General features: G+C 68.7%; 55 protein-coding genes and 1 tRNA gene (1 of these 56 cut by a window edge). 29 read left to right on the top strand and 27 right to left on the bottom strand.

Annotated features, from left to right (window positions below; all coding sequences use genetic code 11):
• A protein-coding gene (locus tag EPN98_RS18420; RefSeq protein WP_293364386.1) for a DUF1800 family protein crosses the window boundary here: on the bottom strand, positions 1-1,347 show its 5' portion. It extends 84 nt beyond the left edge of the window; 1,347 of the gene's 1,431 nt are visible here — the first part of the coding sequence; its start codon is at positions 1,345-1,347; the stop codon falls past the left edge of the window.
• 71 nt (positions 1,348-1,418) lie between these two features.
• On the opposite strand from EPN98_RS18420, the gene EPN98_RS18415 reads away from it, so the two are divergent.
• Positions 1,419-2,153, top strand: a complete 735-nt coding sequence (locus EPN98_RS18415; protein WP_293364385.1) for an ATP12 family protein — start codon at positions 1,419-1,421, stop codon at positions 2,151-2,153.
• Here the strand turns inward: EPN98_RS18415 and EPN98_RS18410 are convergent.
• Positions 2,150-2,443, bottom strand: a complete 294-nt coding sequence (locus EPN98_RS18410; protein ID WP_293364384.1) for a putative quinol monooxygenase — start codon at positions 2,441-2,443, stop codon at positions 2,150-2,152. The two genes, EPN98_RS18415 and EPN98_RS18410, sit on opposite strands and share 4 nt — an antisense overlap.
• A gap of 112 nt (positions 2,444-2,555) precedes the next feature.
• On the opposite strand from EPN98_RS18410, the gene EPN98_RS18405 reads away from it, so the two are divergent.
• Positions 2,556-3,170: a TetR/AcrR family transcriptional regulator gene (locus EPN98_RS18405; protein ID WP_293364383.1), complete on the top strand. Its 615-nt coding sequence runs from the start codon at positions 2,556-2,558 to the stop codon at positions 3,168-3,170.
• On the opposite strand, the gene EPN98_RS18400 is transcribed toward EPN98_RS18405, so the two are convergent.
• Positions 3,161-3,604 (bottom strand): nuclear transport factor 2 family protein, encoded by a 444-nt coding sequence (locus EPN98_RS18400; protein WP_293364382.1) that lies wholly within the window; start codon positions 3,602-3,604, stop codon positions 3,161-3,163. The genes EPN98_RS18405 and EPN98_RS18400 overlap by 10 nt on opposite strands.
• A gap of 177 nt (positions 3,605-3,781) precedes the next feature.
• Between EPN98_RS18400 and EPN98_RS18395 the strand changes: the two genes are divergently transcribed.
• Both EPN98_RS18395 and EPN98_RS18390 read left to right on the top strand, forming a co-directional pair.
• Positions 3,782-5,314, top strand: a complete 1,533-nt coding sequence (locus EPN98_RS18395; protein ID WP_293364381.1) for an acyl-CoA carboxylase subunit beta — start codon at positions 3,782-3,784, stop codon at positions 5,312-5,314.
• Between the two features lie 86 nt (positions 5,315-5,400).
• Positions 5,401-6,408, top strand: coding sequence for a BON domain-containing protein (locus tag EPN98_RS18390; RefSeq protein ID WP_293364380.1), 1,008 nt, complete (start codon positions 5,401-5,403; stop codon positions 6,406-6,408).
• Here the strand turns inward: EPN98_RS18390 and EPN98_RS18385 are convergent.
• Both EPN98_RS18385 and msrB read right to left on the bottom strand, forming a co-directional pair.
• Positions 6,405-7,229, bottom strand: a complete 825-nt coding sequence (locus tag EPN98_RS18385) for a hypothetical protein (protein ID WP_293364379.1) — start codon at positions 7,227-7,229, stop codon at positions 6,405-6,407. The two genes, EPN98_RS18390 and EPN98_RS18385, sit on opposite strands and share 4 nt — an antisense overlap.
• Entirely contained in the window at positions 7,229-7,726 is a 498-nt protein-coding gene (msrB, locus tag EPN98_RS18380; protein ID WP_293364378.1) for a peptide-methionine (R)-S-oxide reductase MsrB, read from the bottom strand. The genes EPN98_RS18385 and msrB overlap by 1 nt, the downstream gene beginning before the upstream one ends.
• Positions 7,727-7,838: 112 nt before the next feature.
• On the opposite strand from msrB, the gene EPN98_RS18375 reads away from it, so the two are divergent.
• Complete coding sequence (locus tag EPN98_RS18375; RefSeq protein WP_293364377.1) at positions 7,839-9,812, top strand: acetyl/propionyl/methylcrotonyl-CoA carboxylase subunit alpha; 1,974 nt, start codon at positions 7,839-7,841, stop codon at positions 9,810-9,812.
• Positions 9,813-9,969: 157 nt separating this feature from the next.
• Entirely contained in the window at positions 9,970-10,515 is a 546-nt protein-coding gene (locus tag EPN98_RS18370; protein ID WP_293364376.1) for a CAP domain-containing protein, read from the top strand.
• On the opposite strand, the gene EPN98_RS18365 is transcribed toward EPN98_RS18370, so the two are convergent.
• A complete protein-coding gene (locus tag EPN98_RS18365) occupies positions 10,512-11,426 on the bottom strand; it encodes a hypothetical protein (RefSeq protein WP_293364375.1) in 915 nt (304 codons plus the stop codon). The genes EPN98_RS18370 and EPN98_RS18365 overlap by 4 nt on opposite strands.
• 70 nt (positions 11,427-11,496) lie before the next feature.
• Positions 11,497-12,222 (bottom strand): lipoyl(octanoyl) transferase LipB, encoded by a 726-nt coding sequence (gene lipB, locus EPN98_RS18360; protein ID WP_293364374.1) that lies wholly within the window; start codon positions 12,220-12,222, stop codon positions 11,497-11,499.
• Between the two features lie 10 nt (positions 12,223-12,232).
• On the opposite strand from lipB, the gene EPN98_RS18355 reads away from it, so the two are divergent.
• The 5 genes from EPN98_RS18355 (at position 12,233) to EPN98_RS18335 (ending at position 16,170) form a co-directional block, all read left to right on the top strand.
• Entirely contained in the window at positions 12,233-12,538 is a 306-nt protein-coding gene (locus EPN98_RS18355) for a FliM/FliN family flagellar motor switch protein (protein ID WP_293364429.1), read from the top strand.
• A gap of 65 nt (positions 12,539-12,603) precedes the next feature.
• A tRNA-Leu gene (locus tag EPN98_RS18350) sits at positions 12,604-12,688 on the top strand.
• A gap of 164 nt (positions 12,689-12,852) precedes the next feature.
• Entirely contained in the window at positions 12,853-14,268 is a 1,416-nt protein-coding gene (gene mgtE, locus EPN98_RS18345; RefSeq protein ID WP_293364373.1) for a magnesium transporter, read from the top strand.
• A 70-nt stretch (positions 14,269-14,338) separates the two neighbouring features.
• Positions 14,339-15,685, top strand: coding sequence for a glycoside hydrolase family protein (locus tag EPN98_RS18340; protein WP_293364372.1), 1,347 nt, complete (start codon positions 14,339-14,341; stop codon positions 15,683-15,685).
• A gap of 68 nt (positions 15,686-15,753) precedes the next feature.
• A complete protein-coding gene (locus EPN98_RS18335) occupies positions 15,754-16,170 on the top strand; it encodes a DUF3574 domain-containing protein (protein WP_293364371.1) in 417 nt (138 codons plus the stop codon).
• Here EPN98_RS18335 and EPN98_RS18330 read toward each other — a convergent pair.
• Positions 16,167-16,979 (bottom strand): helix-turn-helix transcriptional regulator, encoded by an 813-nt coding sequence (locus tag EPN98_RS18330; RefSeq protein ID WP_293364370.1) that lies wholly within the window; start codon positions 16,977-16,979, stop codon positions 16,167-16,169. The two genes, EPN98_RS18335 and EPN98_RS18330, sit on opposite strands and share 4 nt — an antisense overlap.
• A gap of 151 nt (positions 16,980-17,130) precedes the next feature.
• Between EPN98_RS18330 and EPN98_RS18325 the strand changes: the two genes are divergently transcribed.
• The gene (locus EPN98_RS18325; protein ID WP_293364369.1) at positions 17,131-19,014 is read left to right on the top strand and encodes an ATP-binding protein; all 1,884 of its coding nucleotides are present in this window, start codon (positions 17,131-17,133) and stop codon (positions 19,012-19,014) included.
• Between the two features lie 233 nt (positions 19,015-19,247).
• Here the strand turns inward: EPN98_RS18325 and EPN98_RS18320 are convergent, their stop codons facing one another.
• Entirely contained in the window at positions 19,248-21,056 is a 1,809-nt protein-coding gene (locus tag EPN98_RS18320; RefSeq protein ID WP_293364368.1) for a patatin-like phospholipase family protein, read from the bottom strand.
• Positions 21,057-21,128: 72 nt separating this feature from the next.
• On the opposite strand from EPN98_RS18320, the gene EPN98_RS18315 reads away from it, so the two are divergent.
• Both EPN98_RS18315 and EPN98_RS18310 read left to right on the top strand, forming a co-directional pair.
• Entirely contained in the window at positions 21,129-21,968 is an 840-nt protein-coding gene (locus tag EPN98_RS18315; RefSeq protein WP_293364367.1) for an enoyl-CoA hydratase-related protein, read from the top strand.
• Positions 21,969-22,006: 38 nt separating this feature from the next.
• Complete coding sequence (locus EPN98_RS18310; RefSeq protein ID WP_293364366.1) at positions 22,007-22,417, top strand: DUF1489 domain-containing protein; 411 nt, start codon at positions 22,007-22,009, stop codon at positions 22,415-22,417.
• Between the two features lie 10 nt (positions 22,418-22,427).
• Here the strand turns inward: EPN98_RS18310 and panC are convergent, their stop codons facing one another.
• Positions 22,428-23,282: a pantoate--beta-alanine ligase gene (gene panC, locus EPN98_RS18305; protein WP_293364365.1), complete on the bottom strand. Its 855-nt coding sequence runs from the start codon at positions 23,280-23,282 to the stop codon at positions 22,428-22,430.
• Positions 23,283-23,423: 141 nt separating this feature from the next.
• Between panC and EPN98_RS18300 the strand changes: the two genes are divergently transcribed.
• Together EPN98_RS18300 and EPN98_RS18295 are read left to right on the top strand one after the other, a co-directional pair.
• Complete coding sequence (locus EPN98_RS18300) at positions 23,424-24,257, top strand: division plane positioning ATPase MipZ (RefSeq protein WP_293364364.1); 834 nt, start codon at positions 23,424-23,426, stop codon at positions 24,255-24,257.
• Positions 24,258-24,261: 4 nt separating this feature from the next.
• Positions 24,262-24,684, top strand: a complete 423-nt coding sequence (locus EPN98_RS18295; protein WP_293364363.1) for a DnaJ domain-containing protein — start codon at positions 24,262-24,264, stop codon at positions 24,682-24,684.
• 49 nt (positions 24,685-24,733) lie between these two features.
• Here the strand turns inward: EPN98_RS18295 and EPN98_RS18290 are convergent, their stop codons facing one another.
• The gene (locus EPN98_RS18290; protein ID WP_293364362.1) at positions 24,734-26,041 is read right to left on the bottom strand and encodes a D-alanyl-D-alanine carboxypeptidase; all 1,308 of its coding nucleotides are present in this window, start codon (positions 26,039-26,041) and stop codon (positions 24,734-24,736) included.
• A gap of 291 nt (positions 26,042-26,332) precedes the next feature.
• Here EPN98_RS18290 and phaP point away from each other — a divergent pair, with 291 nt between their 5' ends.
• From phaP to EPN98_RS18270, 4 genes are all read left to right on the top strand, one after another.
• Positions 26,333-26,767, top strand: a complete 435-nt coding sequence (gene phaP / locus EPN98_RS18285) for a phasin family protein (RefSeq protein WP_293364361.1) — start codon at positions 26,333-26,335, stop codon at positions 26,765-26,767.
• Positions 26,768-26,977: 210 nt separating this feature from the next.
• Positions 26,978-27,439, top strand: coding sequence for a RidA family protein (locus EPN98_RS18280; RefSeq protein WP_293364360.1), 462 nt, complete (start codon positions 26,978-26,980; stop codon positions 27,437-27,439).
• Between the two features lie 8 nt (positions 27,440-27,447).
• On the top strand, positions 27,448-28,215 hold the full coding sequence (locus EPN98_RS18275) for a glycerophosphodiester phosphodiesterase (protein ID WP_293364359.1): 768 nt from the start codon (positions 27,448-27,450) through the stop codon (positions 28,213-28,215).
• Positions 28,212-29,375, top strand: a complete 1,164-nt coding sequence (locus tag EPN98_RS18270) for a GNAT family N-acetyltransferase (protein ID WP_293364358.1) — start codon at positions 28,212-28,214, stop codon at positions 29,373-29,375. The genes EPN98_RS18275 and EPN98_RS18270 overlap by 4 nt, the downstream gene beginning before the upstream one ends.
• A 3-nt stretch (positions 29,376-29,378) precedes the next feature.
• Here the strand turns inward: EPN98_RS18270 and EPN98_RS18265 are convergent, their stop codons facing one another.
• Positions 29,379-29,957 (bottom strand): DUF4287 domain-containing protein, encoded by a 579-nt coding sequence (locus EPN98_RS18265; protein ID WP_293364357.1) that lies wholly within the window; start codon positions 29,955-29,957, stop codon positions 29,379-29,381.
• A gap of 54 nt (positions 29,958-30,011) precedes the next feature.
• Between EPN98_RS18265 and EPN98_RS18260 the strand changes: the two genes are divergently transcribed.
• Entirely contained in the window at positions 30,012-30,446 is a 435-nt protein-coding gene (locus EPN98_RS18260) for an HIT family protein (RefSeq protein ID WP_293364356.1), read from the top strand.
• A 19-nt stretch (positions 30,447-30,465) separates the two neighbouring features.
• Complete coding sequence (locus EPN98_RS18255) at positions 30,466-31,071, top strand: LysE family translocator (protein WP_293364355.1); 606 nt, start codon at positions 30,466-30,468, stop codon at positions 31,069-31,071.
• Positions 31,072-31,129: 58 nt separating this feature from the next.
• Here EPN98_RS18255 and clpA read toward each other — a convergent pair whose 3' ends face one another.
• The 6 genes from clpA to EPN98_RS18225 all read right to left on the bottom strand — a co-directional run bounded on the left by clpA (position 31,130) and on the right by EPN98_RS18225 (position 37,862).
• Complete coding sequence (clpA, locus tag EPN98_RS18250) at positions 31,130-33,445, bottom strand: ATP-dependent Clp protease ATP-binding subunit ClpA (protein WP_293364354.1); 2,316 nt, start codon at positions 33,443-33,445, stop codon at positions 31,130-31,132.
• Positions 33,446-33,451: 6 nt separating this feature from the next.
• Complete coding sequence (clpS, locus tag EPN98_RS18245; protein WP_293364353.1) at positions 33,452-33,781, bottom strand: ATP-dependent Clp protease adapter ClpS; 330 nt, start codon at positions 33,779-33,781, stop codon at positions 33,452-33,454.
• Positions 33,782-34,268: 487 nt separating this feature from the next.
• Positions 34,269-34,772, bottom strand: a complete 504-nt coding sequence (locus tag EPN98_RS18240) for a hypothetical protein (protein WP_293364352.1) — start codon at positions 34,770-34,772, stop codon at positions 34,269-34,271.
• A gap of 224 nt (positions 34,773-34,996) precedes the next feature.
• Positions 34,997-36,268 (bottom strand): DNA polymerase IV, encoded by a 1,272-nt coding sequence (locus tag EPN98_RS18235; protein WP_293364351.1) that lies wholly within the window; start codon positions 36,266-36,268, stop codon positions 34,997-34,999.
• Positions 36,265-37,161: an ROK family protein gene (locus tag EPN98_RS18230; RefSeq protein WP_293364350.1), complete on the bottom strand. Its 897-nt coding sequence runs from the start codon at positions 37,159-37,161 to the stop codon at positions 36,265-36,267. Before EPN98_RS18230 ends, EPN98_RS18235 begins: the two co-directional genes overlap by 4 nt.
• Positions 37,162-37,205: 44 nt before the next feature.
• Entirely contained in the window at positions 37,206-37,862 is a 657-nt protein-coding gene (locus tag EPN98_RS18225; protein WP_293364349.1) for a hypothetical protein, read from the bottom strand.
• Between the two features lie 107 nt (positions 37,863-37,969).
• Here EPN98_RS18225 and EPN98_RS18220 point away from each other — a divergent pair, with 107 nt between their 5' ends.
• Together EPN98_RS18220 and EPN98_RS18215 are read left to right on the top strand one after the other, a co-directional pair.
• Positions 37,970-38,335: a response regulator gene (locus EPN98_RS18220; protein WP_293364348.1), complete on the top strand. Its 366-nt coding sequence runs from the start codon at positions 37,970-37,972 to the stop codon at positions 38,333-38,335.
• 1 nt (position 38,336) lies between these two features.
• A complete protein-coding gene (locus tag EPN98_RS18215; protein ID WP_293364347.1) occupies positions 38,337-39,701 on the top strand; it encodes a PleD family two-component system response regulator in 1,365 nt (454 codons plus the stop codon).
• Here the strand turns inward: EPN98_RS18215 and EPN98_RS18210 are convergent.
• A complete protein-coding gene (locus tag EPN98_RS18210; protein WP_293364346.1) occupies positions 39,628-39,981 on the bottom strand; it encodes a hypothetical protein in 354 nt (117 codons plus the stop codon). The genes EPN98_RS18215 and EPN98_RS18210 overlap by 74 nt on opposite strands.
• Before the next feature lie 101 nt (positions 39,982-40,082).
• Between EPN98_RS18210 and EPN98_RS18205 the strand changes: the two genes are divergently transcribed.
• The gene (locus tag EPN98_RS18205) at positions 40,083-40,454 is read left to right on the top strand and encodes a hypothetical protein (RefSeq protein WP_293364345.1); all 372 of its coding nucleotides are present in this window, start codon (positions 40,083-40,085) and stop codon (positions 40,452-40,454) included.
• A 62-nt stretch (positions 40,455-40,516) separates the two neighbouring features.
• On the opposite strand, the gene rpmG is transcribed toward EPN98_RS18205, so the two are convergent.
• From rpmG to rnr, 3 genes are all read right to left on the bottom strand, one after another.
• A complete protein-coding gene (gene rpmG, locus EPN98_RS18200) occupies positions 40,517-40,684 on the bottom strand; it encodes a 50S ribosomal protein L33 (RefSeq protein ID WP_293364344.1) in 168 nt (55 codons plus the stop codon).
• A 101-nt stretch (positions 40,685-40,785) separates the two neighbouring features.
• The gene (locus tag EPN98_RS18195; protein ID WP_293364343.1) at positions 40,786-41,427 is read right to left on the bottom strand and encodes an NUDIX hydrolase; all 642 of its coding nucleotides are present in this window, start codon (positions 41,425-41,427) and stop codon (positions 40,786-40,788) included.
• A gap of 190 nt (positions 41,428-41,617) precedes the next feature.
• Positions 41,618-43,927, bottom strand: coding sequence for a ribonuclease R (rnr, locus tag EPN98_RS18190; protein ID WP_293364342.1), 2,310 nt, complete (start codon positions 43,925-43,927; stop codon positions 41,618-41,620).
• Between the two features lie 35 nt (positions 43,928-43,962).
• Here rnr and EPN98_RS18185 point away from each other — a divergent pair, with 35 nt between their 5' ends.
• Positions 43,963-45,117: an iron-containing alcohol dehydrogenase gene (locus EPN98_RS18185; RefSeq protein ID WP_293364341.1), complete on the top strand. Its 1,155-nt coding sequence runs from the start codon at positions 43,963-43,965 to the stop codon at positions 45,115-45,117.
• Positions 45,118-45,119: 2 nt separating this feature from the next.
• On the opposite strand, the gene EPN98_RS18180 is transcribed toward EPN98_RS18185, so the two are convergent.
• The 5 genes from EPN98_RS18180 to plsY all read right to left on the bottom strand — a co-directional run bounded on the left by EPN98_RS18180 (position 45,120) and on the right by plsY (position 51,107).
• Positions 45,120-45,917: an alpha/beta hydrolase gene (locus EPN98_RS18180; RefSeq protein WP_293364340.1), complete on the bottom strand. Its 798-nt coding sequence runs from the start codon at positions 45,915-45,917 to the stop codon at positions 45,120-45,122.
• 115 nt (positions 45,918-46,032) lie between these two features.
• Positions 46,033-46,257 (bottom strand): hypothetical protein, encoded by a 225-nt coding sequence (locus tag EPN98_RS18175; protein ID WP_293364339.1) that lies wholly within the window; start codon positions 46,255-46,257, stop codon positions 46,033-46,035.
• 308 nt (positions 46,258-46,565) lie between these two features.
• Positions 46,566-49,223, bottom strand: a complete 2,658-nt coding sequence (gene topA / locus EPN98_RS18170; RefSeq protein ID WP_293364338.1) for a type I DNA topoisomerase — start codon at positions 49,221-49,223, stop codon at positions 46,566-46,568.
• Positions 49,224-49,326: 103 nt separating this feature from the next.
• Positions 49,327-50,418 carry a DNA-processing protein DprA gene (gene dprA / locus EPN98_RS18165; protein ID WP_293364337.1) on the bottom strand — a complete coding sequence of 364 codons (1,092 nt, stop codon included), beginning with the start codon at positions 50,416-50,418 and terminating at the stop codon, positions 49,327-49,329.
• Positions 50,415-51,107, bottom strand: coding sequence for a glycerol-3-phosphate 1-O-acyltransferase PlsY (gene plsY, locus EPN98_RS18160; RefSeq protein ID WP_293364336.1), 693 nt, complete (start codon positions 51,105-51,107; stop codon positions 50,415-50,417). Before plsY ends, dprA begins: the two co-directional genes overlap by 4 nt.
• Positions 51,108-51,245: 138 nt before the next feature.
• On the opposite strand from plsY, the gene EPN98_RS18155 reads away from it, so the two are divergent.
• The 3 genes from EPN98_RS18155 to EPN98_RS18145 all read left to right on the top strand — a co-directional run bounded on the left by EPN98_RS18155 (position 51,246) and on the right by EPN98_RS18145 (position 54,711).
• Positions 51,246-52,154 carry an NAD(P)-dependent oxidoreductase gene (locus EPN98_RS18155; RefSeq protein ID WP_293364335.1) on the top strand — a complete coding sequence of 303 codons (909 nt, stop codon included), beginning with the start codon at positions 51,246-51,248 and terminating at the stop codon, positions 52,152-52,154.
• Positions 52,151-53,107: a glycosyltransferase family 2 protein gene (locus tag EPN98_RS18150; protein ID WP_293364334.1), complete on the top strand. Its 957-nt coding sequence runs from the start codon at positions 52,151-52,153 to the stop codon at positions 53,105-53,107. Before EPN98_RS18155 ends, EPN98_RS18150 begins: the two co-directional genes overlap by 4 nt.
• 122 nt (positions 53,108-53,229) lie before the next feature.
• Positions 53,230-54,711, top strand: a complete 1,482-nt coding sequence (locus tag EPN98_RS18145) for a PAS domain-containing methyl-accepting chemotaxis protein (protein WP_293364333.1) — start codon at positions 53,230-53,232, stop codon at positions 54,709-54,711.
• Positions 54,712-54,757 lie beyond the last annotated feature (46 nt).

The following is a 54,757-nucleotide window of genomic DNA, read 5'->3' as shown; positions in this document are numbered from 1 at the left end:
TGCCTGGCCCAGGCGCGCGCCCAGGGTCAGGGTCGCGAGCGCCGACGGATCCTGCACGAGCGGTCCCGCCACGGCGGCGATCTGCTGGGCGAACTGCATCCGCTTCACCAGGGCGTCGGAGGCGGCCCAGGGCGCGGCCTCGTCGGGCCAGCCTTTCGGCGAAGGCGCGCCGAACGGCCGTTGCCCCAGCCCGCCCAGCACGCCGGCCACCTGGCCGATCCCGCGCGGTTCGCCGCCAAGCGCGCGATAGCTTGAGACCAGGAACTCGTAGGGCGTCTTCAGCTTGGCGGGGAAGGGCTCCCAGGCCTCGGGCGCGTCGATCAGCGCTTCGGCCACGCGGGCCAGGTCGCCATCGGTCGAGAGCCAGGCCCGCTCCAGGCGCGCGACCAGGGCCGGTGGCGGATCGTCCGCCACGAAGTGCCGGGCGATCTTCGTGCAGACAAAGCGGGCGGTCTGCGGCCGCGCGGCGAGATCTGCGAGGATCGCGCTCGCCTGCTCCTTGCCGCCATCGCCGTAGAGGACGCCCATGACGGTGCGCGCGCCGGGCTCATGGGTCTGAGCCCGGAACACCACGCCCTCGACGCCGGCGTCGCGGGGGCCCGCGATCGACAGGCCCGTCAGCGCGCGGGCGAACTCCGTGACGTCGGCCTGAGTGTAGCCGCCATCGACGCCCACCGTGTGCAGTTCCAGGATTTCGCGGGCGAGGTTCTCGTTCAGGCCGCGCGCCGGGCCGCCGCCCTCACGGGTCCCGCGGCGGCGCTGGAACTGCGCGGCGCGACTGTTCGGCCCCACCGACTGCGCCTGATCCAGGTAGAGCAGCATCGCCGGGTGGGTTTCGGCCGCCCCCAGCAGGTCGATGAAGCGGCCGAAGATACGCGGGCGGATCGCCTCGTTCTCGAACGGGCCGACCAGTCCCGCGACCTGCAGCTTCACGGCCGAGACGGTGAAGTGGTTTGCCCAGAACAGCGCCCACCGTTCCCGGAATCCGGCCGGGGTCTGCGCCGCCACCTGGACGCGACCCAGGATGTCGCCCGTCGTGTTGTCGCGCACGAACTGCCGCGCCTTCATCACCGGATCGTCTTTGCGCCCGCTTCCATCTGCGGGAGGGGAGCCGGCCTGCTCGGCCATGGCGCGCTGACGGCGATAGTCGCGGAACTCGATCAGTCGCTGGGTCGATCCCTCGCCATTGGTCGAGAAAGGCTCGGCGCCTTCGCGGCGCACCTGAGCCTTCAGCCAGCCGCGAGGATCTCGCACCGCCTCTCCGATCTCGCCGGCCCGGGCGCCCAAGCCGAAGCGGGTGACGGCGATGGCGCCTTCCAGATCCCTTTGGCCTGTCGCCACCGGCATCCTCCCTTGCGGTCGTCTCGTTTTGTCCGCATTGCACGGCCGCCGAGAGACGTTCCGTCGGGAGACACGAGTTGGACTTGCGCAAAGGCTTCCACGAGCCGGCCGAGAAACCCAGGCGCTTCTACAAGGCCGTCACCGTCATCGAGGCGGACGGCGGTTTCGGCGTGCAGCTGGATGGCCGCAACCTGCGCACGCCGAAGGCGCAGCTGATGCGGCTTCCCACCCGCTCGGCGGCCGAACAGGTGGCCGAGGAGTGGGCCGCCCAGACCGACGTGATCGAGATGGCGACCATGCACGCCACCCGCCTCGCCAACACCGCCATCGAGACCATTGGCGACAGTCGCGACGGCGTGGCCGATCAGGTCGCGCAGTACGCGGGCTCGGACCTGGTCTGCTACTTCGCCACCGACCCGGCCGCCCTGGTGGCGCGGCAGGAAGCGGCATGGCTGCCCGTCCTCGCGCGTATCGCGGCGGAGGAGGGCGTGCGCCTCGAGCGCAGCCAGGGCATCGTCCATCGCGACCAGCCGTCCACGTCGCTGACGCGGGTGCGAGAGATCGCGCTGTCCTTGAGCGACTTCCAGCTCGCCGGCCTGGCGTTCGGGGTCGCGCTGTTCGGCTCGGCCGCGCTGGCGATCGGCCTGCTGCGCGGCTGGCTCACCGCCGACGAGGCGTTCGACCTGTCGCGCGTGGACGAGGCCTACCAGGAGGAGAAGTGGGGCATCGATGCGGAGGCCGCCGAGCGGACGGCGCGCCTGCGCGTCGAGGCCCAGGTGCTGGACCGCTGGCTGAAGGCGCTGGCGGCCTAACTCCGCTCCACGATCGGCAGGATCTTCATCCGCGTGCTGCGCGCCGCGAGCTCGCGGACGCGGGCCATGAACGCCTGCGAGCCCGGCTGGGCGAAGTGGGCGTCCAGCGCGGCGCGGTCGGCCCACTCCTCATAGAAGAACAGGGTCAGCGGGTCCTCGCAGTCGACGTGCGCGCCGTGTTTCAGGCAGCCCGGCTCGGTCCGCGAGCGCGCCACGTGCGCCAGCGCCGCCTCGCGCAGCGCCTCGAATGTGTCGAGCCGCGCGGTGACGGTTCCGGTGACGACGAGCATGGGGACCTCCGAAGCGCCAGGGTGCTGGGCGTCCTGCGTCGGCGCAAGCGGCGCTTGGTCCTGCAGCGGCGCGGGCTTACCTAGACTCCTCGAAGCCGGGGAGCGAGTCAGGATGGCGAAGGCGGACGGAAAGCGGGTGCGCCGGACCGTGGAGGCGTCGCGCCAGGCGATCCTGGAGGCCGCCGAAGCTTACCTCGCCGCCGAGGGGCCGAACGGCGTGAAGGTCCAGAAGATCGCCGCCGAGCTGAACATGACCGACGCCGCCATCCACTACCACTTCGGAAACCGCGAGGGGCTGCTGGAGGCGTTGCTGCGGTTCTCGGGCAGGCGCTTCGCGGACGAGTTGCAGCAGATCGTGGCCCAGCGCGCGGCGGATGGCCTCGAGCTGGCGCAGGTGGGCGAACTGCTAACCGAATTCTACGCGGGGCGCGGCACGGCGCGGCTGGCGCTGTGGCTGGTGCTCACCGGTTGGTCGCCAAGCGGGCAGGGCATGCTGCTGCCGATGGCCGAGCGCGTGCACGCGGCGCGCGTGCGCCGGGCCGAGTGGGCTGGCCAGTCGGCGCCCGAACTGGCCGAGAGCCAGAAGCTGGTCGCCCTGGTCGCGGCGGTCACGCTGACCCAGGCGCTGGCCGGCGACGCGAACCTTCGCGCCGTCGGCCTTTCTGAAACCTCGCCGAAGGACTTTCTCGACTGGACTATAGGGCGGCTGGACGGGCGTCAGGCGTAGCTTGGGTCCAACCCTTGGCCCCACTCGGCCATCCATCGCTCGTAGTCGCCCGCCGCGTTGGGCTCGTACAGGTCGATCAGCCGCGAGATCCGCCCGTCGCGGTAAGTGGCGATCTCCCACACGCCACTGGACGTGGGCGGCGCGCCGGGTCGCTCGAACATCATGCGGCTGAAAATGATGACGTTGGCGCCTTCCTCGCGCACGACGCGGTCGAGGCCCACGGTGCGACGGCAGTGCTTGTCGAAGCCCGAGATTGATCGGCGGATGCCCGCCACCATCGCGTCGCGCCCCTCCAGCACGCAGTGGAAGGGCATGTTCATCACCTCGTAGCGGACGTCCGGGTGGAAAAAGGGGTCGAGACGCGACCAGTCGTCATCTTCATAGGCGGCCTCGAACGCCTCGCGCTGAGCGACGAAGAGTTGGATCAGGCTCATGGGGCGCTCCAGGGTGCGGAAGAATTTCTTACTTAGAAGTATCTAAGTAGTGCATGCGCCGCAAGCTCACCTAACGGTAGGCAGGGCGTCGCCGGGGTGTATGGACCTCCCCTGGGGGCAACTTGCCTGTGAAGCCGCGCGGCTCTACCCCTGCGCCTTCGTCAAGGAAGGCCGGACGTGAAGCACATCCTGGAAGAACTCGAGAAGCGCCGCGAGGAAGCCCGCATGGGCGGCGGCGAGAAGCGGATCGCGAGCCAGCACGCCAAGGGCAAGCTCACCGCCCGCGAACGGATCGACCTGCTGCTCGACGAGGGCTCGTTCGAGGAGTTCGACATGTTCGTCGAGCATCGCGTCAGCGAGTTCGGCATGGAGAAGAACCGGATCCCCGGCGACGGCGTCGTCACCGGCTGGGGCCGCATCAACGGCCGGGTGGTGTTCGTCTTCTCCAAGGACTTCACCGTGTTCGGCGGCTCGCTGTCGTCCGCCCACGCCGAGAAGATCCTGAAAGTCCAGCGGCAGGCCATGAAGGTGGGCGCGCCGATCATCGGCCTGTTCGACGCCGGCGGCGCGCGCATTCAGGAGGGCGTCGCGGCCCTGGGCGGCTATGCCGACATCTTCCTCGAGAACACCCTGGCTTCGGGCGTCATCCCGCAGATCAGCGTGATCATGGGCCCCTGCGCCGGCGGCGACGTCTATTCGCCCGCCATCACCGACTTCATCTTCATGGTGAAGGACACGTCCTACATGTACGTGACCGGCCCCGACGTGGTGAAGACCGTCACCCACGAGGACGTCAGCCACGAGGACCTGGGCGGCTACCGGGTTCACGCGATGAAGTCCGGCGTCGCCGACGGGGCCTTCGAGAACGACCTCGAGGCGCTGACCCAGGTCCGCCGCCTGATCGACTTCCTGCCGCTGAACAACCGCGAGAAGCCGCCCGTCCGCGAGAGCTACGACGACGGCAAGCGCATGGAGATGAGCCTGGACAGCCTGGTCCCGGCCAATCCCAACAAGCCCTACGACATGAAGGAGCTGATCCAGAAGGTCGTGGACGAGGGCGACTTTTTCGAGATCAGCCCGGACTTCGCCAAGAACATCGTGGTGGGCTTCGGCCGCCTGGATGGGCAGCCGGTGGGCATTGTGGCCAACCAGCCGCAGACCCTCGCCGGCGTGCTCGACATCGACAGCTCGCGAAAAGGCGCCCGTTTCGTGCGCTTCTGCGACTGCTTCGAGATCCCGATCATCACCTTCGTCGACGTGCCGGGCTTCATGCCGGGCACCAAGCAGGAGCAGGGCGGCCTGATCCGCCACGGCGCCAAGCTGCTTTTCGCCTTCGCCGAGGCGACGGTGCCGAAGATCACGGTGATCACGCGGAAGGCCTATGGCGGCGCCTATGACGTGATGAGCTCCAAGCACATCCGCGGCGACATCAACTACGCCTGGCCGTCGGCCGAGATCGCGGTGATGGGGGCCAAGGGCGCGGTGGAGATCATCTTCCGTTCCGAGATCGGCGACCCCGAAGCCATCGCGGCCCGCACCGCCGAGTATCAGGCCCGGTTCGCCAACCCGTTCGTCGCCGCCTCACGCGGCTATATCGACGACGTGATCATGCCCCACTCGACCCGCAAGCGGCTGATCAACGCGCTGAAGAACCTCAAGGGCAAGACGCTCACGAATCCCTGGAAGAAGCACGACAACATCCCGCTCTGAGCCCCTTCCAGCGGAACCACCACTGCGGCCCTTTGTTCTCACCCACGGCGGGCTCGACCCGCCATGAAGAACGAAGGAGAACAGCCATGGCTGGTCGTTGGAGCGACGATCTGGAGCGGTACTGGCAGGAGCGCGATCGGCAGCGATCCGACGACCGGTACGACGCCTACGGGATGAGCGACGGCCGCGACCGTTGGTCGGGCGGCGAGAACCGGACCTTCGTGCGCGGGGCCGAGCGCGGCCGGGTGTTTGGCGAGCGTGAGACCGGCGCCGGCTACAACCAGGGCCGCGAAGACGCCCGCTTTACGCGGCGGCCCGACGAGGATCTCTACGGCCGTAGCGGCTGGCAGGACCCCGACTACGAGGGCGTCTCGCCGGCGATGCGACGCGGGGACTACGAGACCGGCTATCGCGCGCATCCGACCGATCGGCGCGGCCGCGACTACGATGGCGAAGGCCGTCGCTTCGGCAGCCATGAGGCCGACCAGCGCTATCAGCGCGAGATGCGCCGCCCGGACGCGACGTACTCCAGCGGTACGGGCGGCTACGACTACGAGCGGGGCTACGGCGATGGCGGCCGTGCCGACGACCGCGGCTTCGAGGACCGGGCCCGCGAGGCCGGCGACTTCTTCCGGCGAACCGGTCGGCGGATCTCGAACTGGTTCTCAGACGTGGCGGGCGAGGGCGGCCAGGAGAACCGCAACGCCTACGAGGAGTATCGCGGCGCCCGCGGTCTGGGTCCGAAGGGCTACAAGCGCTCGGACGAGCGGATCAGCGACGACGTCCACCAGCGGCTGGCGGACGATGCATGGCTGGACGCCACCCACATCAACGTCGCGGTGTCGGACGGCGAGGTGACCTTGTCGGGCACGGTGGTGAGCCGCGAGGCCAAGCACCGCGCCGAACGGATCGTCGAGGATCTGGCGGGCGTGCATCACGTCCAGAACAACCTGCGGGTCCAGTCCGCCGGCTACGCCGAGAACGCGGCGCGCAGCTACGGCGCCGGCGCCAGCGACGTGGGCATGGCCGCCAGCCAGCCGGTGCAGGATGTGACCGACGGAGCCGCGACGCCTTCGGCCCAGAAGCGGAACTAGAGCGGCCGCGCGGGCGGGGCGAGGCCGGGGCGCATGGCGACCGGCTCCCCGCCCGCGAACTGCCCGCAGCGATCCCAGTTGAACGCAGCCGTCCCGAACACCTGGACGCAGGCGCCGACGTCCGAGCGCTCGATGCGGCCCTGCTGCGCCAGCCAGGTGCATTGGGCCACAGAGCCGATCAGGTAGCTGGCCACCGGCGTCCCATGGGACCTGCGGTTGGGGATCGCGACCTCGTCCGACCTGGTATCGGTGAACGCGTTTCCGAAGCCCATCGGGGTCAGCACGATGGTGTGGGCGTACTCGTGCGCGGCCACATTGATGGCGCAGGACCGGGCGACGGCGTCCGGACGCCCCCAGGCCGCCATGACCATCCGCTCGATGAGGATGTTGGAGTAGCGACCCGAAGCGACGCCTTCGCCCGCGGCGCCCAGACCGCCGGATTCGCCATTGACCAGCGTCACGTCTGCGGGCGCGAAGCGCGAACCTGCGGGCTCCAGGGCGACGATGCCGGCGATCCGAGGGATCGTGGCGCCCTGCTCGCCGTTGCGGGCGTAGACGGCGGGATAGCGCGCTTCGAGCGCCAGGAGATTCTCGCGGAAGTCTGGCGAGCGAAGCACCGCGTAGGCGTCCGTCATCAGGCGGGCGAGGGCCTGGGTCTCGAGATCGTCCCGCGCGCCGGCGATACGATCATACGGCGCGCGACCGGGCGCGGTGTCTTCCACCCGGTTATCCCAGGCGGTCCAGCCCAGCATGGCCACCGCCGCCGCCACGGCCCACAGGCCCGACGACCCGAGGCCGTGCCGTTCGGTGGGTTCGGACATCAGCCGGCGGCGGCCGCCTGGAGCGCCTCATCGTCGCCTCGGCCCAGGGGGTCGCGCAGGTGGCCCCCGCCGGGGACGAACTCAAGGCTCACCGAGTTGATGCAGTAGCGCAGGCGCGTCGGCGGCGGCCCGTCGGGGAATACGTGACCCTGGTGGCTGCCACAGCGGGCGCAGAGGGTTTCGATGCGGACCATGCCGTAGCTGGTGTCGCGGACGCCGGCCACATGCGCCTCATCGAACGGCGCCCAGAAGGAGGGCCAGCCCGTGCCGCTTTCGAACTTGGTCTTGTGCCGGAAGAGGGGCAGGGCGCAGAGGCGGCAGCAATAGACGCCGTCGTCCTTCTGATCGAGAAGGCCGCCGCAGAACGGCGCCTCGGTGCCGTGGTGCAGCAGGACATCGGCTTCCGCTGGGGAAAGGCCGGCTTCCAGTTGCTTGCGTTCCTCTGCGGTAGGCGGCGAGAGAGAGAATCCGGACGGGGAGACTGCTGGCGTGCTCATGGACGCCAATCTAAGGTCTCGCTCTCCACTACGGAAGGTGTCGCGCCATGCAGGGCGCGCATCGTCGGGCTCTCACCGGGCCGCCTGTTGGGACTGTCGCTTAAGGGCTGGAATGTTCTCGAAGATCCTGATCGCCAACCGGGGCGAAATCGCCGTCCGGATCATCAAGACCTGCCGCCGCATGGGCATCAAGACGGTGGTGGTCTACTCCGAGGCCGACGCCGACTCGATGGCCGTGGAGATGGCCGACGAAGCCGTGTTCATCGGGGGAGCGCCGGCCTCCGAGAGCTATCTCGTTCAGGACAAGATCGTCGACGCCGTGCGGCAGACCCGCGCCGAGGCGGTGCATCCGGGCTTCGGATTCCTGAGTGAGAACGCCAGTTTCGCGCGTCGCCTGGCCGCCGAGGGCATCGTCTTCATCGGGCCCAATCCCCACGCCATCGAGGCGATGGGCGACAAGATCGAGTCCAAGAAGTTCGCCGCCAAGGCCAACGTCTCGGTGGTGCCGGGCCACGTCGGCGAGATCGACGACACCGCGCACGCCGTGAAGATCTCGGAAGAGATCGGCTATCCGGTGATGATCAAGGCCTCGGCCGGCGGCGGCGGCAAGGGCATCCGCGTGGCCTGGAACCGCAAGGACGTGGAGGAGGGCTTCCCCGCCGTGCGCGCCGAGGCCAAGGCCAGCTTCGGCGACGACCGCATCTTCATCGAGAAGTTCATCGAGAGCCCGCGCCACGTCGAGATTCAGGTGCTGGGCGACAAACACGGCAACGTGGTCCACCTGTTCGAGCGCGAGTGCTCGATCCAGCGCCGGAACCAGAAGGTCATCGAGGAGGCGCCCAGCCCGCTGCTCGACGAGAAGACCCGCAAGGCCATGGGCGATCAGGCGGTCGCGCTCGCCAAGGCCGTGCAGTACGACAGCGCCGGCACCGTCGAGTTCGTGGCCGGCCAGGACAAGAGCTTCTTCTTCCTGGAAATGAATACCCGCCTGCAGGTGGAGCATCCCGTCACCGAGATGATCACCGGTGTCGACCTGGTGGAGCAGATGATCCGCTCGGCTTATGGCGAGAAGCTGCCGTTCGCCCAGAAGGATCTGAAGATCAACGGTTGGGCGATGGAGAGCCGGATCTACGCCGAGGACCCTTACCGCGGCTTCCTGCCCTCGATCGGTCGGCTGGTGCGCTATTCGCCGCCGCCGGAAGGCGACACCCCGTACGGCTTCGTCCGGAACGACGCAGGCGTGCGCGAGGGCGACGAGATCTCGATGTTCTACGATCCGATGATCTCGAAACTGTCGACCTGGGGGAAGACGCGCGACGCGGCCATCGACGCGATGGGCCGTGCGCTTGAGGACTTCCACATCGAGGGCCTGGGTCAGAACATCCCATTCCTGGCCGCGGTGATGGACCAGAAGCGGTTCCGCTCGGGCAAGCTCTCGACCAACTACATCAAGGACGAGTTCCCCGACGGCTTCCAGGGTCTGCCGCCCACCGATGCGCAGCGCGACCTGATGAGTGCGGTGGCGCTCGCGATGCATCGGGTGCTGACCCGCAGAGCCTCGCCCGACCTGCTGCGCGATGACTGGATCGTTGTCGTGGGCCATGACCAGCGCGCCGTTAAGGTTCAGGCCGACAACGGCGACATCTCAGTGACCTGCGACGGCAAGACGACGCGCCTGGAGTCCGTCGACTGGCGGCCAGGACGGCCCGTGTTCCGTGGTTGTTTCGAGGGCCAGGACTTCGCCGTCGCCGTGAAGCCGGCAGCCGAGGGCTTCGTGATCCGCCACCGCGCCACGACGTTGCACGTGCTGGTGCTGTCCCCGCGTTCGGCCGAGTTGCACCGGATGCTGCCGCCCAAGAAGGCGGCCGACACGTCCAAGATGGTGCTGTCGCCAATGCCGGGCCTGGTGGTCTCCATCGACGTGGCCGCCGGCCAGGCGGTGCGCACCGGCGAGGTCGTGGCCGTTCTGGAGGCCATGAAGATGCAGAACATCCTGCGGGCCGAACGCGATGGCACGGTGAAGGCGGTAAGCGTGAAGGCGGGCGACAGCGTTGCGGCGGACGAGGTGCTGGTCGAGTTCGCCTGACCGTCGGCCCAGTCGCGGGCCGCGGGCCATCGCAATTATCCAATCCGTTTAACGCCCCTGTGGCTCTTCGCGTCGAACCATTGACGCGAGGACGTCAGGATGGGGTTCGTTTATGTGTTTTCGTGAGCTGGCCATCGCGGTTGCAGCTTTAGGACTCGTGGCCCCGGCGTCGGCCGGCGCCGCCGAGAGCTTCGAGGAAGAGGTGCTGGCGGTCATCAACTACGCCCGCACAAAGCCCCAGGCGTTCGCCCACACCCTGCGTCAGGCCGATACCGAGTACGCCACCTGGGCCGGTGCGGAGCCAGGCGCGCTGGCGGAGGCCGTGGACTTCCTGATGCGTCAGCCGTCTCTGCCGCCACTTCGCTGGGATGACCGTCTCGGAAGCTCGGCGCGAAGCCTTGCCGACGCTCAGGGCGTGACCGGGGAGGTGGGCCATCGCGGCCCGGCCGGCGACACCTTTCCCCAGCGGCTGCAACGTGTGGGATTCTATGCTGGACTGTCAGCCGAGGGCATCTCCTACGGCCAGATGTCGGCCGAGGATGTTGTGCGCCAGCTGGTCGTGGACGCCGGCGTCGCCAACCGCGGCCACCGGCGCGACATCTTCGGCGGCGCCTACTCGGTCGCTGGCGTCGGCTGCGGCGCGCACGCCCGCTACGGCGCAATGTGCGTGATCCAGTTCGCCGGCGCGGTCGTCGCGCGCTAGCGGTCCGGGGGCGACGCCAGTCGCGACCTGCAAACGCCGGGCTCGATAGCCCCGAGTTCGGAGAGCCGGCGATAGAGCCGCCGAAGATTCAGCGCGCTGGATTCGGCTAACCGGTGCTGTAGCTGGCCCTGAATGGCGTCCAGCGGGGCGGCAAACCCGTCGGCGTCCCTCCGGCACAGGCCCTTGTCGGCCATGCGCTGGAGACGTCGGCGGACCGTTTCCGATGAAAAGCCCAGTTCGCGCGCGATGTGGGCCGGACTCCCCAGTGGAATGCTCGCGCCCGCGTCAACCAGCCGGGACTCTCCTCGGCGACGACGCAGCAGACAAAGCAGCAGCACCGCGTCGATCGGATCGCCTGCCCAGGAATGCAGGGGCGCCAGCATCCGAAGATAGAACTCGCCAGCCAGGCGTCCGATCGCCCGCAACGGGGGCTCCTCGGGCGGTTGTTCCGGCGCAGGCAAGTCGCTCGCAGCGAAGAACCCCGCCTCCTGGAGGCGCTGGTAGGTGCGCGTCGTGGCGCGGTGGACGCCCTTCAGCATCTCCACATGCCCTGCGGTGTCCAGCATCGTCGAGGGTACGACCAGCCCCTCGGAGGTCGCCGCCAGGAGCCCGGTTTCGCACAGGCGGACGGCCCGTCGCCTGACGGTCTCGAACGGCAGGCTCAGGACCCGGCTCAGGGCGGCGACACTGATCGGAAGGCGCGCGCCGTCCGGCGGGTTCGTATCCGCAAAGGCGTAGAGAAACGGATTGTCCGAGTGCGCCACGATCTGGCGAACGTTCGCCTGTGAGACGCCCAGCAGGATCAGATTGTCGATGGCGTCGAGGTCGCGCCGAGCCAGCAATGCCAGGTCGAAGAGAAGGTCGCTCGCCGCGAGCACGGTGGCGACGTTGGCATCGTCCAGCGCGTCCATGGACCATGGGTAGCATTGCGAATCCGGTGTTCTCCAGAACGCGAGGGTTGCAGTTGCGACGGAGGGCCACCTAGCCGACCGGCGCCTTGGCGTCCTCCACGGGCCCGAAAATGTCCTGAAAACTGTCTCTTAAGGCGGCGTCCGCGTCGTCCATCGTGACGGGCAGGCCCAGGTCGACCAGGCTGGTGACGCCATGCTCGGTGACGCCGCAGGGCACGATGCCGCCGAAGTGCGACAGGTCGGGCTCCACGTTCAGCGAGACACCGTGGAACGACACCCAGCGGCGCAGCTTCACGCCGATGGCGGCGATCTTGTCCTCGCGTGGCGCGACGCCCGGACTGCGACGCTCGACCCAGACACCCACCCTGCCGTCACGGATTTCGCCGGTGACGTTGAAGACGTCCAGCGCGCCGATCACCCAGGCCTCCAGGGCCGCCACGAACGCACGCACATCGCGGCTGCGCTTCGTCAGGTCCAGCATGACGTACGCCACCCGCTGGCCGGGGCCGTGATAGGTGTACTGCCCGCCGCGGCCGCTGGCGAAGACCGGGAAGCGGTCGGGCTCGATAAGGTCTGCGGCCTTGGCCGAGACGCCGGCCGTGTAGAGCGGCGGATGCTCCAGCAGCCAGACCAGTTCGCCGGCTGTCCCGTCGGCGATGGCGGCGGCGCGGGCCTCCATGGCGGCGACGGCCTCGGGGTACGCCACGGGGGTGCGCGACACCGCCCAACCGGCAGGGGCTGCGTCACTTCGGCCGAATGGCGCTGCGGGCCCGAAACTTAACGACCGATCAAGCATGTTGCGACCAATGTGGGGCTCGGGCCTGCGTCGCGCAAAGCCCGGAGCGTTCGAGGTTTTCTTCGTGAGCCAGGTCAAGGCGGTCAATGTTGAAATACAGGTGGTGCTCGGTCGCGCCATCCTACCCATGGCGCAACTGCTGCGCATGGGCCGCGGCGCCGTCATCCCGCTGGATACGACCGTGAATGAAGAGGTCTGGATTCTGGCCAACAACCACCCCGTGGCTCGTGGCGAAATCCAGATCAACGACGAGCGGATCGCCATCCAGGTGACCCGCGAGGCCAACGTCTACGACTACATGGCCGGCAGCGTCTGACGAAGGCGCTGAACGCGCACTTGAGTATGCGGCCGGTGTTTGCTACCTGCCGCGCCTCACCACGAGCGGTCGTGGCGGAATTGGTAGACGCGCAGCGTTGAGGTCGCTGTGGGGCAACCCGTGGAAGTTCGAGTCTTCTCGACCGCACCAGTGAAAAATGGGCCTGCGATCCCGGACTTTACGTTGTCCTGGATCGGGCCACTCTCAGCGCGACGAAGGGTCTAGACTCAAGTGAAGGTCGTCGGTGATCGGCGCTCGCCGATCGCCCGGGAAACGAGCAAAGCCGTCCACACATAAACTTCAGGGAGGTCCGCATGAGTCGCGAAACGGACGACCTCACTGACGTCATGGACGCCGAAGAGGACCTGGAAGACCTCGCGCTCGACGACGACTACGCGCTGAACCCTGAGTTCGTCTCCGATGTCGCCGACGCGCTGGATCGTGGCGATGCCGAGCGGCTTCGCGAGCTGCTTGCGGCGCTGCATCCTGCCGACATCGCCGACCTGATGGGCTTCCTGTCGGCGGACGACCGCGAAGAGCTGATCCCGCACCTCGATCCCGAGACGCTCGCCGAGATCCTGTCGGAGCTCGACACGGAGATCCGGGAGGACGTTCTGGAGCACGTCCCGTCCGCCACGCTGGCCAAGGCCATCGGCGAGATGGAGTCGGACGACGCCGCCGACGTCGTGGACGACCTCGAGGACGACAAGCGCGCCGAAGTCATGGCCGCCATGCCCGAGCTGGAACGGGCGGCCATCGAGACCACCCTGAGGTACGGGGAAGAGACCGCTGGCCGCCTGATGCAGCGCGAGGTGGTGGCCGCGCCGCAGTTCTGGACCGTCGGGCAGGCCATCGACCACTTCCGCAAAGATCCGGAGGAGCTGCCCGAGCTGTTCTTCGACATCTACGTGGTCGATCCGGCGTTCAAACCAGTGGGGGCCGTGCCGGTCAGCGGCCTTCTGCGGGTCGGCCGCCAGACGCCGCTGGCCCAGATCATGGAGCCGGTGACCGAGATCACCGTCGACCTCGACCAGGAAGAGGTCGCCTACATCTTCGACAAGTACCACCTGATCTCGGCGCCCGTCGTGGACGTCGCTGGCCGCCTGGTGGGCCAGATCACCGTCGACGACATCGTGGGCGTCGTCCAGGAAGAGAGCGAAGAGGACATCCTGGCCCTGGCCGGCGTGTCGGACGCCGGCCGCGACGCCGGCGTCATCGGCATCGTCCGGTCGCGCCTGCCGTGGCTCCTGGTCAACACGCTGACCGCCGCACTCTCGGCCAGCGTGATCGGGGCCTTCGAAGGCCAGATCGCCAAGCTCGCGATCCTCGCCGCGCTGATGCCGGTGGTGGCGTCGCTGGGCGGCAATGCGGGAACTCAGACGCTCACCGTCGCGGTCCGGGCGTTGGCTAGCCGCGAGCTATCGGCGTTCAACGCCGTGCGGACGGTCAGCCGCGAGATGGCTGTGGGTCTGATCAATGGGGTGGTGCTGGCGATCATCACGGGCGGCGTGATCTTCGGCGTATTCCACGATCTGCGGCTGTCGGTCGCGTTCGGGGCGGCAATGATCATCAACTTCTTCATGGCTGCGCTGGCAGGCGCCGTGATTCCACTCGCGCTGGAGCGCATGGGACGCGATCCGGCGGTTTCTTCATCCGTATTCGTGACTTTCGTGACGGACTTCACAGGTTTCTTCGCCTTCCTGGGGCTTGCCGCGCTAATCCTGTTGTAAATGGCGTCGGGCTTGCGCTGGACGTCCCCAGGCGCTCGTCGCCTGTGCCGAATTGGGACAATTGGGAGCCATGCTCTCGCGTCATCGCGTCTCCCGGGCGGCCATCGAACTGATCAAGCGGTTCGAGGGCTACCGCCGAAACGCCGCCCAGCTGCCCGATGGCCGCTGGACGATCGGCTATGGACATACGCTGACCGCCCGCGAAGGCGCCGAAGTCTCCGAGCCTGACGCCGAGGCGCTGCTCGTCTACGACCTGATCGCCGTCCAGCACGCCGTGAACGAGAGCGTGTACGCGCCGCTCAGTCAGAACCAGTTCGACGCCCTGTGCAGCTTCGCGTTCAACGTAGGCCTCGACAACTTTCGCCGCAGTCAGGTGCTGAAGCGGCTGAACGCGGGCGCGCACGTGCAGGCCGCCTGCGCCATGGAGCTGTGGCGCAAGACCGACTTCGAGGGCGAGCGGATCGTCCTCGACGCACTGGTTCGCCGACGGGCGTCGGAGAAGGCGATGTTCCTGTCGCCGGACGACGGGAATTGGACGCCCGCGCCATCGCCGCTACTGCGGCCGGTGATCGATCTCGACGCCCTGGACCTCGTACCGCTGCGCCGGCCGGTCGAGGTGGAGCCCTCGCTGGAGGGTGACCGGGTCACCGCACGCCGCGAACACGCCGGCGAAGACACGACGCCGCCGGCGGCCGAGCCGAGGCCTGGAGCCGTCCACGAAGACCCCCTGCCGGCGGTCACGGCCGCCGCGGAAGCGATTAGTGCGCGGCTGGAGACCATATTCGCCGAGCCCGGCGTCGAGCCCCAGCCCGCGCCTGAGCCGCCCACGGACTTCCTGGCCGGTCCCCTCGAGGGGCCTGTCATCGAGGAAGCTGGGGCGCTCGTCGCCGAGGCCGCCGCCCTTGAGACGCCCACCACAGCCGAGGCGTCCGCGGATTTGCCCGATCACGGCGACCCGCTAGCCGATGCGGGCCCCGTAGCCGAGCTTGGTGAGCAAGCAACCGGCGCCGCCTTGCCTGAGATCGAGCGCACGTCGCCCGAGCCCGCGTTCTCTCCAGCCGATTCCGAGCTCGACATCCCGGTCGCCCCCCACGCCTCGGTGTTCCGGGCGGCCGATCGTGACGCCCCGCAGGTCAATCTCGAGGTCGCCCCGTTCGAGTTCATCCCGGCCCGTAGACGCCCGACGCCGCAGCCCAAGGAGACCTCGGTCGTCTGGGACCTGTTGCTCGCGCTGTTGGGTCTCGCCTTCTTCGGCTTCGGCGTGTTCTGGGGGCTCAGCGCGCGTATGGCTCCCACGGGCGGGTTCGTAACGCCGATCATGGTGGCCTGGCCCGCGGGCCTTGCGGGCGTGGGCTTCGTGGTGGTGGCGGTCTTCCGCCTGTTGCAGCGTCTCGGTCGCGAAGCTGAGCGGGACTGATCCGGCGCCTGAGGCTGATTGCGCGCCACCTCGCTCGGCGCGGCGACGCGTGATAATCCCGCGTCGTGATGTCGACGCATGATCAGATGAAGCTCCTTGGGGCGGCGATCCTGACGCTGGTCCTTGCGGGCTGCGCGACACAGCCCAAGCTTGCGTGCCCGGCCGGCCAGTCCACACTGCGGACCGCGCAGCTGTTCCTGGGCGCCAAGCCGCCGGCCAAGGTCTCCGACAACGATATCCGCAGGTTCGTCGACGCCGAGGTCACGCCGCGCTTCCCCGACGGGGTGACCGTGGTGGACGGCGGGGGCCAGTGGCGCGGCGACGAGAACCGGATGATCCGAGAGGCGGCGAAGGTCGTCATGATCGTGCTGCCGGAAACCGGCGATCCGGCGGCGAAGGTCGAGCAGGTGCGCAATGCGTACCGGGCCAGGTTCAAACAGGACTCGGTGGTCCTGATGCCGCCGCCCGCCTGCGTCGCGCTTTAGGCCGCTGCAGCCGCCTGCCGCGCCTCGTGCGCCAGGCGCAGGGCCTCGGCCGTCTGGGCGTCGGCCGGGAAGAACGTCTCCAGGGTGAGTTCCGAAAGCGTGATGTCCACGGGGGTGCCGAACACCGTCGTCGTGCCGATCATCGACAGCAACGTGTCCCCCATCATCAGCTGGAATGGGATCGCGACGTTCCCGTAGTCCTCGGGTCGACGGTCGGGCGCCGGAGGCTTCGGATAGGTCTTGATCTCGTCGATCAGCGACAACAAGCCGGGGTCGGCCGTCAGGTCGGCCTGCCGGCGCAGGCGCTCCAGGATGTGCGAATGCCATTCGCCCAGGTTGGCGATCCTGGGCGCCAGGCCGCGCGGATGCAGCGAGGCACGGATCACGTTCAAGGGCGGTGACAACAGCTCGGGGTCGACGCCGTCCAGGAGGGGGAGGGCGGCTGCGTTCGCCGCAACGAGGTTCCAGCGCAGGTCGACCACCAGGGCCGGGTAAGGCTCATGCGCCTTCAGGATCAAGTCTACCGCGCGGCGCGCCGAGGCGAGTTCGGGGGCGTCGAGGTTGCGTTCGGGGAAGACGGGCGCATAGCCCGCGGCCACCAGGATCACGTTGCGTTCGCGCAAGGGAATCTCCAGCTGGTCCGACAGATGCAGCACCATCTCGCGGCTGGGTTGGGCGCGGCCGGTCTCGAGGAACGACAGGTGCCGGGTCGAAATCTCGGCCTCCAGCGCCAGGTCCATCTGGCTCATGCGCCGTCGCGTGCGCCAGTCGCGGAGGTGCTCGCCAACATGTCTCTGGGGGGCGTTCATGGCGCAATCCTAGCCACGGCCTGTGGCGCGTCCATGACCTCCCAGGTAATGAGCGGGCGTCCGGCGCTATGGCCACTATGCGACATTCCGCCCCAATGCGCGCCACCCGTCCTCGCCATTCCTTTACGGGTTGCATGGCAAGGCTGGTCGAATGCGACCTCTTCAGGACGCCATGGCCGCTCAGGCCGATGACATCAAGTTGCCCGGCGCCGAGGAGGGAGACCCCACGGCGTTCCGGACGACGCTCGTCGGAATGCTGCAACCCTGGCCCATCTCTGTCGTCTTTCATGTGCTGGGCTGCGGCGCCGTCGCGGCCCTGGGCCTGCCGCTGTTCGCAGCGGTCTGGTGCGCCGGATCCCTCGCCGTACAGGTGGTCCAGCAGTCGCTTCTCAAGGCGTGGCCGCCCAAGGCCGATGCGACGCCCGAGGACCAGGGCCTCATCGCGCTGGCGGTCCTGTCCGTGGTGCGTTCGGCGGCCTGGATGGTCGGGCCGATGTACGCGGTTGCAGCCCTGGGTACGCCAGGCGCGCACGCCCTGTTGGCGATGACAGCCGCGACGCTGGCCGTCACCGCCGGGGCGTTGGGCTGGATGTCGAAGCGCGTGTGGGTCGCCACGGCGCTGCCGGCGCCGGTTGGCGTGGTGATCGCCTACGCACCGGCGATGCTGGGCCTGTCCGCGCTGGGCGTGGTCCTCAGCCTGTTGTTCTACGCCTTCGCCTGCGTCCTGATCATCTTCGCCACCCAACGCCTGATCGGCGGGGCCGTGAACGACCGGGTCCAGGCCAACAAGGTGATGCGCGAGCTGCGCCAGGCTCTCGCGGCCTCTGAAGCCGCCGAGCAGCAGCTGTTCCGCGCGCGGGACGAGGCCGAGGCGGCCAATCGGGCGAAGAGCCAGTTCCTGGCCAACATGAGCCATGAGATCCGCACGCCCATGAACGGCATCATGGGCATGAACGAGCTCCTGCTCCGCACGGATCTCACGGCCCAACAGCGCCGCTATGCCGACACCATCCGCAGCTCGGCCGACGCGCTCCTGGCGATCATCAACGACATCCTGGATATCTCGAAACTGGAGGCGGGCAAGGTCGAGATCGAGGCCATCGATTTCAGTTTCCAGGCCCTGGCTGAGGAAGCCGTCCTGCTGCTGTCGCCCCTGGCGACCGAGAAGGGCCTGGAGATGACCTGCAACATCGCGCCCGGCGCCCGCAAGTCGTTCAAGGGCGATCCGCAGCGCCTGCGTCAGGTGCTGCTCAACCTGCTTTCGAATGGGCTCAAGTTCACCGAGAAGGGCCAGGTTACCCTGGACGTCAGCGCTCTGCGCGGGGCCATGGGCCGGACCCGGGTGCGGGCCGAGGTGCGAGACACGGGCATCGGGGTCGACGATGCCCAGAAGACCAAACTGTTCCGCAATTTCCAGCAGGCCGACAGTTCGACCACGCGCCGCTTCGGCGGCACGGGTCTGGGCCTTTCGATCTCGCGCCAGCTGATCGAGCTGATGGGCGGCCGCATCGGTGTGTCCGACAGACGAGGCGGCGGCGCGGTGTTCTGGTTCGAAGTCGAACTGGAGCCTGGCGTGGCGCCCGAGGTCGAGAGCGCGGCGGCCCAACCTCCCAGCGAGCCGTCGCAGCACGCGCGGGTGCTGCTGGCCGAGGACAACGACGTCAACGCCATGCTGGCCGCTGAAATCGTCCGCCAGGTGGGCCTGGCCGTCGAACGCGTCAGGAACGGCGAGGAAGCCGTCGAGGCCGTCCTGCGCGGAGGCTACGATCTTGTGCTGATGGACGTGCAGATGCCGGTGATGGACGGGCTGGAGGCCACCCGGAGAATCCGCGCGCTCTCGGGGCCGGTCTCGCGCATCCCGATCGTCGCCATGACCGCCAACGCCATGAAGAGCGACGAGGAGGCGTGCAGGGCCGCCGGCATGGACGACTTCATCTCCAAGCCGTTCAAGGCCGACCAGTTCGTGACGGCGCTCCTGAAGGTGCTGCTCCAGGCGGCCGATTCTGCGCCCCTAGAGGCCATCGATGCGGCCTGAGGCCATTACCGGATAGCAAAGGGCCGCCCCATTGCTGGGACGGCCCTTCCATAGTCGGACCGCTTCAGCGGTTCGCGACCTTGCCAGCCTTGGCTAGGCGCAGACCCCGTTCACGGAGGTCCAGGTCACGGTCACCGCTTGGCGGCTAGAGCTATGAGACACTGGATCACCTCCTTTCAATGGTTGAGTAGACGCGAGGACTATGGCGTGCGTTTCGGCGGACGCAAAGGGCCTCATTCGGCGGCCTCGTGGGTGGACGCGATGAAGGGCGACATCACGGCGCCGGCCGCCGCTTGTTCGCGCAGACTGGGGCGACGACGCACCTCGGTGACCGGCTTCTGCAGCTTGTCCAATGCGGCGATCGCGGCCCGATACCCGGCCTCGACCGCGGCGTCGTAGGCCTCCCAGTTGCGGATTTCGATGCCGGAGACGTCAGGCTGGATCAGGACGTCGGTGGCTTCGCGGGCCGCCGCGAGGTCGCGGCCGGTCGAGACGGTAGCTGTACGCATCAAGAGGGAGACGATCGGCGGGCCCATCCGCCATTGGCCCGAGCGAATCCAGCGCCAGACCGAGGAGGGGCGGGCCACGTCCTTGGCGGTGATGCTGCGCGCGGTCGTCACGTCGACGCCCACGATGGGGCCCAGCTGGCCGGCCCGCATGATGTCGGCGGGAAAGTTCTTCATCACCGCACCGTCCACCAGCACGTTCTGGCCGTCGGTTGCGGGCGGCATGACGCCAGGGAGGGCGATGGAGGCTCGCAGCGAGTGGGTCAGCGAGCCGCGGCGGTGCAGCTGGTAGGCGCCGGTGGTCAGGTTGGACGATAGGCAGAAGAAGGGCAGCCAGAGGTCGGCGATCTGAGTGTCGCCGAAGTGGGTGTTCAGGCGCTCGGTCACCTTGACGCCATGCGTCATGGCCAGCAGCGGCAGCGCCATGTCGTCGAGCGGGCTGGAGTCGACGAAGGCTTCGTGCAGACGGCGATCCATCTCGTCCTGGCCCCAGCCCATGGCCAAGCCCGCGCCCACGATGGCCCCCATCGACGAGCCGCCCACGAAGTCGATAGGGACGCCCCGCTCGCGCAGCGCATTGATCGCGCCGACGTGGGCGTAGGCCCGCGCACCGCCACCCGACAGGACCAGCCCCACCGATTGCCCGGTCAGCACCCGGGCCAGCCGCTGGTGGTCGGGCGTGTGCCCTCGGCGGATGTGGAAAACGCGGGAGGCGCTGGTGGAGTCGAGCCAGGCTTCGGTGCCCACGGGCCTGATGGCCTCGGGCGACTGGAGAAGAACCAGGTCGACGAGTCCCTGTTCCTGCAGCGTGGCGGCTCCGGGCGGACAGCCGTCGCTCTCGGCCGTGCGGTCGCCGCGGCCCACCCGGAACAGCCGGTCCACCTGGCGCGGCACGAAGGCGGCCCAGTCGGGTTCGTCGCGCTCGGCGACATAGAGGACGAAGTCGTGCACCCGCTCGACTTCCGAGAACCATTCGGTAGGCGCGGCGTCGGCCTCGGCGCCGACGGTGGTCACCTGGTACCCCAACGCGGCGATCTCGCGCTCCAGCCGCTCGACCAGGGGCCGCACAGGACCAGGCCGGCCAACCGGGATGAAGCCGAACACCGACGGCTCGCCCACCGGGCCCCGGCGCGCCGTCTGGCGGCTGCGCAGGATCATCAGCCGCGCCAGTTCGGTCATCACCGAGGCGTCCTCGTCGCAGGCTTCGAAGAAGGCCTTCTTCGGCACCGCAAAGATCTCGGAGTCGCGCAGAGCATAGACATCGGCCGAGTGGGGGATGCCCGCGATCAGGGCCATTTCGCCGGCGGGCTCGCCGGGACGGATGATGCCCAGAAAGTGCGTCTCCTGCCCTTCATCGCGGCGGAACGCGCCCAGGCGACCGGCGCGCACGACATAGAGCATGTCCGAGGCGTCGCCCTGGCCGAACAGTTTCGAGCCGCCGGGCAGCGAGAACCACACCGTCGCGTCCCGCGCACGCGGCAGATGGAACAGCCGCGCAAGCGCCGAATCGACCGCGATGTCCGGCAAGCTCGCCACGGGAGGCAGGGTAGCGCCCTGGAACCTCGACGGCTATGGCTGCGCTCCCGAAGCTCGCGACAAGGAGACTCCATGACCAACGAGATCGCCCATCCGATGGTGGAATTCCCGGACGTGAGCGCCACGACTGAGCTGGTCCACATCAGCGCCACCCAGGCCGGCGCTGTGACGGTGACGATGAACCGGCCGCAGCGGAAGAACGCCTTCAACGACGACCTGATCTCGGCCCTGCGGGAGGCGTTCGACACCCTGGCCGGCGCCGAGGGCGTGCGGGTGATCTTCATCCGCGGCGCGGGCGGCACGTTCTCGGCCGGCGCGGATCTGGACTGGATGCGCGCCGCCATCGACCGGACCGAGTCCGAGAACCGGGCCGACGCCATGGAACTGGCCAAGATGCTGAAGGCGCTGCACGACCTGCCGGCGCTCACCGTGGCGCTGGTCGAGGGCGGGGCCTATGGCGGCGGCGGCGGGCTGGCCGCGGCCTGCGACCTCGCGATCGCCACGGCGGACGCCAAGTTCAGCTTCTCTGAGGTCAAGCTGGGCCTGATCGCCGCCACCATCAGCCCCTACGTCATCGAAGCCGTGGGACCCCGGCAGGCGCGCGCCCTGTTCGCCACGGCCCGCATCTTCGACGCCGATTTCGCCGAGCGGTGCGGCCTGATTTCGGAAGTCGTAGCCGACGCCGCGGCGCTGCAGGCGGCGGCCCGTCGCATCGCTCATGAGATGACCGCCGCGGCGCCTGGCGCGGTGGAGGCGTCCAAGAAGCTGGTGGCCGATGTGGCCGGCCGGGTGATCGACCGCGACCTCATGGAACTGACGGCCCACCGCATCGCGGCCGCACGGGTCGGCGAAGAGGGCCAGGAGGGCGTCAGGGCGTTCCTGGAGCGGCGCAAGGCCGCGTGGGCCGAGTGAGCCTTTCCAAGGAGGCCGCCGCGTCCTAATCCCGGATCATGGCCCTGCACATGATCAAGCTCGTCGTCGGCGCGGACACCATCGACGATCTGTTGGCCTGGCGCCTTGCACATTCGAAGCCCGGCGAGCCCTGGATCCTGCGCACCCGCATGACGCCCAAGCGCGGCCCTGAGATGGTGGACGGCGGTTCGATCTATCGCGTCTTCAAGGGCGTGATCCTCTGCCGCCAGCGCATCCTGGCCGTGAACACCGTGGGTGAGGGGGCCGCCGCGCGCTGCGAGATCACCCTGGACGACACCATCGTGCGCGTGGCGCCGACACCGCGTCGCGCGTTCCAGGGGTGGCGCTACCTGGACCCTAAGGATGCTCCGGCCGATCTGGATGAAGCGGCGTTCGGTGAGGTGCCGGAAGACTTGGCCCGCCAGCTACGCGAAGTCGGGGCCTGGTAGGCGGCGCGCCCTAGTCGCCCATGTTGTCGATGAGACGGGTGCGACCGATGTGGGCCGCAGCCAGGATGCGGAAGGGGCCGGCGATCGGCCCGGGGCCCAGGCGGGCGAGATCTTCAGGGGTGCGGGTCTCCACGTAGTCCACTTTGCTGAAGCCGGCGGCCTGCAGGTCTGCGATGGCGTGGGTCTCGGTGGCCTCAACGGGCTCGCCTCGGCGGACCCGATCGACGGCGTCGCGAAGGACCTCGTTCAGGCGCACTGCCACCTTTCGCTCGTCGGCGCTCAGGTAGGCGTTGCGGGAGGACAGGGCCAGGCCGTCGTCGGCGCGGGCTGTGGGCGCGCCTACGATCTCCACGGGAATGTCCAGGTCCCGAACCAGGCGGCGGATCACCTGCAACTGCTGGAAATCCTTCTGGCCGAACACGGCGACGTCGGGCGCGCACTGGTTGAGCAGCTTGGTCACGACCGTGGCCACGCCCGCGAAATGGGTCGGGCGGGCGATTCCGTCCATCGAGGCGGTGATCCCCTCGACCGTGACGGTGGTGGCGGCGCCTGCGGGGTACATCTCGTCCACCGTCGGGGAGAACAGCAGGTCGCAACCGGCTGACGCCAGCTGCGCCATGTCGCCGGCTTCGTCGCGGGGATAGGCCTCGAAGTCCTCGTGCGGCGCGAACTGGGTCGGATTGACGAAGATGCTGGCCACCACGCGGTCGGCCTTCGTGCGCGCCAGGCGCACCAGTGACAGGTGGCCTTCGTGCAGCGCCCCCATTGTGGGGACGAAACCCACGTTGAGGCCGGCCTGACGCCAGGACCGGACCTGGGCGCGGAGGTTGGCGACAGTGCGGACGACGGGCAGGGGGGTGGTCATCGGGCGGCTTATGCTGCGGCGCAGCGAGCAAGTCCATCCACAGGGCGCGCAGAAGGTCGCGTTGACGCGAGACTATCACCCGAGGTCAGCTAGGCCCGATATGAGTCGGCGCCGAACTGCGGCCGACGGGGAGCTGAAGTCATGGGCCAGGCCAGCGTCATCGTGGTCGGCAACGAAAAGGGCGGGGCGGGCAAATCCACCCTGGCCATCCACATCGCCACCGCTCTTCTGCACGGGGGCGCAAAGGTCGCCGTTCTCGACCTCGATCTGCGCCAGCAGACCCTCGGTCACTTTTTCGCGAACCGGGCCGCCTGGCTGGCCGCGAACGAGGCCGAAGCGCCGATGCCGATCCAGCACGCGGTCAGCAGCGCCGGCGACGCTCTGGCCAAGTCGTCAGACGCCGAGCAACTGGCGCGCTTTGAAGAAGCCTTCGCCGAAGTGTCCGAAACCGCCGACTTCGTGCTGATCGACACCCCCGGCGCCGATACCGCCATCAGCCGCGCCGCCCACGTGAAGGCCGATCTCATTGTCACGCCGATGAACGACAGCTTCGTCGATTTCGACATGCTGGGCGTAGTCGATCCCGTGACCTTGGACCTCAAGCGCCACAGCCTCTACGCCGAGACGGTCTGGGGCTGCCGCAAGGAGCGGGCGACGCGCGAGCGCAAGCAGATCGACTGGGTGGTTCTGCGCAACCGCCTGGCCCCCACCGAGGCCCGCAACCGCCGTCGCCTCGACGAGCGTGTCGAGGCGCTGTCGAAGAAGGTGGGCTTCCGCGTCGGCCCCGGCCTGCGTGATCGGGTGATCTATCGCGAGCTGTTTCCGTTCGGCCTGACGGTGGCCGATTTGTCCACGTCGATTCGGCCGGTGGCCATGGGCCTGCAGCATGTGGCCGCGCGACAGGAACTGCGGGCGCTGATGGTGGCCCTGGGCTTCAACGGACTGGACGACCAGGAGCGGATCGCGGCGGAATAGCCGCATGATTTATCTGCTGGTCGGCGGCGCCCTGTTGGCGCTCTACATTTGGGCGACCGGCGGCAAGACGCCCCTGCTGAAGCTCCGGGAATGGCGCGTGCTGACGGGGGCGATGGCCCTGGTCGCCTTTACGGGCGCCGCCTATGCGGGCGTGCGCGGCAGCTGGGGGATCACCATCGTCCTTAGCGTGGTTGGCCTTTGGCTGGCCGCGTCCACCCGCAAGACCGCCGCCGTCGGCCGCCCGCCTCCCACCGCCAAGATGAGCGTTGACGAGGCCCGCCGCATCCTGGGCGTCGGCGCAGACGCCTCGCGGGACGAGATCCAATCCGCCTACACCCGCCTCATGCGCGCGGTGCACCCTGACAAGGGTGGCACCGCGGGCCTCGCCGCCCAGCTCAACACCGCGCGCGACCGGCTGCTGAAATGAAAAGGCCCCGGAGTGCGCCGGGGCCTTCGCAACTCGATAGGTGGGCGGTTCAGCCCCGGCCGGGGGCCATCACCACGCAGGGCTGCTTTTTGGCCTTGATGGCCTTGCAGGCGTTCTTGGCCTCGGTCTCGTTCATGCCGGAGAAGCGGGCCGTATAGCGGCCGTTGTCCTTCTCGGCGACCGCCTTGGCGTCATCCACGTGCTTGCCGAACTTCTTCTCGACCAGCGACAGCTGCTCGCGGGCATCCGAGCGGTTCTTGAATGCGCCGACCTGGATGGTCCAGCGGCCGCCGGCGGACGCCTTGGCCTTGCCGTTCAGCTTCGGGACCGTGCTGGGCTCGACGATCTGAATCTTCGACGCGCGGCTCGGCGGCGGGGACGAGGCCAGCTGGATCGACAGGCCCAGGTCGGTGTCGCCCTGCTGCATCGACGGCTGCGTCGCCTGGGCCAGCTGCGGCGGCTCGAAGAAGTTCTGGGCGACGGTGATCTGCTCGCCGCGAGCCCGGCGGTCCAGGACTTCGAAGCCGGTGTTGAGCAGGCTCTCAGCCACGCGGTCGCGGGTGATGCGGTTGGGGCCGCCCAGCACGACAACGATCAGGCGACGGTTGTCGCGCACGCCCGAGATGGCAATGTTGAAGCCTGAGGCGTTGGTGAAGCCGGTCTTCAGACCATCGACGCCCGAAACTTCCGAGAGCATGTGGTTGTGGTTGCCGATGGTCTGGCCGCGGAAATTGAAGCTCTTGGTGGAGAACAGCCGGTAGTACTGCGGATAGTCGCGCATCACGGCGCGCGACAGGATCGCCAGGTCGCGGGCGGACGAAATGTTGCGGCTGTCGGGCAGACCGTTGGCGTTCGTGAAGTTGGTGTTCGTCATGCCCAGTTCGTGGGCCCTCAGCGTCATCAGCGTGGCGAAGCGCTGCTCGGTGCCGCCCAGCTTCTCGGCCATCGCGACCGAGGCGTCGTTGGCGGAGCGGGTCACCATGCCCTGCATCGCCTGCATCACGGTGATCGAATCACCGGCGCGAACGCCGAGCTTGGTCGGAGACTGGGCTGCAGCCCGGGGCGAGAAGACGACCGGATCGTCCAGCTCGATTTTGCCGGCGGCCAGCGCCTCGAACGCCAGATAGAGCGTCATCACCTTGGTGATTGACGCGGGATACCGGGGCGCATCGGCGCGCTTGCCGTAGAGGACCTCGCCCGTCTTCGCATCGACGACGATCGCCGCATATTTCGAAGAGTTCTGGGGAATGAGGGAGAGATACGGAACCTGCGCCATCGCCGGCGCGGACGCCGAACCCAGGGCCATGGCCGTGGCCAGACCGAGCGAGAGGAACAGGCGGCGGGCGTGCTGGATCATGCTTCGTCCGTCGAATCAACGCGTTGAGACGGCCACTGCGCCGCCCGAGAGTCGGTACCATGCCCTCGTTACCCTTGCAGGAGAGTAAACAAGGTTTGAACGGGCGCAATTGTCGCGGCGCCGCATGAACGGGCGCTGACAGCGATCCTACGGCAAAGCTCATGCGAAAGGCGCATTGTGCACTGCACAAAAAGTGTTTGACTGCTGCAGTGCAACATGAGAAAAGGCGGCAGTCATCCAGGGCATGTCGCCCCAAACGCCTTTCCCGCCCCGTCCGAACAGGAGCCTCCCATGGCCGCCGCCGAAGCCGCGAAGAACACCGTCGAGCAATTCACCGCCGCCTCCAACGTCGCCTTCAAGGAAGGCGTCGAGAAGTCGCTGGCCGCGATGAACGAGCTGAACGCCCATTCGAAGAAGAACCTGGAAGCGATCGTCGCCTCGGCGACCGCCTCGGCCAAGGGCGCTGAAGCCCTGGGCGCCCAGGCGATGGCCTTCTCGAAGGCCGTGTTCGACACCAACGTGTCGGCCGCCAAGTCGCTGGCCGGCGCCAAGAGCGTCCAGGAAGTGGTCGAGCTGCAAACCAGCTTCGCCAAGTCGGCGCTGGAAACCTACATGGCCGAGTTCGCCAAGATGTCGGACACCGTGTCCGCCTCGGTGAAGGAATCCATGAAGCCGATCAACGAGCGCGTCACCGCGACCGTCGAGAAGTTCCAGGCCGTCCGCTAAATCCTTCTGCGTATCGGAAGGTTCGAGCCCGGCGGCGCCGGGCTCACAGTTGAGTACCCGATCAGGCCCGCTGGTCTCCCCCGTCCGGCGAGCCTTTTCATAAGTAGACGTGTTGGGCCGGCTCTCTCGAGAGCCGGCCCTTCTTCTTTGGGCCGATCCGCGGGGAGCGGCCCCTTTTCCTGGGGGACGCCGGGCGCTAGAGGTTCGGGCATGTCCCAAGTCGAAGCCCGTCTGGCCGCGCTCGGTATCGAGCTGCCCAAGCCCAACGCTCCCGTCGCCAACTACGTGCCGTTCGTCCGCGCGGGTGAGATCGTCCACATCTCGGGCCAGGTGTCGGTCGACGCCTCGGGCGGGATCCGCGGCGTGGTCGGCGAGGACGTCGATTTCGACACCGCGGTGAAGGCCGCCCGCATCTGTGCGATCAACCTGCTGGCGCAGATGAAGGCCGCCTGCGAGGGCGATCTCGAGCGCGTGGTCCGCGTGGTCAAGCTGGGCGGCTTCGTGCAGGCCGGCCCGAACTTCTTCGATATTCCCAAGGTCGTGAACGGCTGTTCCGACCTGATGGTCGAGGCCCTGGGCGATGCCGGCCGCCATGCCCGATCCGCGGTCGGGGTCTATCGCCTGCCGATGAACTTCGCGGTCGAAGTCGACGCCGTGGTGCAGGTCCGGTGAGGGCCGCCGTGGAGAAGGGGGGCTTCGGCGAGTCCTGGGACCTCCTCTTCCACCCGCCGATCGCGCATCGGGGGCTCTGGAGCCCTGACGGTCCGCCGGAGAACTCCCTGGGCGCCTTCCAGGCCGCCTGCGCCGCCGGGTACGGCATCGAGCTGGATGTCCAGCTGTCCGCCGACGGCGAGGCCGTGGTCTTCCACGACGACAAGCTGAAGCGCATGACGGGGGTCGACGGCCGGGTCCGCGACTACAGCGCCGCCGATCTGGCCGACCTGCGGCTGGCCGGCAGCGACGAGAAGATCCCGACACTTCTCGAGACCCTGGCCCTGATCGGCCACCGGGCCATGGTGCACGTCGAGCTGAAGACGCCCTATGGCGAGGTGGGGCCCCTGGAACAGCGGACGCACGAGGTGATCGCCGACCACAACGGCCCGCTGTGCGTGATCGGCTTCAATCCCTACAGCCATGCCTGGTTCGCCGACCGCTATCCCGGCGTGCTGCGCGGTCTGGACAGCTATTCGTACGACAAGGCCCCGCACATGGCCGAAGACCAGCGGCGCAGCTTCGCCCAGTTGGAGCACGTGGCGGTGGCGCGGCCGCACTTCCTGGCTCTGGGCCTCGACATGCTGCCGAACGCGCGGGCCGCGGAGTTGCGGGCGCAGGGTATGCCGGTGGTGGCCTGGACCGTGCGCCGGCCCGAGCAGTGGGACGCGATCAAGGACGGCTGCGACAACCTGATCTTTGAAGGCTTCGTCCCGGATGCGGGCCCGCGGACATGAAGCTGACGCCGGCGGTGAAGGTGTCCCGCCGCATCGCCGAGATCGGCCGCGACGCGTGGGACGCCTGCGCCGACAATCCCGCCTACGACGGCAATCCGTTCATCCGATTCGACTTCCTGAACGCGCTTGAGGAGGCCAACTGCGCCGTCGAGCGGACGGGGTGGGGGCCGCAGCACCTGTCGGTCGAGGACGACGAGGGCCGGGTCGCGGCGGTGATGCCGCTCTATCTGAAGAGCCATAGCCAGGGCGAGTACATCTTCGACCATGCCTGGGCCGACGCCTACGAGCGGGCCGGGGGGCAGTACTATCCGAAGCTGCTCTCGGCGGCGCCGTTCACCCCGGCCGCGGGCGCGCGCCTGCTCTGCCGCCCCGACGTCGAGCAGGAAGAGGCCTGGGGCTATCTGCTGGGCGGCGGGCTGTCGCTGTGCGAGCGCTACGGCGCCTCGGGTCTCAACCTGAACTTCCTGACCGAGGCCGAGTGGGCCTGGACGGGGGGGCAGGGGCTGGGCCGGCGCGAGGGGCAGCAGTACCACTGGGAGAACCGAGGCTACGCGGACTTCGACGCGTTCCTGGGCGCGCTGTCGTCGGGCCGCCGCAAGACCATCCGCCGCGAACGACGCGAGGCCCAGGGCGCCGCGGAGATCGTGCGCCTGACTGGCGCAGCCCTCACCGAGGATCACTGGGACGCCTTCTTCCGGTTCTACATGGACACCGGCTCGCGCAAGTGGGGGCGGCCGTATCTCACGCGGGCGTTCTTCTCGCTGCTGGGCGAGCGGATGGCCGACCGCGTGCTGCTGGTGATGGCCCGGCGGGACGGGCGCTGGATTGCGGGCGCGCTGAACCTGATCGGCGGCGACTGCCTCTACGGCCGCCACTGGGGCTGCGTCGAGGACGTGCCGTTCCTGCACTTCGAGCTCTGCTACTACCAGGCCATCGAGTGGGCCATCGAGCGGGGGCTGCCGCGCGTGGAGGCGGGCGCCCAGGGCCAGCACAAGATCGCCCGCGGCTACCTGCCCAAGCCCGTCTACTCCGCTCACTGGATCGCCGACCCGGCGTTGCGCGCGCCGGTCATGCGGTTCCTGGAGCAGGAGCGCGCCGCCGTGGAGCAGGAGATGGAGTGGCTGGAGGAGGGGTTCTCGCCGTTCAGGGAGGGCGAGTAGCGATCAGCTTCGCTCCCAGGCCTGCCGGAGCAGCGCCTTCACGCTCGTGTCGACGTCGGCGGCGGAGGTCAGCAACCTCACGCTCTTCAGCCGCTCGCTCCACCCCTCGTTCTTCGGCAGCTCCAGGCGCGGATCGGAGGACGGATCGACGGCGAGGCCCAGTCGCACGATGCCGCCTTTTAGCGGCCGCGCCGCGGCGAACTGGTACTCGCGGGAGAAGGCGGTGAACCCCTTGCGCTGCGCCGACACCAGACCCGGGACATCGGCCACCGCCGCCTCGATGGCCTCGAGCACCGCGCGGGCGTGCGCGTCCGCCCAGAGCGTCTCGCGCAGGTTGTCCGGTTCGGCCCAATGGGCGCTCTCGGGGAAGGCCTTGCCGAGGATCACGCTGGCGCGGTTCGTGCCGATCCCGTGGGTGGCCTTGAACCAGGCCTTGCGCGCGCCGGGCCTGGTCTCGGGGCAGGTCCTGGCGATCTCGACCCACTCGTCCAGGGTCTTGCCGGTCTCGCGCGCCATGCTCTCCAGGATCGAGGCGAACCACTTCTCCTGGCGAGCCGTCATCGAGCTGGGCTTGTCCGACATTTCCCCCTCGGAGGCGATTTGCTAGGCGTGGCGGCGCGGATTCAGGAGTAAGCCATGAGCTTGGACGGGACCTACGACGCGGGCAACATCTTCGCCAAGATCCTGCGCGGCGAGATGCCGGCCGTTCGGGTGTACGAGGACGAGCACGTCCTGGCCTTCATGGACGTCTTCCCGCAGGCCAAGGGCCACACCCTGGTGATCCCCAAGCACTCGACGGCGCGCAACTTCCTGGAGGAGGCGCCTGAGATCGTGGGGCCGTTGATGCTGGGCGTGCAGCGGGTGGCGAAGGCGGTGCGTGCTGCGCTGAAGCCCGACGGGCTGGTGATCACCCAGTTCAATGGCGCGCCAGCGGGTCAGACTGTCTATCATCTGCACTTCCACATCATCCCGCGCTGGGAGGGCGTTCCGCTGGGCCGCCATGCCGAGGGCATGGCCGACATGCAGGAGCTGAAAGGCCTGGCCGAGCAGATCTCGGCGATGATTTCGTAAGTCTTCGGGCCGGGATCGGATGACGCTGAACACCCTGATCCCGTTCCTGCTGGCCGTGCTGGCCATGGAGCTGACGCCCGGGCCCAACATGGCCTATCTGGCGCTGGTGGCGGCGAGGTCCGGCCGCCGCGCCGGCGCGGTGGCCGTGGCCGGGGTGACCCTGGGCTTGGGGGCCTATCTTCTGGCGTCCGTCGCGGGCCTGGCCGAAGCGGCTCAGCGTTGGCCCTGGGCGTATCAGGCGCTTCGTTGGGCCGGGGTGGCCTATCTGTTCTGGCTGGCGTTCGACGCCTGGCGCGAAGCGCCTCCGAAGGCCCAGGCCGATGGGGTGCAGCCCTTCGGCCGCATATTCGTCCGCGGCCTGGTCGCCAATCTGCTGAACCCCAAGGCGGCCCTTCTGTATGTCACGCTGTTGCCGGCCTTCATCGCGCCGGACGGCGATCCGGTCACCCAGGCGCTGATCCTGGGTTCGATCCATATCGGCGTGAGCCTCGTGATCCACGGGTCGATCGTGCTGTTCGCCGGCTCGGCGCGGGAACTCATGGCCCGGCAGGGGCCCTGGACCGGGCGGATCATGGCGTTGGCGCTGGCGTCCGTCGCCATCTGGCTGGTGTTCGCGACAGCCTGAAGCGAAAAGGCCCGGGATCACTCCCGGGCCTTCGCAGTTCCAGCGCTCAGAGCGGGGGTTAGTCCACCGCTTCGGGTTCGTCCGCGGGGCTCTCGACCACCGGGGCGCCGCGCTCTCGCTCGTCGCCCTCGATCTCGAACGACAGCTTGGAGTCCTTGAGCACCACCTTGACGTGGCCGCCCTTGGTGAGCTTGCCGAACAGGATCTCGTCGGCGAGCGGCTTCTTGATGTTCTCCTGGATGACCCGGGCCAGGGGCCGTGCGCCGTAGAGTTCGTCGAAGCCGTTCTTGGCCAGCCAGTCGGCCGCCTCGTCCGAGGTCTCGATGGTGACGTGACGATCCGCCAGCTGGGCTTCCAGCTGCATGACGAACTTCTGCACCACCTGACGGATGATTTCGGGCGTCAGCGGCTTGAACTGGACGATGGCGTCCAGGCGGTTGCGGAACTCCGGGGTGAACAGCCGCTTGAGCGCCTCGTCCACCTCGTCCTCCGCCTTGCCGCGGCCGAAGCCGATCGAGTTCTTCTGCGCGTCGGACGCGCCCGCATTGGTGGTCATGATCAGGACCACGTTGCGGAAATCGATCTTCTTGCCGTTCGAGTCGGTCAGCTGACCGTGGTCCATGACCTGCAGAAGGATGTTGAAGACGTCCGGGTGCGCCTTCTCGATCTCGTCCAGGAGGACCACCGAGTGGGGATGCTGATCGACCGCGTCGGTCAGCAGGCCGCCCTGGTCGAAGCCCACGTAGCCGGGAGGTGCGCCGATCAGGCGGCTGACCGTATGGCGCTCCATGTACTCGGACATGTCGAACCGCAGGAGCTCGATGCCGAGGGTGGAGGCCAGCTGGCGCGCCGTCTCGGTCTTGCCGGTGCCGGTGGGTCCGGAGAACAGGTAGCAACCGATCGGCTTGTTGGCGTCGCGCAGGCCGGCCCGGGCCATCTTCATGGCCGCCGACAGGCTGTCGATCGCTTCGTCCTGGCCATAGACCGCGCGCTTCAAGTCGCTTTCCAGCTGCTTCAGGGCCTCGGTGTCGGACTTGGAGACCGACTTCGGCGGGATGCGGGCGATCTTGGCGACGACGGCCTCGACCTCCTTCAGTCCGATCACCTTCTTCCGCCGGCCTTCGGGCAGCAGCATCTGTGAGGCGCCCGCCTCGTCGATGATGTCGATCGCCTTGTCGGGCAGCTTGCGGTCGTTGATGTACTTGGCCGACAGCTCCACAGCCGCCTTGATGGCGTCGTTGGTGTAACGGAGCTTGTGGAACTCCTCGTAGTAGACCTTCAGGCCCTTCAGGATCTTGATCGTGTCGTCGATCGTGGGCTCGTTCACGTCGATCTTCTGGAAGCGGCGGACCAGGGCCCGATCCTTCTCGAAGTGCTGACGGAACTCCTTGTACGTGGTCGAGCCCATGCACCGCAGGGTGCCTGAGGCCAGGGCCGGCTTCAGCAGGTTGGAGGCGTCCATCGCCCCGCCGCTGGTCGCGCCCGCGCCGATCACCGTGTGGATCTCGTCGATGAACAGCACCGCGTCGGGGTGGTTCTCGAGTTCCTTGACGACCTGCTTCACGCGCTCTTCGAAGTCGCCGCGATAGCGAGTGCCGGCCAGCAGCGCGCCCATGTCGAGCGAGAAGATGGTCGACCCCGCGAGGACCTCGGGGACCTGCTTGTTCACGATCTTGCGGGCCAGCCCCTCGGCGATGGCGGTCTTGCCGACGCCCGGGTCGCCCACGAGAAGCGGGTTGTTCTTGGTCCGGCGGCACAGGATCTGGATGCAGCGCTCCACCTCGGACATGCGTCCGATAAGCGGGTCCACCTTACCCTGCTTGGCCTTCTCGTTGAGATTGACGCAGTAGGCTTCCAGCGCCTCGCCCCCGGTCTTCACCTGGGGCTTGTCTTCGTCCTCGGCGCCCTTCACGGGCTTGGCTTCGGAGGCGCCGGCCTTCTTGGCGATGCCGTGCGCGATGTAGTTGACCGCGTCGTACCGCGTCATGTCCTGCTCTTGCAGGAAGTAGGCGGCGTGGCTTTCGCGTTCGCTGAAGATGGCGACCAGCACGTTCGCGCCCGTCACCTCCTCGCGGCCGGACGACTGCACGTGGATGACCGCGCGCTGGATCACACGCTGGAAGCCGGCGGTCGGCTTCGCGTCTTCGCCGTCATCGACGACGAGGGATCGCAGTTCGTTGTCCACGTAGTTCGTGAGGGTGGTGCGCAGCGCCGCGAGTTCGACATCGCACGCCCGCATCACGCCGGCGGCGTCCTCGTCATCGATCAGACTGAGGAGCAGATGCTCCAGCGTCGCGTACTCATGTTTGCGCTGGTTCGCGTAAGCGACGGCGCGATGCAGGGATTCTTCGAGTTGGCGAGAAAATGAAGGCAAGCGCCTCTAGTCCTTCTCCATGGTGCACTGCAGCGGGTGCTGGTGCCGCCGCGCCGTATCAACGACCTGGGCTACTTTTGTTTCCGCCACTTCGTATGTGTAGATTCCGCAGACACCCACGCCGTGTTGATGAACGTGGAGCATTATGCGAGTCGCGTCTTCGCGCGATTTATTGAAGAACTGCTCTAGTACGTACACGACGAACTCCATCGGCGTGTAGTCGTCATTCAGGATCAGAACCCGATACATCGACGGCTTCTGCGTCTTCGGCTTGGTCTGAGTGATCACCGTCGAACGAACGCCGGTGTCAGCGCCACCTTCCTTTCGTTCGCTCATGTGTTTCGTCTCCTGCCGTCGCCGTGATCGTTCGTCCTAGGGATTAGATATGGAATGTCGCGCCTTTTGGAAGGGATGAATCACATAGGCCCGCCTGTACGCTACCCATCCGCGATTACCGTTGGGTCAAGACACCGCTAATCCTGAGGCGCCTAATCGGCAGGCGACGGCCCTCGTAAATTGTACGCGCGGCGAGCGCGGGAGATGCGGCGGCGGCGCTCGCGGCGGGTGCGAGTCGCGGCGATAGGGCGCAGCTTCGGGGCGCAGGACGAACCCGCTCCCGGGCGCGACGGCGGCGTGGACGCGGTCGAGTGAGGGCGGCTCGCTGGTCGCGACGGCGATTTCGTGGCCCCTCGCGGCGCCCGGCCGAACGGGTCGTGGCCGCAGGCGCGGGGCGCGAGCGGGTGCAAAGGTCTTGGTGTTCTGGGCGCGGAGCGGCCTCTCTGTCGGCCTTCCCGAGGCGCGGCCGCGCCTGGGTGAGGGGTGCTCAGGACGTGTTGACGATGCGGAGCGTGGCGCCGGTGAGGAGGGCGGCGCGGCCGGCGAGGTGCGCGGCGGGGGCCTGAAGGGCCGGGATGGCGGCCAGGACCGGCGTCCGGGAGACGACGGTGAGGTCGCGGGCGATACGGGCCTTGCAGACATGGGGGTCGTCATGGAGGCGCTCGGCGCCCGTGGCGAAGCGCTCGTTCCAGTCGGGTCGTTCGGTCCAGTCGGCGCGCTCATCTTCGCGACGGGGCGCGGGGGCGTCGGCGGACTGCGCGCGCGCCGGGCGCACCTGGGCGACGGTTCCGGCGGCGAAGCGGGCGCGAAGCGCCAGAGACTGGCGGATGCCGCGGCCGATCTTCGTATAGGCGATGGCCAGGGCGACGAGCGGCTCGGTGTCGGTGGTGGCGAGCGTGGCGGCGTGCACCTGGCGGGTCATGCCCAGGCCGAGCTGGGCGAGCTCCAGGAGGAGGGCCTGTTCGGCGGAGGTGTCAGCGGCGCTCGACATGAACAAAAGCAGAACACAATCCGAGAGCGAGGTCAAGCTCTTCCGGCCTTGATGAGCAGGACGATCGTGTGCGGCGTCCAGGGCGGCGGAGCCGTCGTTCTCAACCGCGGAGATCGCAGAGACACGCAGAGATGTCGGAGCACGTGCTGGCGTCTCCGCGCATCTCCGCGGCCTCTGCGGTTACATCCCCTGAGCCTCCGGCTCGTCGGGTTGAAGGGAAGAGCTCAGTCGTCGTCCCGGGCGGTTCGGGCCCGCAGGATCCGACCCGAGGTGACGGCGTCGGCGCCGAACTTCGCACGGATCACATCCAGCGAGCGCTCGCTGGCCAGGGCCTTGCGTTCCTCTGCCGCGAAGAAGTCGGCCCCGGCGAGCTCGGCGTCCACGAGGTCGGCGATGCCGATGCCGATCAGCCGCCAGGGCCTGCCGGTGGCTTCCTTGGCCAGCAGTTCGCGGCCCACCTTGAACAGCGTGTGAGCCGTCTGCGTGGCCACGGGCAGGGTGCGTCGGCGCGTGACGATCTTGAAGTCGGTGGTCCGCAGCTTCAGCGTGACCACCCGTCCCGCGACCTCACCGCTGCGCGCCTGGCGCGCCACCCGCTCGCATAGCGGGGCCAGCTTGTCCTCCAGCGCGTCGATCGACGTCAGGTCGTCGTTGAACGTGGTCTCGCAGCTGATGCCCTTGCGCGCCTCGTTGGGGTTCACGGCGCGGGCGTCGCGGCCATGGGAGAGGTCGTGCAGGCGCAGACCATAGGCGCCCCACTTTTCGGCGAGCACCTTCACGTCGGCCCGGGCCAGGTCGCCCACGGTGCGGAAGCCCGCCTTTTCCAGCGAGGCCACCATGGCTGGGCCCACGCCGGGCAGGATGCGCACAGGCTTGGGCGCCAGGAACGCCTGGGCCTCGTGGCCGATGACCGAAAAGCCGCGCGGCTTGTCGAGGTCGGACGCCACCTTCGCCAGGAACTTGTTCACCGCCAGACCGATGGAGACGGTCAGCCCCGTCTCGGCCTCGATGCTGGCCTGCAGCCTGGCGAGGGTGACCGCAGGCGGAGCTCCGTGGAGGCGCTCCGTGCCCGAGAGGTCCATCCAGGCCTCGTCCAGGCTGAGGTTCTGCACCAGGGGCGTCAGGTCGGCGACCATGCCCAGGATGCGCTTGGACTCGGCCCGGTACTTGGCGAAGTCGGGCTTGATGACCACCGCTTCCGGGCAGGCCTTGAGCGCCTTGAACATCGGCATGGCCGAGCGCACGCCCGAGATGCGGGCGATGTAGCAGCAGGTGGTGACCACGCCGCGCTTCCCGCCGCCGACGATCACCGGAACGTCGCGCAGCGCTGGCCGGTCGCGCTTTTCGACGCTGGCGTAGAAGGCGTCGCAGTCCATGTGCGCGATCGAGAGCGCGCCCAGCTCCTCGTGCGCCACGATTCGGGGCGAGGCGCAGGTCGGGCATCGCCGGACGGGCTCGTCGCCCTGCCAGAAGCAGTCGCGGCAGAGGGCCTTCATCCGCCCTCGGCCCCGGGCGGCGGCCACAGCCAGGCTGCGCCACGAACGCCCGAACTGTCGCCGTGCGCCGCCTTCACGACCGGCGTGGAGAAGACATCCGAGAAGACGTGCGGCTCCAGCGCCGCAGGCAGGGCGTCGTACAGCTCGTCCACGTTCGACATCCCGCCGCCCAGGACGATGATGTCGGGATCGATCAGGTTGACCACCACGCCCAGGCCGCGAGCCAGCCGATCGATGTAGCGGTCCAGCGCTTCGCGGCCCCAGGCCTCGCCGGCGCGGGCGGCCGCGATGGTGTCCTCGCCGGAGCGGCCGGAGTCGCGCGCGAAGCCGGTGCCGCTGACGAACAGCTCCATGCAGTTCTCGCGGCCGCACCAGCAGGTGAGGAGAGGCTCGCCGGGCCGCCAGTTCGGCAGCGGCATGTGTCCCCACTCGCCGGCGACGCCGTTGCGGCCCTCGACCAGTCGACGGTCGACCGTGAAGCCTGCGCCGCAGCCGGTGCCCAGGATCACCGCGAACACCACGCCGTGGCCCGCCCCCGCGCCATCTACAGCCTCCGACAGCGCCAGGCAGTTGGCGTCGTTGGCGTAGCGCACCTGTCGGCCCAGGACGCGGGCCAGATCGGCGGGGAAGGGGCGGCCGTTCAGGATCGTCGAATTGGAATTGCGCATGGGCCCGGCGACCGGGGAGGGCGACCCCGGCCCGCCGACGCCGACCCGGTCGACCGATGCGCCGGCCTGGCGTTCCACCTCGGCCACGATGTCACGGACGGCCTCCAGCCGGTCGTCATAAGCCGTGGGCGTGGGGCGACGGACGCGGGCCCGTATGAGGCCCTGGGCGTCCAGCGCCGCCGCCTCGATCTTGGTGCCGCCGAAGTCCACGCCGATCCGGATCATGCGGCTTTGATACCTGATTTGTTCCGGTTCGTGGATCGCCGACGTCAGCCCCGGATGGCCGCCTCGATCGCCTCGCCCAGCTCCGCCCAGTCGTCGATGCGCGGATGGCGGTCGGATGCCGGCGCATAGGGACGCAGGCGCAGGTCGGCGACGTGCTGGAAGGTGGCGGTCGGCGGGGAGTGATCGGCCACGGAGTCCAGGTTGGGCAGCAGGTCGTCCACGAAGGCGGTCCGGTGCGGCGTCTGGCCGATCAGCGCCGAGGCGATCGGACCCTTCGGCCCCGAGTTCAGGATCAGCGGATGTTCCATCCCGTGCTTGCGCAGCCAATCGGTGCGCAGCCGCTCGGCGTCGGCCGGCGCGTTGGACAGGATCAGGATCTCGGCCGACCTGCCCAACCGGTTCAGAGCGTCGATCGCGCCGGGCGCCGGCTCCATCAGGTGGCAGTGGCCGCTGAAGAAGGCGTCGAAGTGCCGTTTGCCCTCGGCGATATCGAGATGCTGGGTCTCGCCGGGGCGGTAGATGTTCTGGAACAGCGCAAACCGCTCGATCCGCATCTCGAGGCCCTGATCGGCGAGGTAGTCGCCGAACCCCTGCATGAACAGGCCAAGGACCTCGTCCACATCGATCAGCACGAGGGGCCGCGCGGTCGACAGGCCCAGGGCCTCGAGGCGAGGAGCGGCGATGTCAGGACGATCGGTCACGGTTGATCCAGGTCGGGATAACGAAGTTTAAGGATGTTGGGGCCGATAAGCACGCCAGGGTGGGGCGGGCCTATTGCGGCCGCGTTCCAAGCAGCGTCAGGTCCTCAATGGCCAAGAAGGTCCTCATCGTCGAGGATAACGAGCTGAACATGAAGCTGTTTCATGATCTGCTCGAAGCCCAGGGGTACGAGACCCTCGAGACCCGTGAGGGTCTTGCGGCGCTGTCGCTTGCGCGCGAGCACAGGCCCGACCTGATCCTCATGGACATCCAGCTGCCGGAGATCTCGGGGCTCGAGGTCACCAAGTGGCTGAAGGAAGACGACGATCTGGCTCACATCCCGGTTGTCGCCGTGACCGCCTTCGCCATGAAGGGCGACGAGGAGCGGATCCGTGAGGGCGGCTGCGAGGCCTATATCTCCAAGCCCATCTCGGTGACCCACTTTCTCGAAACCATCCGCCGGCTGCTGAACTAGCATGTCCGCGCGCATCCTCGTCGTCGATGACATCGAATCGAACGTGCGCCTGCTCGAGGCCAAGCTGACAGCCGAGTACTATGAGGTGCTGACGGCCAACGACGGCCCGACGGCGCTGGCGGTGGCGGCCTCCGAACTGCCCGACATCGTGCTGCTCGACGTGATGATGCCCGGCATGGACGGCTTCGACGTCTGCCGCCGGCTCAAGGACGATCCGCTGACCCGCCACGTGCCTGTGGTGCTGGTGACCGCGCTGGACGGCCGCGCCGATCGGGTCGCCGGCCTGGAAGCGGGCGCCGACGACTTCCTGACCAAGCCCATCGACGACGTGATGCTGTTCGCCCGGGTGCGCAGCCTGACGCGCCTGAAGGCCGTCATCGACGAACTGCGCGACCGCGAGGCCTCGGGCCGCCGCATGGGCGTGATCGCCGGCGCCGCCTCCCGCCTGGGCGGCTCGGGCGGCCGCATCCTCATCGTCGACGACAATCTGCGCCAGGCTGAGCGCGTGGCGGCCGAGCTGTCCATCGAGCATCGCCCGGTGGTCGAGAGCGAAGCCTACAAGGCCGTGCTGACCGCCCGGGGTCCGGTCGACCTGGTGATCTGCAACCTCAACGCCAAGTCGTTCGACGGCCTGCGCTTCGCCGCGCAACTGCGGTCGGACGAGGCCACCCGCAGCCTGCCGATCCTGGGCGTCGCCGACCTGGACGAGCGTCAGAAGGCCGTGAAGGCCCTCGAGATCGGCATCAACGACATCCTGGCCCGCCCGATCGATCCCGGCGAGCTGGCGGCGCGCGTGCGCACCCAGATCCGCCGCAAGCGCTACACCGATTACCTGCGCTCCAACCTCGACCATTCGCTGGAGCTGGCGGTCACCGACCAGCTCACCGGCCTGCACAACCGCCGCTACATGGCCGGCCAGCTGGAGGCCCTGATGCGCCGCGCGGCCCAGGGCGGCGAGCCCGTGTCGGTGCTGGTCATCGACATCGACCACTTCAAGAAGGTCAACGACAGCTTCGGCCACGACGTGGGCGACGAGGTGCTGTCCGAGTTCGCCGTGCGCCTGGCCTCCAATGTGCGCGCCATCGATCTGCCCGTCCGCCACGGCGGCGAGGAGTTCGTGGTGGTGATGCCCGACACCGACCTGGAAGACGCCCGCCGCATCGCCGAGCGCATCCGCCTGCACGTGGCCGGCGCTCCGTTCCGCGTGATGGGCGGCGAGGAACTGCTGTCGGTCACCATCTCCATCGGGGTCGCCTCCAGCTGCGGCGAAGGCGACACGCCCCAGGCCATCGTCAAGCGCGCCGACGAGGCGGTCTACGAGGCCAAGTCCCGCGGCCGCAACCGGGTGATCGCCAGGGCGGCCTAGCCGCCGAGACCTCGCTACTCGGATAGATGAACTGCTCCAGCACCAGCCGCGGCGTCTCCAGCACATTTGGCGCGAGCGTGTGCAGGGCCGCGGGATGCATGAGCCACAGGTCGCTGGGCTCGCTCACGATCTCGGTCACCTGCACCCGCACGCCGTTCACCAGGGTGGGCGCGGCCATGAAGCGCTGCACGCGGTCCAGATAGCGGGTCGGCGACATCAGGTCGGCGAAGCAGCGGCGCCCGGACTGCAGGTGCTTTCGGATCGACGACCCTGAAGGCATCCAGCGGGGTCGTACCAGCGTCAAGCCGCGGGCATGACTAGCCAAATGGCCCCGGCGAGCGCACCCTCGACACCTGTTCAGACGCCTTGGGGGAGGTGAATATGCTCAGATTGTCGTCCTGGCTCGCCATTCTTGTGGGCGCGGGCGTGGCCGTCGCGCAGGTCGTGCGCAACTACGACAACACCGAACGCTGGATGACCTGGGGGATCGACGTGGTCGCCGGGCTGTTGATCCTGGGCTGCGGCATCGCCGCCCTGCGCAAACAGAACACGCGCCTGCTGCCGGTCGGATGGGCCTTCGCGATCGGCCTCTACGCCTCGGCGTTCCTCACCCACGTGACCCTACTGAGCCGGGCTAAGGGGGACTGGCACGAGAACGAGCTCCAGCTGGTGATGATCCTCGGGGCTCTGCTGGTCGCGTCCACCGCCGGGCTGGTCATGGTGATGCTCGCGCCCAAGCCCAAGCCGGCCTGACCCAACGAAAAACGCCCGGCGGTGAGCCGGGCGTTTTCCATGAATTCCATAGGTTGGAAGATCTACTTGATCTTGCCTTCCTTGAACTCGACGTGCTTGCGCACGACCGGGTCGTACTTCTTCAGCACCATCTTGTCGGTCTTCGTACGGGCGTTCTTCTTCGCGACGTAGAAGAAGCCGGTGTCGGCCGTCGAGTTGAGGCGGATCTTGATGGAGGCGGGCTTCGCCATGGCTCGAATCCTTGCGGGGCCAAACGGGTACGCACCGCCGGCGGGTGTTAGGAGGCGCGGAAAATACGAATCCGCAGCGCGAAGTCAATGGCGCCGCGAACTTATAGGCTGACCGGCCGCATCCCCTTGTCCTTGTAGCGCAGGAAGAGCTTCGGGCGGCTGGGGTCCTTCACGCGCTCGACCGCTTCCTTGATCATCATCCGCGTGACGGCGGGCAGGGGCAGGCTCATGGCGTCGTCGAAGTCGACCCAGTCGATCTCCTCCAGCTCGCCGCAGTCGGGCTGGCGCTCCAGGCTGGTCAGCCGCTCGGCGTCGGCGGTCAGGAACCAGGTGTCGAAGCGCTTGCCGACGGCGGGCGGGGTGATGGCCCGGGCGATCACGTCCATGGCGTCGAGGTCGGCCAGGAAACCCTGTTCCACGAAGTCCTTCCAGGGCCCGCTTGCCTTGGCCTGGCCCGGCTGGGCGAGCAGCAGGCCCGCTTCCTCCCAGGTCTCCCGAACGGCGGCCAGCGCCAGCGCCCGGCCGCGGCCGGCGGGCAGGTAGCGGTCGAACAGGCCGCCGACGTCGGCGCGCAGGTCGGTGGCGAAGGGGGCGCGGTAGTCGGCCCGGTCGATCCGCCCGCCCGGAAACACCCAGCGGTCGGGCATGAAGCTGTGGCCGCCGTGGCGCTTACCCATCAGCACGCGGGGCTTCTTCGCATCGCGCCGGATGATCATCACCGTCGCGGCGTTCTTGGGCCGCACGGCCCGCTGTCCGGGGATGCGGGGCGGACCTTCCGGCTTGTGGGGGACGCTTGCGGGTCCTGGATTGCTTCCCTGGGGGGCGTCTTCGCTGGCCATGAAACAAGTGTATGACCGCCCGAGCGGGGCTGGAAAGGGCGCCGTGGCGGAAGGCCGCTGCAACGCATCCCGCCCAAGTGTGCGCCGCCAGGCTCTAGCGCCGCTTGCCGCCCATCTTCTTCTTGCGGCCGGTGCGGATGCCCGGCGGGCGGCCGTTGGCGGGTTTGGGCGGCCCCCGTTTGGGGCCCCTGTCGCCGCGGCCACGAACACCCAGGCGCGGGCGCGGCATCGAGGCGTCGGCCGGCGCCGGCTCGCTCAGCATCTCGAACAGCAGTCCGCCCGTGAGGGGCGTGGCCTCGACCAGGCGCACGTCCACCATCATTCCCAGCGGCCAGCGCGCGCCGGTCCGCTCGCCGACCAGCGCGTGGCTGCGGTCGTCGTGCACGAAGAACTCGCCGCCCAGCCGCGACACCGGCACCAGCCCGTCGGCCCCGGTCTCGGCCAGCCGCACGAACAGGCCGAAGCGCGTGACGCCGGTGATCTTGCCCGTGAACTCGGCGCCCACGCGGTCCGACAGGAAGGCCGCGACATAGCGGTCCATCGCGTCGCGCTCGGCGGCCATCGCCCGGCGCTCGGCGAAGGTGATGATCTCGGCGGTGTTCTTCATCTCGCGGATGTCGAAGTCCGACAGCCCGTCGCCGCCCAGCCCCAGCGTCGTGACCAGCGCCCGGTGGACGATGAGGTCGGCATAGCGGCGAATCGGCGAGGTGAAGTGCGCGTACTTGCCCAAATTCAGGCCGAAGTGGCCGATGTTCTCGGTGGAATAGACCGCCTGCATCTGGGTGCGCAGGACCACCTCGTTGACGATGTCGGCGTGCGGCCCGTCGCGGGTCTCGTCCAAAAGCCGGTTGAAGCGTTCGGTGCGTGTCGTCTCGCCCTTGGTCCAGGGCAGTTCCAGCGTGGCCAGGAAGTCGGCCAGGTTCTGAACCTTCTCGGGGCTGGGCTCGTCGTGGATCCGGTAGATCAGCGGGGTCTTCTTGGCCTCCAGCGCCTCGGCGGCGCAGACGTTGGCCTGGATCATGAACTCCTCGATGAGCTTCATGGCGTCCAGGCTGGCGCGCGGGGTGATCGCGGCGATCTCGCCCTCGCGATTGATGGCGATCTTCCGCTCGGCGCTCTCGATGGCCAGCGGGGACCGCGCGTCGCGGCCCTTCTTAAGGCAGGCATAGGCGGCCCATAGCGGCTTCAGCACCGTGTCCATCAGCGGGCCGGTCTTGTCGTCGGGCTCGCCGTCGATGGCGGCCTGGGCCTGCTCGTAGCTGAGCTTGGCGGCCGAGCGCATCAGGCCGCGGACGAACCGGTGGCTGCGCTTGCGGCCGTCGGCGCCGAACACCATCCGCACCGCCAGGGTGGCGCGGTTCTCGCCCTCGCGCAGCGAGCACAGGCCGTTCGACAACCGCTCAGGCAGCATCGGCTCGACGCGGTCGGGGAAGTAGACGCTGTTGCCCTTGTCGCGGGCGATGCGGTCCAGCTCGGTGCCGGGGCGGACGTAGGCGGCCACATCGGCGATGGCGACCCAGCAGACCCAGCCGCCGGGGTTCTTCGGGTCGTCGTCGGGCTGGGCGTAGACCGCGTCGTCGTGGTCGCGGGCGTCCACCGGGTCGATGGTGATCAGCGGGATGTCCCGCAGGTCCTCGCGACCGGCCAGCGTCGGCGGCTGAGCGGCCTCGGCCTCGGCTTCGGCGGCCTCGGAGAAGCCGGTGGGGATGCCGTGGGCGTGAATGGCGATGATCGAGAAGGCGCGGGGCTCGTCCTCGCGGCCGACCACCTCCAGCAGCTTGCCCTGCTTGGGCCCATAGCGCGGACCGTGCGGTTCGACCTGGGCGATCACCAGGTCGCCGTCGCGGACGTCCTCGCCCTGAGGCAGCAGCAGCGTGTCCTTCGAGCGGCGGTCCACCGGCTCGACCCGAACCTCGCGACGCGCCTTGCGCACGACGCCCAGGATGCGGTGTGCGCTCTGGCCCAGGCGCTTGATGAGCTTGGCCTCGGTCTCGCCGCTCTCCAGCTTCACGAACCGCACCAGCAGCCGGTCGCCCATGCCCGGCGCGCCGGCCTTGATGTCGCCGCCGGGGGCCAGCGGAACCAGGGGCGCATCCTCGCCGCGGGTGAGGCGGACCATCAGGTCGCCGTCGGCCGTGCGCTCGACCACGTCGGCCACGCCCACCTCGGGTAGGGCGCCGGCCTCGGCGAAGCCCTTGCGGCCGCGCTTGCCCAGCGTGCCGTCGGCCTCCAGCGCCTGCAGCGTGGCGCGCAGCGCGCGGCGATCCTCGCCCTTCAGCCCGAAAGCGCGCGCGATCGCCCCCTTGTCGGTCTCGCCGCTCTCGCGGATGAACTTCAGGAGGGTCTCGCGGTCGGGCACGCCTTTGGCGAAGCGCGTGGACTTGGGCATCTTGGATCGGGCCATCGGGCGTGCTTAGCACCGTTTGAAGAGGAACGCAGATGCTCACCGGAACGCACCGCTTCCCGAAGCAGGACCAGATCGTCTACGGGCGCCCGGCCGCCGAGGTGGTTGCCGAACTGGCGAGGGGGTGGGGCTGTTCGCGCCTGCTGCTGACCACGACGCGGTCGCTGGCCGACGGCCTCGCGGCCGCATTCGCCGCCGCGCTTGGCGACCTGTGCGTCGGCGTCTTCTCCGACATCGGCGCGCACTCGCCGCGCGAAGGGGTGATCGGCGGCGTCGACGCCGCGCGTGCGGCCGAGGCGGACCTGATCGTGGCCCTGGGCGGCGGCTCGGTGATCGATGCGGCGAAGGTGATGCAGCTGGCGCTGTGGGCCGGCCTGACCCGAGTGGACGAACTCGACGCCTACCGAGCCGGCCGCGGCCCGGACCGGGTGGACGTCACCAAGCTGGCCGCGGGTATCCGGATGATCGCCGTGCCGACGACGCTCTCGGCCGCCGAGTTCACCCCCTTCGCCGGCGTCAGCGACGCCGCCCGGCGCGTGAAGGAGGGCTACACTCACCCGATGCTCGCGCCGCGGGCCGTGGTGCTCGACCCGGCGATGACGCTGTCGACCCCTGCGCAGCTGTGGGGCTCCACCGGCATGAAGGCGGTGGATCATGCGGTGGAGCAGCTCTGCCACCCCGTGCGAGCGCCCTATGCCGACGCGCTGGCCCTCGATGGGCTGAAGCGGCTGGCGGCGGGACTGAACGCCACCCAGGCCCACCCGACTGACCTGGAAGCGCGGCTTCAATGCCAGTTCGGGATGTGGCTGGCGATCAGCGGCGTCGGCTCGGGCCGCGGCATGGGCCCCAGCCACGCCATCGGCCACACCCTGGGGGGCAGCTATGGCGTGCCGCACGGGGTCACCTCGTGCGTGATCCTGCCGGCGGTGCTGGAGTGGACCGGCGAAGCGGCGGGCGCTCAGCAGCGCCTGATCGCCGACGCCCTGGGCGCTCGGACGGCCGCGGAGGGCGTTCGCGGGCTGGTGAGCGGCCTGGGCCTGCCGACGACGCTGAAAGCCGTCGGCGTGCTGCCGCAGGCCTTCCAGGCCATCGCCGAACACACGATGCACGACGGCGGCGTCCGCAACAGCGCCCGGCCGATCTCGGGGCCCGCCGATATCGTCGAGATTCTGCAGATCGCGGCCGGCTGAGTTCAGCCTGCGAGAAACGCCGCGATCTCGCGGTAGGCGGCCCGGTCCTGCAGCATGAACAGGTGGCCGCCTTCGTACCAGCGCAGCTCGGCGCCGGGGATGCGGGCCGCCATCTTCTCCTGCGTGGCGGGCAGCGCGATGCCGTCGTAGCGGCCGGCGGCGATCAGCACGGGGCAGGCGATCTGGTCCAGGCGATCCCAGGTGTCGTGCCTGGCGCGCGCCTCCAGCTGACGGTGGGCGCCCTCGGCCCGGCCCGGCTCGCCCGCGAACGGGTCCGCGGACGCCAGTTCGATGAAGCGCTCATAGTCCTCGGCGTTCGCCGCCTGCCAGGCTGCGTCGCGCCGCGTGTCGCTGATCGGCATCAGGAAGCGCGCGCGCGCCTCGCCCGTCAGGTGCTCGATCTCGTGGAAGGGATACGACGCCCCGCCGGCGCCGCCCGGCGACGTGCAGGCCAGCACCAGCCGCTTCACCCGTTGCGGATGTCGCAGCACCAGCTCCTGGGCCACCATTCCGCCGAACGAGACGCCGATCACCGCGACCTGATCCCAGCCGACATGGTCCAGCAGGGCCGCGGCGTCATCCGCGTACTGCGCCATGGAATAGGGGACGTCCGGCTTGTCGGTCCGCCCCAGCCCACGCTGGTCGTAGGCCAAGAGATCGAACGCCTTGGCCAGCGGCGAGGCGAACACGTTCGGCTGCACCCGCAGATCGCCGCCCGTGCCCGATATGAACAACAGCGGCGGGCCGGAGCCTGCGCGCTCGAAATGGAAGTTCAGGCCGTTGAGGGTCGCGTTGGGCATGGGGAGACTGTAACGGTCGCTTGCGAGGCTCGTCACCCTGTCGTCGCGCCTCGTCGCCAATGGCGGGTCTGAGCTTGGCGAGAAGGCGAACTATAGTTGCCGGCCCTTCGCGGATTCAGTCGGTTGACGGCCGTCGTGTCACGACACGGATGGCCAGCCAAAGGACAAGGGACAGGCCCGCTCCCGCAAAAGCCATCAACAGGAGCTGGGGCGAGTCTTGCTTGTTGCCGAAGATGCCCTTCCAGGCGAGCGCGCCGAAGACTCCTAGGACAACGGCAAAAGCGGCCGAAAACCACTTCGCCTTTACCGCTGCGCGCAGGTGAGGATCACGTCGGTCCATGGTCCACTCCGTAACCTGACTGACGTCGCCTTCCCACCTATCTCTGACTCTGGGTTCCGCTGCTGGATGTGTCTGCGAAGGTCAGTGCCTTACCTCCCCCGCGAAGCGGCGGGAGGGGGACCACGGGCCGAGGGCGGCGCAGCCGGCCGTAGAGCGCGTGGTGGAGGGGGCGAGCCTCACGCGCCGTACCTGCCACCGCCGATCGGGACGCCGAGCCTGAGGCTCGCCCCCTCCACCAACCGCTCTCCGCCTGCGGCTCGGCGGTCGGTCCCCCTCCCGCCGCTGCGCGGGGGAGGTAAAGGTCAGACCTAGAACGGCGTCTCGTCGTCCTCGATCGGGGCCGCGGCGGCGGCCTTGGCCTTGGCGGGAGCCTTCTTCTTGGCGGCGGTCTTCTTCGCGGGCTTCTTCTTGGCCGTTGTCTTGGCCTCGGCGCCCTCGGCCTTCGGCTTGGCGGCGCGGGCCGGCTTCTTGGCCTTCTTGCCGCCGCCCTTGGCTTCGCGCTCGGCGATCAGGGCCACGGCCTGTTCCAGGGTGACCTCCAGCGGGTCGGCGCCGCGGGGCACGTTGGCGTTGGTCGAGCCGTGCTTGATGTAGGGGCCGTAGCGGCCCGAGAGCACGCGGATCGGCTGGCCGTCCACCGGGTGGGCGCCCAGGTCCTTCAGCGCCGCTGCCTCGCCGCCACGACGTCCGGCGCGCTTGGTGGCGATCAGGTCCACGGCGCGGTTCACGCCGACCTCGAAGACCTCGTCGGCGGTCGGCAGGTTGGCGTAGGTGCCCTCGTGCAGCACGAAGGGGCCGAAGCGGCCGATGCCGGCCAGGATCGGCTTGCCGTCCTCCGGGTGCAGGCCCACCTCGCGGGGCAGGCGCAGCAGGCGCAGGCCCTTCTCCAGATCCATGTCGGGCGCCGACCAGCCCTTGGGCAGGCTGGAGCGCTTCGGCTTTTCGCCTTCGCCCAGCTGGACGTAGACGCCGAAGCGGCCGGTCTTGAGGAAAACGGTCTCGCCGGTCACCGGGTCGATACCCAGCTCGCGGTCGCCGGTCGGGCCGTCCTCGCCCTCTTCGGCCACCGTCAGCGGCCGGGTGTGGCGGCATTCGGGATAGTTCGAGCAGCCCAGGAACGGCCCGAAGCGGCTGGACTTCAGCCCCATGCGGCCGGTGTTGCAGACCGGGCAGGCGCGGGGGTCCGAGCCGTCCGCCTTCGCCGGGAACAGGTGCGGGCCCAGGCTGGCGTCCAGCGCGGTGAGCACGTCGCTCATCCGCAGCTCGCCCATCTCGCCGATCTTGGCGTTGAAGTCGGCCCAGAACTCGCGAAGTAGGACCTTCCAGTCGAGGTCGCCCGCCGACACCAGGTCGAGGCGCTCCTCCAGCCCGGCGGTGAAGTCGTACTCGACGTAGCGGCCGAAGAACTCCTCCAGGAAGGCGCTCAGCAGCCGGCCCTTATCCTCGGGCACGAAGCGCTGCTTCTCCATCCGGACGTAGGCGCGGTCGCGAAGCACGGTCAGGATCGAGGCGTAGGTCGAGGGCCGGCCGATGCCGAGCTCCTCCATCTTCTTCACCAGGCTGGCTTCGGAGTAGCGCGGCGGCGGTTCGGTGAAGTGCTGGTCGGCCTTGGCCGAGCGGACGTTGGCCGCAGCGCCGTCGGCCACCTGGGGCAGGCGGCCCGACTCTTCGTCCTCCGGGTCGTCCTTGCCCTCTTCGTAGACCGCCAGATAGCCCGGGAAGGTCACCACGCGGCCGGTGGCGCGCAGGCCCGTCTGGCCGTCGGCGCTGTCGAGGTTGATGTTGGTGTCCTCGATCCGGGCCGCTTCCATCTGCGAGGCGATCATCCGCTTCCAGATCAGCTCGTACAGCCGGCCCAGGTCGCCCTCAAGGCGCAGCTTGCCGGGGTTGCGGCCCAGGCTGGTGGGGCGGATGGCCTCGTGGGCCTCCTGGGCGTTCTTGGCCTTGGTGGAATAGATCCGCGCCTTCTCGGGCACATATTCCTTGCCATAGAGGCCGTTGATCACGGCGCGGGCTTCGTCCAGCGCCTCGGGCGCGGTCTGCACGCCGTCGGTCCGCATGTAGGTGATGAGACCCACGGTCTCGCCGCCGATGTCGATGCCCTCGTAGAGCTTCTGGGCGGCCTGCATGGTGCGTTGCGCGTTGAAGCCCAGCTTGCGCGAGGCCTCCTGCTGCAGGGTCGAGGTGGTGAAGGGCGGCGGCGGCGAGCGGCGGCCGGGCTTGCGCTCGACCGAGGTGACCTTGAACGACCCAGCCTTGACCGCGTCGCGGGCGGCGAAGGCGCTGGCCTCGTTGGCCAGGTCGAACTTCGTGAGGCGCTTGCCCTCGTGTTTCACCAGGCGGGCGGTGAACGGGTCGCCGCCGGCGGCGACCTCGGCCTCGACCGTCCAGTACTCCTGGGTCTTGAACCGCTCGATCTCGAGCTCGCGGTCCACGATGATCCGCAGGGCCACCGACTGCACACGTCCCGCCGAGCGCGAGCCCGGCAGCTTGCGCCAGAGAATGGGCGAAAGCGTGAAGCCTACCAGATAGTCCAGGGCGCGGCGGGCCAGGTAGGCGCGCACAAGCTCCATGTCCAGGTCGCGCGGGTTGGCCATCGCCTCGGTGACGGCGGCCTTGGTGATGGCGTTGAACACCACCCGCTGGATGGTCATGTCCTTCAGGGCGCGCTTCTTCTGCAGCACCTCCAGGACGTGCCAGCTGATGGCCTCGCCTTCGCGGTCGGGGTCGGTGGCCAGGATCAGGGTGTCGGCGCCCTTGGCCGCATCGGCGATCTCGTTCAGCCGCTTGGCGGCCTTCGCGTCGACTTCCCACGACATGTCGAAGTCCTCGTCCGGGCGCACCGAACCGTCCTTCGCGGGGAGGTCGCGGACGTGGCCGTAGGAGGCGAGCACGGTGTAGTTCGAGCCAAGGTACTTGTTGATGGTCTTGGCCTTGGCCGGGCTCTCGACGATGACGACGTTCATTATAAGGTGTGCTTGTCCCAAAAGAGCGCGGAAGGTGGGGGTGGTCAGCGGGGCGTGTCAACGGGCGGATTCGACCCGTTCCGGCGAGCCCCCTAAGGGGGGCTCACGACGCCGCGACCATTCCGCCCGGCAGCAATTCCGCTCGTCCGGCCAGCGCCAGCTCGGTCAATGCGGCGAAAACGAGGGGCGCCGGAGCGCCCGCCGCCCGCACCAGTTCGTCCCGGGAGACCGGCGTCGGGGACAGGAGATCGGCCACCCGGTCGCGCAGGCGGTCGTCGGGTTCCACGCAGGGCGCCGGGCCGAACCGCGCGCGCTCGGGTTCGCGGAAGCCGTCGAGGCCCTCCAGCGCGCGCAGTACGTCATCGGCGCCCTCGCAGATCGCGGCGCCCTGGCGGATCAGGTCATTGGTTCCCTTGGCGCGGGGGTCCAGGGGCGAGCCGGGGACGGCCAGCACCTCGCGGCCCTGCTCGTTGGCCAGACGGGCGGTGATGAGCGAGCCTGAGCGGAACTCGGCCTCGACCACGACGACGGCCCGGGACAGGCCGGCGATGATCCGGTTGCGGCGGGGGAAGTCGCGGGCGACGGCGGTGCGGCCGGGTTCGTTCTCGCAGACCACGCAGCCCGTCTCCACGATCCGTTCGTAAAGGCCGCGATGCTCGGGCGGATAGACGTCGTCGACGCCGCCCGCCAGCACTGCCACCGTGCCGGTGGGCAGCGCGCCTTCATGCGCGGCGGCGTCGATGCCGCGCGCCATGCCCGAGACGATGACATGCCCGCTCGCGCCCAGCTCGGCGGCGAGGCCGCGCGCGAACCGCTGGCCGGCGGCCGAGGCGACGCGGGCGCCTACGATGGCGACGTTCCGGCGGTCGAGAAGTTTCGTGTCGCCCCGGGCCCAGATCACCGGCGGTGGCGGGTCCAGGGCGGCCAGCGCCTGGGGGAAGTCAGCCTCGCACGACGCGATCAGTCGTGCGCCCAGGGCCGCGCCGTCGGCCAGCTCGCGCTCGGCCTCGGCTTCGCTGGCCACGCGCAGTCCCGTCCGGCCGCCACGACGGGCCAGGTCGGGCAGCGCGGCCAGCGCCAGCGAGGCCTCGCCGAACCGGAGGATCAGTTCGTTGAACGTGACGGCGCCGACGTTGTCGGTGCGACTCAGGCGCAGCCAGTCGCGCCGCTCGGCATGGGACAGCGTCCGGATCACGCCTCGGGAGGCCGCTTGTCTGTATAGAGTTCCGGAGGCATCGGCGGGCCGCCGTTGTGACCCTCCGTCGGCTTCTTGGCTCCGATCCGCGGCTCTTCGCCCTTCAGAATCCGGCGGATGTTGTCACTGTGCCGGATGTAGATCAGCAGCCCCATGAACAGGGCCAGCAGGGCGATGGCCGGTGGTCGGCCGATCAGCAGGGCAATGGCCGGCGCCAGCGCCACGGCCACCAGGGCGGCCAGGGACGACATCCGGAACAGGAAGGCCACGATCAGCCACGTGGCCCCGGCCAGCACGCCCACGGGCCAGGCTGCGGCCAGCAGTGTGCCGAAGAACGTGGCCACCCCCTTGCCGCCCTTGAAGCCTAGCCAGACGGGAAACAGGTGGCCAAGGAAGGCCGCGCCGGCCGCCAGCGACGTCACGACCGCCTGCTGCTCGACCGTGCCGTCACGGGTGGCCAGCCATGCCAGCAGCACCGCCACCGCCCCCTTGCCGCCATCGCCAAGCAGGGTGATCAGCGCCAGGTCGCGCCGGCCGGTGCGCAGGACGTTGGTGGCCCCGATGTTTCCGGACCCGATACTGCGCAGATCGCCCGCGCCGCCAAGTCGCGTGGCGATCACGCCGAACGGAATCGATCCCAGCAGATAGCCGCCGACAATAGCGATGGTGAAGAGCATGGTGCTGGTCATGCAGATCGGTTCCCCCGGTTTGGAGGAATGCTAGCGCGACGGCGGTCCATGCCCCAACAGTAAAGAACATATAGCGAACTTCAAGCGGCATTGGGGCGATCCGCTTGGAATGGCGGTTGAAGAGTCTAACCTGGACACATGATCCTGGTGACCGGTTCGGAAGGCCTCGTCGGCCGGCATGTCTGCGCAAGGCTTGAAGCCATGGGCCGCGCGGTCCGGCGGTTCGACCTCCGCCGGGACCCGCGCGAGGATGTGCGTCGGCCCGAAGCCCTGGAAGCATCGCTGCGGGATGTCTCGGGCGTCCTCCATCTCGCCGCCGTGACCAGGGTTGACGCGGGGGAGGCGGACCCCGCGAATTGTGAAGCAACGAACGTCACTGCGCTCCACCGGTTGCTCACACTGTGCCTCGGGCGGGCGCGCCGTCCCTGGGTCGTGTTCGCGAGCAGCCGGGAGGTCTACGGAACCCCGACAACCTTCCCGGCGCCCGAGGACGCGGACCTGAAGCCGATGAATGTCTACGCGCGGAGCAAGGTGCAGGGCGAGGTGATGGTCCAGGCGGCCAGCGAGGCCGGATTGCACGCCGGCATATGCCGCCTTTCCAGCGTCTACGGGTGCGCCGAGGATCATCCGGATCGGGTGGCGATGGCGTTCGCAGGCGTGGCGGCCAGAGGCGGCGCCATGCGGGTGGACGGCTCCGACTGCGAGTTTGATTTCACGGCGGTGCGCGACGTCGCACTCGGCCTCTGCCGCCTCGTCGACGCCATGGATTCTGGAGAGCAACTGCCCCCGATCCACTTCGTCAGTGGGCGTGGCGTGCGGCTTGGGATGCTGGCCGCGCTGGCTGGTCGCCTGGCCCGAGCTCCGTTCGAAATCATCGAGGCGCCCGCGCGCACCTACGATGTCTCCCGGTTCATCGGAGATCCGAGCCGCGCGCGAGCCCTGTTGGGATGGCAGGCCGAAACCTCGATCGAGCTGGGAATGGCGAGGCTTGTCGCCGATCTGTCGATGCCTGTCGGCCCGAGCGCATTGGCGGTGCAGGGCGCATGACGCTCGACGGCGTGATCGTGCCAGAGCGCCCTGGGGAAATTCGCGCCTGCCTCGTGGTGCGCGATGAGGCGCTGCGGTTGCCGTCGACGCTCGATCACCATCGACGCCTTGGGGTCGATCGCTTCCTGGTGATCGACAACGGCTCGGTGGATGGAACACAGGATCTGCTCACCGCCCAGCCGGACGTCCACATGTTCCAGACGTCGGAAACCTTCGCCGCCAGCCACGACGGGTTGACCTGGAGCAATGCGGTTCGTGACGCGTTCTGCGATGGGCACTGGACGCTGAGCGTCGATGCCGATGAACAGCTCATCTACCCCGGCGTCGAGACCCTAGATCTGAGAGCGCTGTGCGAAGTGCTGGAGGCGCAGAGCGCAGACTGCCTGCTGGCTTTCTTGCTCGACATGTACAACGACGGCGATGTCGCGGAGGCCTTACACGATCCAGCGCGGCCGTTGCTGGAGACCTGCAGCTGGTTCGATCCCGGTCCGTATCGCGTGCGTCGGGGAGGGCCGTTTCCTTCGATCTCAATCTACGGCGGCCCGCGGGATCGGATGATCGAATTTCAGCCCTACCAGGAGGGTCCGCCGCTCTTGACCAAGGTGCCGCTGGTACGTTGGCGGCGCGGTATGCGGTATCTGCTGTCCACCCACCGGATGTCGCCAGCGCGGCTCTTTCCGGCGATCGGCGCGCTGCTGCACTTCAAGTTCCTGAGCGATTTCAGCGATCGTGTCGAGACTGCGGTTGCGGGGGGCTGGCACGCGGGCGCCGAACGGGAGTTCCTGGCCTATCGGGCGCACGCGCATGCGAATCCGCGCATGCGGTTCCACCACACTGGATCGGTGAGGTACGAGGACAGCGATCAGCTTGTGCGTTTGGGGGTGATGTACTCCAACCCCGCGCTGGACGCCGCCATCCAGTCGGCTCAGGTCCGCGGAAGCCAGACGCCGTAGACCTCGCGATATGCAACCAGAACGGTTGTTTCCGAATATTAACCGTTAGAGTCGATTGTCTGATTGCCCGGCTCGCAAGCCGCGACATGGGGTTGCTGTCGCAGAGCCGGGCGGAGACGCAAATGGGACTGTTCGGCAGGTCTGGGCGTGACGGTGAGCGTGGCGGAGAGCATCTGCGCCGGCTTGAGGGCTTGGTGGCGGCTATCGAGCGGTCGCAGGCGGTCATCGAGTTCGAGCTCGACGGAACCATCGTGCGGGCCAATCAGAATTTCCTGTCGACCCTCGGCTACACGGCATCCGAGATTGTCGGTCGCAAGCACGCCATGTTCGTCGATCCGATGGAGGTCGAGGGCGAGGCGTATCGTGAGTTCTGGCGCGCCCTGAACCGCGGCGAGTTTGTCGCCGCCAAATTCCGCCGCCTTGCCAAGGGCGGCCGTGAAGTCTGGATCCAGGCGTCCTACAACCCCATCCTCGACGCGGCCGGCAAGGCCGTGCGCGTGGTCAAATTCGCCACAGACATCACGGCGGTGGAAACGGAACGCGCCCGCGCCGAGGGCGAGCGCACCGCCGCAATCGCCGGGGAGCAACAGAAGATCATCGCCCATGTCGGCGCCGGCCTGAAGCGGCTTTCAGAGGGCGACCTTACGGCCGTGATCAGCAACGACCTCGATGGCGCCTACTCTCCGGTCCGCGACGACTTCAACCGGGCCCTGGAGAACCTGCGTGGCGTCATGGGCGCGGTGCTGCAAGCGACGACCGCCCTGCGCAGCGGCTCGGACGAAATCGCTTCGGCGTCCGATAATCTGTCGCGCCGCACCGAACAGCAGGCCGCCAGCCTGGAAGAGACCGCCGCGGCGCTCGACCAGATCACAGCCACGGTCAAGCGCAGCGCCGAGGGCGCCCGGCAGGCGTTCGATGTCGCGTCCGGCGCGCGGTCGGAGGCCCAGCGCTCGGGCAGAGTGGTGCAGGAGGCGGTCGCCGCCATGCATGATATCCAGGAGAGCGCCGGGAAGATCTCCTCGATCATCGGCGTCATCGACGAGATCGCCTTCCAGACCAACCTGCTGGCGCTCAACGCCGGGGTGGAAGCCGCTCGGGCCGGCGAGGCGGGTCGGGGATTCGCGGTGGTCGCCGCCGAGGTTCGAGCGCTGGCGCAGCGTTCAGCCGAGGCCGCCAAGGAGATCAAGGCCCTGATCTTGGCCTCCACCGAGCAGGTCAACCGTGGCGTCGGCTTGGTCGGCGAGACCGGCAAGGCGCTGAACGCCATCATCGAGCGCGTGGCCGAGATCGATGGCCTGGTCTCCGAGATCGCCACCTCGGCGCAGGAGCAGTCCACCGGGCTCAGCCAGGTCAACAGCGCCGTCAACCAGATGGACCAGGTGACCCAGCAGAACGCCGCCATGGTCGAGGAGGCCACGGCCGCCGCCAGCCAGCTCAGGGGCGAGGCCGGCAATCTCTCGCGGCTGGTCGGGCGCTTCCGGATCGGCGGCGGCCCCCCCGCCGCCGCGCCCGCGACCCACGCTCGTATGCCGCCCGCCGCCGGCGCACGCGCGGTGCGGCAGCAACTGAAGGCCGCGGTGGGCGAGGCGTGGGCCGAGTTCTAGTCGGCAGGATTCTCTCGTCCTCGCACGCCAAACCGTCGGGGGTGAT

Source organism: Phenylobacterium sp., from assembly GCF_004299445.1.
Classification (GTDB): Bacteria; Pseudomonadota; Alphaproteobacteria; order Caulobacterales; family Caulobacteraceae; genus Phenylobacterium.
Note: the sequence above shows the minus strand (reverse complement) of the source record. Positions and strands in the feature narration are given on the sequence as shown.

Bases quoted from the DNA above. Each gene is read 5' to 3' on its own strand.
- EPN98_RS18410 (WP_293364384.1), bottom strand. From the start codon at position 2,443: ATGCTCGTCGTCACCGGAACCGTCACCGCGCGGCTCGACACATTCGAG.
- EPN98_RS18405 (WP_293364383.1), top strand. From the start codon at position 2,556: ATGGCGAAGGCGGACGGAAAGCGGGTGCGCCGGACCGTGGAGGCGTCG.
- EPN98_RS18400 (WP_293364382.1), bottom strand. From the start codon at position 3,604: ATGAGCCTGATCCAACTCTTCGTCGCTCAGCGCGAGGCGTTCGAGGCC.
- EPN98_RS18390 (WP_293364380.1), top strand. From the start codon at position 5,401: ATGGCTGGTCGTTGGAGCGACGATCTGGAGCGGTACTGGCAGGAGCGC.
- EPN98_RS18385 (WP_293364379.1), bottom strand. From the start codon at position 7,229: ATGTCCGAACCCACCGAACGGCACGGCCTCGGGTCGTCGGGCCTGTGG.
- msrB (WP_293364378.1), bottom strand. From the start codon at position 7,726: ATGAGCACGCCAGCAGTCTCCCCGTCCGGATTCTCTCTCTCGCCGCCT.
- EPN98_RS18375 (WP_293364377.1), top strand. From the start codon at position 7,839: ATGTTCTCGAAGATCCTGATCGCCAACCGGGGCGAAATCGCCGTCCGG.
- EPN98_RS18365 (WP_293364375.1), bottom strand. From the start codon at position 11,426: ATGGACGCGCTGGACGATGCCAACGTCGCCACCGTGCTCGCGGCGAGC.
- lipB (WP_293364374.1), bottom strand. From the start codon at position 12,222: ATGCTTGATCGGTCGTTAAGTTTCGGGCCCGCAGCGCCATTCGGCCGA.
- EPN98_RS18355 (WP_293364429.1), top strand. From the start codon at position 12,233: ATGTGGGGCTCGGGCCTGCGTCGCGCAAAGCCCGGAGCGTTCGAGGTT.
- mgtE (WP_293364373.1), top strand. From the start codon at position 12,853: ATGAGTCGCGAAACGGACGACCTCACTGACGTCATGGACGCCGAAGAG.
- EPN98_RS18340 (WP_293364372.1), top strand. From the start codon at position 14,339: ATGCTCTCGCGTCATCGCGTCTCCCGGGCGGCCATCGAACTGATCAAG.
- EPN98_RS18335 (WP_293364371.1), top strand. From the start codon at position 15,754: ATGTCGACGCATGATCAGATGAAGCTCCTTGGGGCGGCGATCCTGACG.
- EPN98_RS18330 (WP_293364370.1), bottom strand. From the start codon at position 16,979: ATGAACGCCCCCCAGAGACATGTTGGCGAGCACCTCCGCGACTGGCGC.
- EPN98_RS18325 (WP_293364369.1), top strand. From the start codon at position 17,131: ATGCGACCTCTTCAGGACGCCATGGCCGCTCAGGCCGATGACATCAAG.
- EPN98_RS18315 (WP_293364367.1), top strand. From the start codon at position 21,129: ATGACCAACGAGATCGCCCATCCGATGGTGGAATTCCCGGACGTGAGC.
- EPN98_RS18310 (WP_293364366.1), top strand. From the start codon at position 22,007: ATGGCCCTGCACATGATCAAGCTCGTCGTCGGCGCGGACACCATCGAC.
- panC (WP_293364365.1), bottom strand. From the start codon at position 23,282: ATGACCACCCCCCTGCCCGTCGTCCGCACTGTCGCCAACCTCCGCGCC.
- EPN98_RS18300 (WP_293364364.1), top strand. From the start codon at position 23,424: ATGGGCCAGGCCAGCGTCATCGTGGTCGGCAACGAAAAGGGCGGGGCG.
- EPN98_RS18295 (WP_293364363.1), top strand. From the start codon at position 24,262: ATGATTTATCTGCTGGTCGGCGGCGCCCTGTTGGCGCTCTACATTTGG.
- EPN98_RS18290 (WP_293364362.1), bottom strand. From the start codon at position 26,041: ATGATCCAGCACGCCCGCCGCCTGTTCCTCTCGCTCGGTCTGGCCACG.
- phaP (WP_293364361.1), top strand. From the start codon at position 26,333: ATGGCCGCCGCCGAAGCCGCGAAGAACACCGTCGAGCAATTCACCGCC.
- EPN98_RS18280 (WP_293364360.1), top strand. From the start codon at position 26,978: ATGTCCCAAGTCGAAGCCCGTCTGGCCGCGCTCGGTATCGAGCTGCCC.
- EPN98_RS18270 (WP_293364358.1), top strand. From the start codon at position 28,212: ATGAAGCTGACGCCGGCGGTGAAGGTGTCCCGCCGCATCGCCGAGATC.
- EPN98_RS18265 (WP_293364357.1), bottom strand. From the start codon at position 29,957: ATGTCGGACAAGCCCAGCTCGATGACGGCTCGCCAGGAGAAGTGGTTC.
- EPN98_RS18260 (WP_293364356.1), top strand. From the start codon at position 30,012: ATGAGCTTGGACGGGACCTACGACGCGGGCAACATCTTCGCCAAGATC.
- EPN98_RS18255 (WP_293364355.1), top strand. From the start codon at position 30,466: ATGACGCTGAACACCCTGATCCCGTTCCTGCTGGCCGTGCTGGCCATG.
- clpS (WP_293364353.1), bottom strand. From the start codon at position 33,781: ATGAGCGAACGAAAGGAAGGTGGCGCTGACACCGGCGTTCGTTCGACG.
- EPN98_RS18240 (WP_293364352.1), bottom strand. From the start codon at position 34,772: ATGTCGAGCGCCGCTGACACCTCCGCCGAACAGGCCCTCCTCCTGGAG.
- EPN98_RS18235 (WP_293364351.1), bottom strand. From the start codon at position 36,268: ATGAAGGCCCTCTGCCGCGACTGCTTCTGGCAGGGCGACGAGCCCGTC.
- EPN98_RS18230 (WP_293364350.1), bottom strand. From the start codon at position 37,161: ATGATCCGGATCGGCGTGGACTTCGGCGGCACCAAGATCGAGGCGGCG.
- EPN98_RS18220 (WP_293364348.1), top strand. From the start codon at position 37,970: ATGGCCAAGAAGGTCCTCATCGTCGAGGATAACGAGCTGAACATGAAG.
- EPN98_RS18215 (WP_293364347.1), top strand. From the start codon at position 38,337: ATGTCCGCGCGCATCCTCGTCGTCGATGACATCGAATCGAACGTGCGC.
- EPN98_RS18210 (WP_293364346.1), bottom strand. From the start codon at position 39,981: ATGCCTTCAGGGTCGTCGATCCGAAAGCACCTGCAGTCCGGGCGCCGC.
- EPN98_RS18205 (WP_293364345.1), top strand. From the start codon at position 40,083: ATGCTCAGATTGTCGTCCTGGCTCGCCATTCTTGTGGGCGCGGGCGTG.
- rpmG (WP_293364344.1), bottom strand. From the start codon at position 40,684: ATGGCGAAGCCCGCCTCCATCAAGATCCGCCTCAACTCGACGGCCGAC.
- rnr (WP_293364342.1), bottom strand. From the start codon at position 43,927: ATGGCCCGATCCAAGATGCCCAAGTCCACGCGCTTCGCCAAAGGCGTG.
- EPN98_RS18185 (WP_293364341.1), top strand. From the start codon at position 43,963: ATGCTCACCGGAACGCACCGCTTCCCGAAGCAGGACCAGATCGTCTAC.
- EPN98_RS18180 (WP_293364340.1), bottom strand. From the start codon at position 45,917: ATGCCCAACGCGACCCTCAACGGCCTGAACTTCCATTTCGAGCGCGCA.
- EPN98_RS18175 (WP_293364339.1), bottom strand. From the start codon at position 46,257: ATGGACCGACGTGATCCTCACCTGCGCGCAGCGGTAAAGGCGAAGTGG.
- topA (WP_293364338.1), bottom strand. From the start codon at position 49,223: ATGAACGTCGTCATCGTCGAGAGCCCGGCCAAGGCCAAGACCATCAAC.
- plsY (WP_293364336.1), bottom strand. From the start codon at position 51,107: ATGACCAGCACCATGCTCTTCACCATCGCTATTGTCGGCGGCTATCTG.
- EPN98_RS18155 (WP_293364335.1), top strand. From the start codon at position 51,246: ATGATCCTGGTGACCGGTTCGGAAGGCCTCGTCGGCCGGCATGTCTGC.
- EPN98_RS18150 (WP_293364334.1), top strand. From the start codon at position 52,151: ATGACGCTCGACGGCGTGATCGTGCCAGAGCGCCCTGGGGAAATTCGC.
- EPN98_RS18145 (WP_293364333.1), top strand. From the start codon at position 53,230: ATGGGACTGTTCGGCAGGTCTGGGCGTGACGGTGAGCGTGGCGGAGAG.